The sequence below is a fragment of the Streptomyces sp. NPDC002513 genome (genome assembly GCF_053595355.1).
Genome location: NZ_JBSFXK010000065.1, coordinates 1 through 42,875 on the forward strand (window position 1 = coordinate 1; position 42,875 = coordinate 42,875).

Below are 42,875 nucleotides of genomic sequence, written 5' to 3' on the forward strand. Positions count from 1 at the left end.
CTCCGCGACGACCCGGCGCTCCGCTTCGAACTGTGCACGGGCGTGAGCGGAGTGCACTACCTCGGCGACGCCGGCCGGTCGGAAGGTCCGGGCCGGCGCGCAGGGGCGGCGGGTCGCGGTGTCCGGCGGCGTGCCCGCGGTGGTTCGCGGTGCTCGGCGCGGCGGGCCGCGTCAGAAGCCGTGCCGGAAGCCGCCGTCCACCGGGAGCATGGTGCCCGTCAGATACGAGGCCGCCGGTGACAGCAGGAACGCGGCGGCGCGGCCGAACTCCTCCGGGGCGCCGTAGCGGCGCAGCGGGATCCGGGCCTCGTTGGCGGCGCGCGTCACCTTCGGGTCCGCCGAGAGCGCGTCCAGCTCGCGCACCCGGTCGGTGTCGATCCGGGCCGGGAGCAGGGCGACGACCCGGATGCCGCGCGGGCCCAGCTCGTTCGCGAGGGATTTGGCGAAACCCGCGAGCCCGGGGCGCAGGCCGTTGGAGATGGTCAGGCCGGGGATCGGCTCGTGCACGGAGCCGGACAGCACGAATCCGATGACACCGCCCTCGGCCAGCTCGGCGGCGGCCGCGCGGGCCAGCCGTACCGCGCCCAGGAACACCGACGCGAAGGCGGCCGTCCACTGCTCGTCCGTGTTGTCGGCGAGATGACCGGGCGGCGGCCCGCCCACGCTGATGAGGATGCCGTCGAAGCCGCCGAACCGCTCGCGCGCGACGGAGATCAGCCGGGCCGGCGCCTCCGGGTCGGCGTTGTCGACGGCCACCCCCACCGCGTTCTCGCCCAGCTCGGCCGCCGCCTCGGCGGCCCGCTGCTCGTCACGGCCCGTGACGACCACCTTCGCCCCGTCGGCGACGAGTTCCCGCGCGGCCGCGTTGCCCAGCCCGCGGGTGCCACCGGTGACGACGTACACCCGTTCCTTCAGTCCAAGATCCATGGTCCTTATCCTGCCGCCCGGTCCCCGCGGAGGGCGAGGGCGGTCCCCCCTCCAGGGTGCGGGTGGCGGCCTCGGTAACGGCACCGGGCCGCCCGCGCGCCAGTCGTCCACGCGCCACGCGCCCACCGGCGGTGTCGCCGCCGACCCCACCACGTCGCCGCCAAAGGCGCTGGGCGGGGGTCAGACCGTGGCCGGTGCCGGTTCTTCCGCCGGCCGGCTCGTCGTCCCGGCGCGGTCGCGGGCCTCCCGGCGGGCCAGGACGAACCAGCCGAAGGGGACGCCCGCCGAGAACAGCCACCACTGGATGGCGTAGGCCATGTGCGGGCCGATGTCGCTGTGCTCGGGGTCGGGCAGCAGCTCGGGGCTGCCGCCCTTCGGGGCGGGTGAGGTCAGCTCGATATAGCCGCCGAGGACCTGCTTGCCCAGACGCTGCGCCTGCTGCCCGCTGCTGATCAGCATGACCTGCCGGTCCGGCAGGCCCTGTACGTTCTTGATGCCGCTCTCCGCCGTCGTCTCGTCCGGCATCAGCCGGCCCGTGACGGTGATCTCGCCCCGCGCGGGCGCGGGGATGCTGGGGAAGGCGGTCTGCGCGCCGTTCGCCGGGATCCAGCCCCGGTTGACCATCAGGACCTTCCCGTCGTCGAGGACGAAGGGGGTCAGGACGTGGTAGCCGACCTCGCCGTCGGCGTTGGTGCGGCGGCGCACCACGACCTCGTGGGCGGGGTCGAAGGCGCCCTTGGCCGTCACCCGGTGGTACAGGTCCTGGTGCGCGATCCTCGCCCCGGGCGAGGTGAGCGATTCGACCGGGACCGGCGTCGCCGCCAGCGAGTCGCCGATCACCTTGTTCAGCGCGACCTTGTGCTCATGGCGGTGCAGCTGCCAGAAGCCCAGCTCGATCATCGTCGGGATGAGCGCGACGGCGACGAGGGTGAGGATCACCCACTGCCGGGACAACAGGAAGCGGTACACCCCACGACCGTACATCTCGGGACGTGGGGCACCGTCACGGGGGTGTCTCAGACCCGGTCGACGATTCCCGCCTTCCCCTCGGCGCGGGCGCAGTGGGCTCCGCAGTACCAGTGGCCCCCCGCCTCGACACCCTGACCGATGATCTGAACACGACAGTGCTCGCAGATCGGCGCCATACGGTGGATCGCGCAGGAGAAACAGTCGAAGACGTGCACCTGGCCCTGCGCGTGCACCTCGAAGGTCATTCCGTAGTCATTGCCGCACACTTCACATCTCGCCATGCGCCACAGGGTGGGCCGTCGCCGCGACCCGGGCGAGCGCGCGGCGGGCGAGTCGCAGGGCAATCACCCGTACGCCGATCGCCCGTCCGTCCGTCAGCGGGCGCCGGCCCCGCGTCCCGCGGCGGACCTCGCGCCGCCCGCCGCGGACCCCGTCCTGTCGGCCGCCGGCTCGACGTCCCGCAGCAGCTGGCCGAACGCCGCCTCGTCCACCACCGGCGTGCCGTACTGCCGCGCCTTGACCGCCTTGGACGTGCCCGCGTCCGGATCGTTGGTGACGAGCAGACTCGTCAGCCGGGACAGGCTCGTCGAGACATGCAGGCCGGCCTCGGTCGCCCGGTCCTCCAGCAGCTCCCGGTCGACCGACGTGTCCCCGGAGAAGGCGACCCGCATGCCCTGCTTGAGTCGTTTGCCCTCTTCGTAACGCCCCGGGTTGGGATAGGGGCACGCGGGCCTTCTGCGGGAGGGGCGCCAGCTCCCGGGCCGGTAGCCGCCGTGGCCGCCCGGCTGCTGTCCGATGCGCGGCGCGGGCCGGTCCACCCATTCGGTCAGCGGCAGGCACTCGTGCAGCGGCAGCCGCAGACCGGCCGCGGCCGCGGCCCGCAGGCTGGGCCGGAACGCCTCCGCCAGCACTCGCGCGTCGTCGAGCGCGTGGTGTGCGTGCCGCTGGACGACGCCGAAGTGCGCCGCCAGTGACTCCAGCTTGTGGTTGGGCAGCGGGAGGCCCAGTTCCTTGGAGAGCACGATGGTGCACAGCCGTTGGCGCACCGGCGCCTCGCGCCGCGCACGCGCGTACTCCCGCGCGATCATCTGCCAGTCGAAGACGGCGTTGTGCGCGACCAGCACCCGGTCCGCCAGCCGGGAGGCGAACTCCTCGGCGATGTCCCCGAAGAGCGGGGAGCCTTCGAGCATCTCGCTCGTCAGTCCGTGGATCCACACCGGGCCGGGGTCACGCTCCGGGTTGACCGTCGTGTACCAGTGGTCCTCGACCTCGCCGCGCGCGTCCAGCCGGTAGACGGCCGCGGAGATGATCCGGTCGTCCCGGGCCAGGCCGGTGGTCTCCACGTCAACGACCGCGTATCCCTTCGGATACGCGGCCGGCCACGCTGTGGGGGAGGACGCTGCGGTCGTCCGGTCTTCGAGCATGGTCACCGAGGATACGGGCCGGGACGGACAACGGCGTGCCCGCCCGGGCCGGCCGGGCCCGTCGTGCGGGGGCGCGCCCAACCCTGTCCGGTCTGCCCGGAGTTCACCCCAGGTGACGGACGTCCGCAGCCGGCCGCCCGGGTTGCACTTCGGTGAGGCTTTTGTGACGGACGCGCACGGGCTCCGCGGGTCCCCCGTCCGAGGAAGCGCCCGGCTGGGCCAACGCCCTTACGCAGACGGCGAACAGGGCGCCGGCGAGCGTGTCTGTGGGGCCGTCACCCCCACGCGCCGGTGTTGACGGCACCGGAATCCTCTTTGCGCCCCGGTCGGCGTGGTCTGCCGTCCCTCCCTCCTCGAAATGAGACCCTCCCGGCGTGAACGATGCGGTATCCGGCGGAGCGCCCGCGAGCGGCCCGGCGCACGATGAGGCCCACGAAGGCGCGCTCGGCACGCGGTTGAACTGGCTGCGGGCCGCGGTCCTCGGCGCCAATGACGGCATCGTCTCCACCGCGGGACTCGTCGTCGGCGTCGCGGGCGCCACGACCGACCGCGGGACGCTGCTGACGGCGGGTCTGGCGGGTCTGCTCGCCGGTTCCATGTCGATGGCGGCGGGCGAGTACGTGTCCGTGTCGACGCAGCGGGACTCGGAGAAGGCGGCGCTGGCCCTGGAACGGCGGGAGCTGAGGGAGCAGCCGGAGGCGGAGCTGGAGGAGCTGACGGAACTGCTGGAGCGCCGGGGCCTGTCGCGGGAGGTGGCCCGCGAGGCCGCCGTCCAGCTGACGGAACGGGACGCGCTGCGCGCCCACGCGGGCGTGGAGCTGGGGATCAACCCCGACGAGCTGGCGAACCCCTGGCACGCGGCATGGGCCAGCTTCCTCGCCTTCACGGTGGGCGCGCTGCTGCCGCTGCTCGCCATCGTGCTGCCGCCCACGGCCTGGCGGCTCCCGGTGACGGTCCTGTCCGTCCTGGCCGCCCTGGTCGTCACCGGCTGGGCCAGCGCCGGCCTGGGCGCGGCGAAGCGGGGCCGCGCGGTGCTGCGGAACGTGGCGGGCGGGGCGCTGGCGATGGGGGTCACCTACGCGGCGGGGGCGCTGCTGGGGGCCGCGGGGGTGTGAGGGTCGAGTTCCGCGCCCCGCACCGGGTCCGTACGCCGCCGTGCGACGGCGCCGTACCCGGAACGCACTCGACGCGCGACGGGGGACGGTGACGACGTACCGTGAAGTGCGCTCGACCACCGCTGAGCGCACCCCGAGACGATCGCACGAGAAGGAATCCGCCATGCGCGCCACCACCATCCACGCCCCCTACGACATGCGGGTGGAGGACGTGCCCGAGCCCGTGGTGCAGTTGCCCACCGACGCGGTCGTCCGCGTGCTGCGGGCCTGTATATGCGGCAGCGACCTGTGGGCCTATCGCGGTGAGGCGTCCCGGCAGCCGGGACAGCGGATCGGGCACGAGTTCCTCGGATTCGTGGAGGAGACCGGCTCCGACGTCACCGGCGTCCGGCGCGGCGACCTCGTCGTCGCGCCCTTCATGTGGTCCGACGGCGTCTGCGACTACTGCCGTGAGGGCCTCACCACCTCCTGCGAGCACGGCGGCTTCTGGGGCTCGGTCGGGTACGACGGCGGCCAGGGCGAGGCCGTGCGCGTGCCCTTCGCCGACGGCACCCTCGTCCGGCTGCCCAAGGAGGCCGCCTCCGACGGCCGTCTGCTGTCCGCGCTGCTGACGCTCTCCGACGTCATGGGCACCGGGCACCACGCCGCCCTCGGCGCCGGCGCCCGCCCGGGCGCCACGGTCGCCGTGGTCGGCGACGGGGCCGTCGGACTGTGCGCCGTGCTGGCCGCCAAGCGGCTCGGCGCCGAGCGGATCATCGCCATGGGACGCCACGAGGTCCGCACGGACATCGCCCGTCGCTTCGGCGCCACCGACGTCGTCGCCGAGCGCGGCGACGACGCCGTGGAAGCCGTCCGGGAACTGACCCGCGGTCAGGGCGCGCACGCCGTCGTCGAGGCCGTCGGCACCGAGCAGTCGATGCGTACCGCCGTGAACATCGCCCGCGACGGCGGCGCCATCGGCTATGTCGGCGTCCCGCACGGCAGCGGCAGCGGACTCGACCTGGGCGTCATGTTCGACCGGAACCTCGCCCTGCGCGGCGGCGTCGCGCCGGTGCGCGCGTACATCCCCGAGCTGCTGCCCGACGTCCTCGACGGCACCATCGACCCCTCGCCGGTCTTCGACCGGACGGTCGACCTGGAGGGGGTGCCCGAGGGCTACAAGGCGATGGACGACCGCACGGCCCTCAAGGTCATGGTCATGGGCGGCTGATCACGACCGGCGGACCGGCGGCGGCAGCGCCGTCGGCGGTGCGGGCACCCCGACGACCGGGCTCGGCGCCACCACCTCCACGCGCGGGGGCGGCGACGCCGAGCTGGGGCGGGTGCGTGCCGCAGTCGGGTCAGGTCGGGTCGGGTGCGTGCCGCGCGGTCAAGGCCGCGCGCTCGGCGCCTACGGTCCGTTCAGCCTTGCGGCGACGCCGTGGCCCACCGGGCCGGGTCCTGGCCCCAGCACCCGGGCGGTCGTGCCCAGTCGGAGGGTCCGTCCGTGAAACGTACCGGCGGCAGGGCGTACCGCAGCCGCCCCAGTCCGCTGCCGGTCTCCCCGAGCCAGGGCTCCGGACCGTCGTACGCGGCCGGGTCCACCGCTCCGGCGCGCTCGGTTCCCCGGTCCGTCCCGTCCGTCAGCCAGGCCGCCGTCCGTGCGAGTGCCAGCCGTACGACCCGGGTACCGCCCTGATCCGTCTGCTCCGTGAGGGACCGCAGAACCGCCGCGGCCAGCAGATACCCCGTGCCGTGATCCAGCGCCTGCGCGGGCAGGGCCCCGGGCCGCTGCACCGACCCCTCGGTCACCGCGATCCCGGTGGCGACCTGTACCAGGCTGTCGAAGCCCCGCCGCCCGCTCCAGGGCCCGTAGGCACCCCACGCCGACAACTGCGCCACCACCAGTCCGGGCCGTCGCTCGGCAAGCCGCTCCGGGGCGAGCCCCCAGCGGTCGAGCGCGCCGGGCCGGTAGCCCGTGACGACCACGTCGGCCTCCGCCAGCAGTTCCTCGAAGTCCCGCCGGTCCGCGGGCGCCGCCAGGTCGAGGACCGCGGACCGCTTCCCGAAGTCCATGTCGGCATGGTGATCGGGGAGTTCCGGCAGGCGCGGGCTGTCGATCCGCAGCACGTCCGCGCCGAGCAGCGCCAGTGTGCGGGTGGCCACCGGGCCCGCGATGACCCGGGTGAGGTCCAGCACCCGCAGACCCGCGGCGGGCAGCAGCGGCTTCCCGGCGGAGCGTACGAGCGGGACGAGCGGGCGTACGGGCGCCTGGTCGAGCCGCTCGCGGCCCACCAGCGGATGCTCGGCCACCGCACGCCCCTGCTCGTGCGCCGCCCACTCCCCGGGCGTGCGCAACGCCACCGCGAGCCCCCCGGCCGCGTACACGCTGTCCTCCACCTCGACGGCCGACCGCTCGGCGACCGCGGCAGCCACGGTGTCCACGGACGCGTCCGCCGCCAGTCCGAGAGCGCCGAGCAGCCGCTCGCGGTGATGCGGATAGTTCGCGTGCACGCGCACCCAGCCGTCCGCCGCGTGCCAGAACCGGGACAGCGGGGCGAAGTTGACCGGTTCCCGGCCGTCGACCCGCAGGTGCCGCTCGCTGTGGAAGGCGGTGGCCACGGCCCCGTCGTCCACCCTGACCTCGGGCACGGCCGGCAGCCCGGCGCGTCGTGCGCCCCACTCGGCGGCGGCCAGCGCGCAGACCCCGACACAGGCCCGCGCCACCTCCCGTACCGGCAGCCGCGAGGTCAGCGTCCCCTCCCGTATGACGTTCGAGATCCTGCGCACCAGTGCGGGGTCCCCGTCCAGCGCCGCCCATGCCACGTCCGTATCGGTCATGGGGGCACTATGTCGGGTGTACTGGATCATGGCCAAGGGGGCGGGCAGGCCCAGTGCGGCGGCTCCCCTGGGACCTGCCCGTCAGCAGCCCGGACGCCCGCGACCTCCTGAATGAAGTGGGGCGGCCGGCTACTTGACCGCGCGCAGTGCGTTGACGATGCCGAAGCCGTAGAACCCGTTCACGCGCTTGCCGCCCACGCAGGTGGCGTCCACGACCCCGTCGCCGTTGCCGTCGTAGGGGCCGGCCGGGCAGCCCGGGTTGTCCGCCTGCGCCTTGAGCAGCGCCTGGAGCTGGGCCGGAGTCGCGTGCGGATGCGCCGACTTCAGCAGCGCGGCCACGCCCGCGACGTGCGGCGACGCCATCGAGGTGCCTTGCAGGAAGCCGTACTGGCCGCCCGGCATGGTGGAGAGGATGCGGCCGTTCTTCGACGGCGTGTCCGGGATCTGGTACTTGTCACCGCCGGGCGCCGCCACGTCGATCACGCCGTCGCCGTAACTGGAGTAGTACGACTTGGCCTTCGTGACACCCGTCGCGCTGACCGTGACCACACCCGGCAGCTGGGTCGGCACATCGAAGCACTCGTGCGGGTCGACCGTGCGGGTCGTCGCGGTGGAGTCGTCGGGGCTGGAGGCGTCGACCAGGGAGCGGGAGTCGAGGTCGTCGCCCGAGTTGCCCGCGGAGGCGACGCTGAGGGTGCCCTTGCGCTGGGCGTACTGCTGGGCCCGGTCGACCGCGTCGACGATCGCCCGCTGGTCCGGGTCGTCCATGCAGTTGTACAGCCACGGGTCCACGTAGTAGCTGTTGTTCGTGATCTCCACGCCGTGGTCGGCGGCGAACACGAACGCGCAGACGACGCTCTCGGGGTAGAACAGCTCGCTGACCGGGTCGGCCACCTTGATCGCGGAGACCTTGACGTTCGGCGCGACCCCGGCGACCCCGATGCCGTTGCGGGCCGCCGCGATCTCACCGGCGACGTGTGTGCCGTGGTAGTGATCGGGGTTCGCGGGCCGCCAGGCGCCGTAGGAGGTGTCCGCCTTGCCGCCGACGCAGTTCGCGGACTGCGACGCCGAGAAGTTCGGGGCGAGGTCCGGGTGGGTGTCGTCGACCCCGGTGTCGATGACGGCGACCGTGACGTTCCGGCTGCCGGGGTTGATCTTCGCGGCCTGGTCGGCCCCGATGGCGCGCAGATCCCACTGATCGGCCTCGAGGGGCTCGCTCTCGCCCGCGGTCGCCGAGGCGTTCGTGACCTTCGCCGCCTGCGCCTTCGTCAGGTACTGCGCCGCGCCCTCGTCCGTCGTGCCCGCCGCGGTCAGCGGGGCGGTCCGGGTCGCGCCCGCGGACTGCACCCCGTGGACGCCGCGGAGCGTCTTGGCGAAGTCGGGGTTCGCGGAGTGGACGACGATCACACCGATCCGGTCGTACGTCACCACTATCGTGCCGCCGGCCGCGGTGATCGCCCGCTGCACCGAGGCGAGCGTGTGACGGTCCGTCCGGGTGTTGACGACGTAGGCGAGTTCGGGCCCATCGGCGGTCCGTATCACGGGGTCGGTGCGCGGGGCGGCCGACGCGGTGCTCTGCAGGAAGCCCAGCGATGCGGTGAGCGACAGCACGACCGGCACGGCGAGGGCGAGCCGACGTCTGGAACGCAGATGAGCCATGGGATCTCCATAACATCTGGAAACGTGAACAAGCCGGAATGTGGTGCCATACCGGCAGGTACATGACGGGTGGTGCGGGGCGACGCTATCCGCCCCTCCGTCCGGTAGGCAATGAGATTGCGGAGACCACGTAAAAAAGAAACCAAGAGAGTTGAACCGGTCCATGATGTGCGCCGTGACCTCGGGCAGGGGCACCACGGCGGTCGCCTGCCCCCTGTCGGATCACCCACCGGAGCGCTAGCGTCGCACCCGGTGATGTGATCTGCATCACTATGAGGTTCGCAATGCGAGGAGACATCGTGGCCACCGACGCACCTCCCCCCTCCCAGACCGGAACAGGTCTTCCGCCCACCGACGAGTTCATCGCGGTCCAGGAGAGCGCCGAGTTCGGTGAACTGCGCCGCTCCCACCGCTCGTTCGCCTTCCCGCTGACCGTGGCGTTCATCGCCTGGTACCTGGTCTACGTCCTGCTGTCGAACTACGCGGACGGGTTCATGGGCACCAAGCTCTTCGGCAACGTCAACGTCGCCCTGGTGCTCGGCCTCGCCCAGTTCCTCACCACGTTCCTGATCGCGTGGTGGTACTCGCGCCACGCCGCCGCCCAGCTCGACCCCAAGGCCGAGGCCATCAAGTCCCGGATGGAGGGCGGCGCATGAGCCCCGTCGTCGTCCTGGCCGCCGGTGAGGCGAGCAAGCACCGGCCGCTGATCATCACCCTGTTCGCGGTGTTCGTCCTGGCGACCCTCGTCATCACCGTCTGGGCGGGCCGCCAGACCCGCAGCGCCGCCGACTTCTACGCGGGCGGCCGCCAGTTCACCGCCTTCCAGAACGGACTCGCGGTCTCCGGCGACTACATGTCCGCCGCGTCCTTCCTCGGCATCGCGGGTGCCATCGCCCTCTTCGGCTACGACGGCTTCCTGTACTCCATCGGCTTCCTGGTCGCCTGGCTGGTGGCCCTGCTGCTGGTCGCCGAGCCGCTGCGCAACTCCGGCCGGTACACCATGGGCGACGTCCTGGCCTACCGCATGCGCCAGCGCCCGGTGCGCACCGCCGCCGGCACCTCCACGATCGTGGTGTCGATCTTCTATCTGCTGGCCCAGATGGCGGGAGCCGGCGTCCTGGTCTCCCTGCTCCTCGGCATCACCAGCGACGGAGGCAAGGTCGGCATCGTCGCCCTCGTCGGTGTCCTGATGATCGTGTACGTCACCATCGGCGGCATGAAGGGCACCACCTGGGTGCAGATGGTCAAGGCCGTCCTGCTGATCGCGGGCGCCCTGCTGCTGACCTTCCTGGTGCTGCTGAAGTTCCACTTCAACGTGTCGGACCTGCTCGGCAGGGCCGCGACCAACAGCGGCAAGGGGGCGGCCTTCCTGGAGCCCGGACTGAAGTACGGCGCCACCGGCACCAGCAAGCTGGACTTCCTCTCCCTCGGCCTCGCCCTGGTGCTCGGCACCGCGGGCCTGCCGCACATCCTGATCCGCTTCTACACGGTGCCCACCGCCAAGGCCGCCCGGAAGTCGGTGAACTGGGCGATCGGCCTCATCGGCGTCTTCTATCTGATGACCCTCGCCCTCGGCTTCGGCGCCGCCGCCCTGATCAAACCCGACGAGATCATCGCCTCCAACAAGGCGGGCAACACCGCCGCGCCCCTGCTCGCCCTCCATCTGGGAGGCGTCGACTCCAGCGCGGGCGCGATCCTGCTGGCCTCCATCTCGGCGGTCGCCTTCGCCACGATCCTCGCGGTGGTCGCGGGCCTGACCCTCGCCTCGTCCTCGTCGTTCGCGCACGACATCTACGCGAACGTCATCAAGAAGGGGCGGGCGAGCGAGCGGCAGGAGATGCGCGCGGCCCGCTGGGCGACGGTCGGCATCGGCGCCGTCTCCATCGTCCTGGGAGCCCTCGCACGGGACCTGAACGTGGCGGGCCTGGTCGCCCTCGCCTTCGCGGTCGCCGCCTCCGCCAACCTGCCGACGATCCTCTACAGCCTCTTCTGGAAGCGGTTCACCACCTCCGGCGCCCTGTGGTCGATCTACGGCGGCCTGGTGACCGCCGTCGGCCTCGTGCTGTTCTCGCCGGTGGTCTCCGGAAAGGAGACGTCGATGTTCCCGCACGCCGACTTCCAGTGGTTCCCGCTGGAGAACCCCGGCATCATCTCCATCCCGGTCGGCTTCCTGCTGGGCTGGCTCGGCACGCTGCTGTCCAAGGAGCAGCCGGATGCCGGCAAGTACGCGGAGCTGGAGGTACGGTCCCTGACCGGCACCGGGGCGCACTGACCGTCCCGCCGACGGCCGCGTCGCGGAGAACCCCGTAGGGATCTACGATGCGGCCGTCGCGCACGTCGTGGGATCCGTTCGCTGCCGATGTCAGCGCCCTCACGTAGGCTCAAGACGACGGGAGAATGATCCACCACGAGGGAGGGGGCCGGCGTGCTCATCGACACCTACGGCCGGGTGGCCACCGACCTGAGGGTCTCGCTGACCGACCGGTGCAATCTGCGGTGCACGTACTGCATGCCCGAGGAGGGCCTGCAGTGGCTCGCCAAGCCCGACCTGCTGACGGACGACGAGATCGTCCGCCTGATCGAGATCGCGGTCACCTCCCTCGGGATCGAGGAGGTCCGGTTCACCGGGGGCGAGCCGCTGCTGCGGCCGGGCCTGGTCGGCATCGTGGAGCGGGTCGCCGCGCTGACCCCCCGCCCCCAGATGTCCCTCACCACCAACGGCATCGGCCTCAAGCGCACGGCCACGGCCCTGAAGGCGGCGGGCCTGGACCGGGTGAACGTCTCGCTGGACACCCTGCGCCCCGAGGTCTTCAAGGCGCTCACCCGCCGGGACCGCCACCGGGACGTCCTCGACGGCCTCCGGGCCGCGCACGAGGCGGACCTCGCCCCGGTCAAGGTCAACTCCGTCCTGATACCGGGGCTCAACGAGGACGAGGCCCCGGACCTCCTCGCCTGGGCGATCCGCCATGGCTACGAGCTGCGCTTCATCGAGCAGATGCCCCTGGACGCCCAGCACGGCTGGAAGCGCGAGGGCATGGTCACCGCGGGGGACATCCTCGCCTCGCTGCGCACCCGCTTCGAGCTGACCGCCGAGGACGCCGAGGAGCGCGGCGCGGCCCCCGCCGAGCGCTGGATCGTCGACGGCGGCCCGCACCGTGTCGGCGTGATCGCCTCGGTCACCCGCCCCTTCTGCGCGGCCTGCGACCGCACGAGGCTGACGGCCGACGGCCAGATACGCACCTGCCTGTTCGCCACCGAGGAGACCGACCTGCGCGGGGCGCTGCGCTCCGGCGCCCCCGACGAGGAGATCGCCCGGATCTGGCGCCTCGCGACATGGGGCAAGAAGGCGGGCTCGGGACTGGACGACCCCTCCTTCCTGCAGCCGGAGCGGCCGATGTCCGCGATCGGCGGCTGAGTCACTCCGCCGACGGGCCCGCCTCGGGGGACTCCCACTCCGCCAGCGGCACGACGTCCTTCAGAAACCCTCGTACGCTCAGGAACTTCGCCAGGTACTCGCGGTGCTCCTCGCACGCCAGCCAGGTCTTGCGGCGCTCCGGCGTGTGCAGCTTGGGGTTGTTCCAGGCGAGCACCCACACGGCGGCGGCACGGCAGCCCTTGGCGGAGCAGATCGGCGTATCGGGGTCAGGGAGCATCACAGGCCCGACCCTAGCGTGCCCCCGCCCGTGCCCCACGAACCGGTCGCCACGCGACAGCGCCAAAAGGCGACGCCGAGCAGCCACGGGGGGAGCTGCCCGGCGTCGGTCTTTCGCTCCGACGGGGGATGCGGAGCGCGTACGAAGTATGTCACGGGTGACCCGGTGACCGGCACCGGAACAACATGATTGTCCTGAGGTTTTCTTGAGGTTCACGGGAAGCCGGATTCCGGTTCCGGCGGCCCGTCGTGCTCAGGCCCGCTCGCGCGGTTCCTCCCGGTCGCGCGCCGGCCCGTCTTCCGGAACGGATTCCGTGGGCGCGTCCGAGCCGGGCGGCGTGATCATCGGGCGCACCGGGACATTGAGGAACGACGACGGCAGCGACGGCACGTTCTCCCGGCCCGCGTTCGCGATGACCACCGCGACATAGGGCAGGACCGCCCCCAGGACCAGCGCGATGACGGCGACCGGCCGCTCGACGTTCCAGAGCGTGGCGGCGAGGATCACCGCAACCGTACGGATGCTCATGGAAATGACATAGCGACGCTGCCGGCCGCGTACGTCCGCCGCCAGCCCCTGCCGGGCGCCCGTGATCCGGAACACCTGGGCCTGCTCGCCGCTGTGCAGCTTCCGCATCACATTCCACCACCCGCCTGACTCGGACTCTCCCCGGCCCGCACACCTGCTCCATACCCGGTCAGGGGCCGAGCCCGAACACTCACCACGTTACGCCGCGCCTGCGTCTGCTACGAGACCGGGGCACCCCTGCCCGGACGTATGCGCGGCACACGCGCGCGTACGGCCGCACCCGACATGCGCCGTATCGCGGACGGCCCGAGACTGGGCCTACCGCTCGCGTCGAGCCGTACGAGGAGGCAGTCATGGGCTGGTTGTGGGCGATCATCGTCGGATTCGTGCTGGGTCTGCTGGCCAAGCTCATCCTGCCGGGCAAACAGCACAGCCCGCTCTGGCTGACCACGATCATGGGCATGATCGGCGGCATCGTCGGCAACGCCATCGCCCGCGCCATCGGGATCGCGGAGACCCGGGGCATCGACTGGGGCCGTCACGGTCTTCAGCTCGCCGCAGCGGTCGTCCTCGTCTTCCTCGGCGAGACGGTGTACATGTCCACCAAAGGCCGGCGCAGGGAGAGGGCCTGACGGCACGGGGACCTGACGGCACGGGGAAGGGGGGCGTTCCTCGACGGAACGCCCCCCTTCGCGGCCGTGACCGCGCGCCGGGCCCGTGGCGCGCGAGTGTGTCTCAGCCGGTCGCGACCTCGACCGCGGCCAGGTTCTTCTTCCCGCGGCGCAGCACCAGCCAGCGCCCGTGCAGCAGGTCCTCCCGGGCGGGCACGGCGTCCTCGGCGGTGATCTTCGCGTTGTTCACGTAGGCCCCGCCCTCCTTCACCGTGCGGCGCGCGGCCGACTTGCTGGGCACGAGACCGACCTCGGCGAACAGGTCCACGACCGGCTGCAACGCGGAGACCTGGACGTTCGGCACCTCGGAGAGGGCCGCGGCCAGCGTCTTCGCATCGAGGTCAGCCAGCTCGCCCTGGCCGAAGAGAGCCTTGGACGCGGCGATCACGGCGGCCGTCTGCTCGGCGCCGTGCACCAGCGTCGTCAGCTCCTCGGCGAGCGCGCGCTGCGCGGCGCGGGCCTGCGGACGCTCCTCGGTCTGCTGCTCCAGCTCCTCGATCTCCTCGCGGGACCTGAAACTGAAGATGCGCAGGAACTTCGAGATGTCACGGTCGTCGGCGTTCAGCCAGAACTGGTAGAAGGCGTACGGCGTGGTCAGCTCCGGGTCGAGCCAGACCGTGCCGGACTCCGTCTTGCCGAACTTGGTGCCGTCCGCCTTGGTGATCAGCGGCGTGGCCAGCGCGTGCACCGCGGCATGCGGCTCCACCTTGTGGATCAGGTCCGCGCCCGCCGTGAGATTGCCCCACTGGTCGCTGCCGCCGGTCTGCAGCGTGCAGCCGTACCTCCGGTACAGCTCCAGGAAGTCCATGCCCTGCAGGATCTGGTAGCTGAACTCGGTGTAGCTGATACCCGCGTCCGAGTGCAGCCGCCGGGAGACGGCCTCCTTCGAGATCATCTTGTTGACCCGGAAGTGCTTGCCGATGTCCCGCAGGAAGCCGATGGCCGACAGGCCCTGGGTCCAGTCCAGGTTGTTGACCATGGTCGCGGCGTTCGGCCCCTCGAAGTCGAGGAACCTCTCGATCTGGCCGCGCAGCCGTGCCACCCAGCCGGCCACCACCTCGGGGTCGTTCAGCGTGCGCTCCGAGGTCGGCTTCGGGTCGCCGATCAGGCCCGTGGCACCCCCGACCAGGCCCAGCGGACGGTTGCCCGCCTGCTGGATCCGGCGCATCGTGAGGATCTGCACGAGGTTGCCGAGGTGCAGGCTGGGCGCGGTCGGGTCGAAGCCGCAATAGAACGTGACGGGACCGTCCGCGAACGCCTTGCGCAATGCGTCCTCGTCCGTGGAGAGGGCGATCAGCCCGCGCCACTTCAGCTCGTCGACGATGTCCGTCACGGTTCTCGTATCTCCTTGGATGACCTTGGATGACTTCGGGGCGGTCGCACGACCACCGGCTACGAGGTTATACGCCCTGGCTGACAGAGCTCATATTGAAGTCCGGCACCCGCAGGGCCGGCATCGCAGCCCTAGTGAACCAGTCGCTCCACTCCCTCGGCAGCGTCTTTTCCGTGCGCCCGGCCTCCGTGGCGCGGCCGAGCAGGTCGACCGGCGACTCGTTGAACCGGAAGTTGTTGACCTCCCCGGTGACCTCGCCGTTCTCCACGAGATAGACGCCGTCCCGGGTCAGGCCGGTCAGCAGCAGCGTCGCCGGGTCGACCTCGCGGATGTACCAGAGACAGGTCAGCAGCAGCCCGCGCCCGGTGTCCGCGACCATCTCCTCCAGGGACCGGTCGGCGCCGCCGTCAAGGATCAGGTTCCCGATCGACGGAGCCAGCGGAACGCCGGTGAGGGCCGCACTGTGCCGGGTGGTCGTCAGATGCCGCAGCTCCCCGTCGCCGATCCACTCGGTCGCCTTGAGCGGCAGCCCGTTGTCGAACACCGACGCGTCGTCGCCGGAGGCGTGCGCGATCACGAACGGCGCCGCCTCCAGGCCGGGCTCGTGCGGGTCGCTGCGCAGCGTCAGCGGCAGCCCGGAGAGCCGCTCGCCGAGGCGCGTGCCGCCGCCGGGCCTGCTGAAGACCGTGCGGCCCTCGGCCGCGTCCCGGGCCGTCGACGACCACATCTGGTAGATCAGCAGGTCCGCGACCGCGGTCGGCGGCAGCAGCGTCTCGTACCGGCCCGCGGGCAGCTCGACCCTGCGCTCCGCCCAGGCCAGCCGCTGCGCCAGTTCGGCGTCCAGCGCCGCCGGGTCGACGTCCTTGAAGTCCCGCGTCGAACGTCCCGCCCACGCCGAGCGCGTGTGGTCCGGGGACTTGGCGTTGAGCTCCAGCGTGCCGTTCGGCTGGTCGTGGCGCAGCCGCAGCCCGGTCGACGTACCGACGTACGTCGAGACGAGTTCGTGGTTGGCGAAGCCGTACAGGTCACGGCCGCCCGCACGCGCGCGTGCGAACGACTCGCCGAGCGCCGGCGCGAAGTCCGTGAACACGGCGGAGGAGGTCTCCACCGGCGCTTGAGTGAAGTCCGGGGACTGCGGCACCCCCGTCACCAGCGGCTGCGCGTCCTCGGCGGGGCCCGCGCCACGCGCGGCGGCCTCCGCGGCCCGGACCAGCGGCTCCAGCTCGTCCGTGGTGACGGCCGAGCGGGAGACGACCCCGGACGCCGTGCCCTGCGCGCCGTCGACGGTCGCCACGACGGTGAGGGTGCGCCCGCGCGTGACCCCGTTCGTGGTCAGCGCGTTGCCCGCCCAGCGGAGGTTGGCCGTGGAGTGCTCGTCGGCGATGACGACGCACCCGTCCGCGCGGGACATCGCGAGGGCGCGCTCGACGATCTCGTGCGGCTTGTTCGTACGGGCGCTCATCGACCGGCCTCCTGCGTGGTGTTGAGAATGGTGACTCCCCGGAACAGGGCGGACGGGCATCCGTGCGAGACCGCGGCGACCTGGCCCGGCTGGGCCTTGCCGCAGTTGAAAGCCCCTCCCAGTACGTAGGTCTGGGGGCCTCCGAGGGCCTCCATGGAGCCCCAGAACCGGGGCGTGACCCCCTGATACGCGAAGTCCCGGACCTGCCCCTCAAGGCGGCCGTTCCGGATCATGTAGGCCCGCTGACCCGTGAACTGGAAGTTGTAGCGCTGCATGTCGATGGACCAGGAGCGGTCCCCGACGACGTAGATGCCGCGGTCCACGCCGCCGATCAGGTCCTCGGTCGAGGGCCCGGCCGGAGCCGGCCGGAGCGACACATTGGCCATCCGCTGCACGGGAACGTGCGCGGGCGAGTCGGCGTAGGCGCATCCGTTGGACCGCTCGAACCCGGTCAGCCGGGCCATGCGCCGGTCGAGCTGGTAGCCGACCAGCGTGCCGTCCCTGACCAGGTCCCAGGACTGGGCCTCGACGCCCTCGTCGTCGTAGCCGATCGTCGCGAGGCCGTGCTCGGCGGTACGGTCGCCGGTGACGTTCATCAGCTTCGAGCCGTACCGCAGCGTGCCGAGCTGGTCGAAGGTGGCGAAGGACGTGCCGGCGTACGCGGCCTCGTAGCCGAGCGCCCGGTCCAGCTCGGTGGCGTGACCGACGGACTCGTGAATGGTCAGCCACAGGTTGGACGGGTCGACGACCAGGTCGTACGCCCCCGCCTCCACGCTCGGCGCGCGCATCTTCTCGGCGAGCAGCTCCGGCAGCTCCGCCAGCTCCGCCGCCCAGTCCCAGCCGGTGCCCATCAGGTACTCCCAGCCGCGGCCGGCCGGCGGTGCGAGGGTGCGCATCGAGTCGAACTCGCCGGTGGACTCGTCGACCGAGACCGCGGTGAGTTGCGGGTGCAGCCGCACGCGCTGCTGGGTCGTCACGGTCCCCGCGGTATCGGCATAGAACTTGTTCTCGTGGACGGTCAGCAGCGAGGCGTCCACGTGGTCGACACCGTCGGCCGCGAGCAGCCGCGCGCTCCAGTCGGCCAGCAGCTCCGTCTTGTGCACGTCGGGCACGGTGAACGGATCGATCTCGTACGACGAGACCCAGGTCCGCTCCGTGTGCACCGGCTCGCCGGCGATCTCCACCCGCTCCTGCGACCCGGCGGCCTTGATCACCTGCGCGGACAGCTTCGCCAGCGCCACCGCCTGCGACGCGACCTTGGCGGCGGCGTCCAGCGTCAGATCGACACCCGAGGCGAACCCCCAGGTCCCGCCGTGCACGACCCGCACCGCGTACCCCAGGTCGGTCGTGTCCGACGACCCGGCGGGCTTGCCGTCGCGCAACCGCCATCCGGCGCTGCGTACTCGTTCGAAGCGGAAGTCCGCGTGTTCGGCCCCCAGCGCCCGCGCGCGTGCCAGCGCGGCGTCGGCCAGGGCCCGCAGGGGAAGCGCCAGGAACGTCTGATCGATTTCACGGGGCACGGGTGGGGTTTCCCTTCGCTGTGACCATCAGGTCCGTTGTGTTCGGACATCCGACTCACCGATACGGAAGTCAAACACGCCGCGCTCGCGACGGCGGCACGGCGTACCACGAGGATGACGAGGACGACACCGCCGACACCGCCGGCGACGCCTTCCGCGTCCTGTGTACCTGCCGACGAGGCACGACGCAGTGGGCGGGCGCCGGAACAACTCCGGCGCCCGCCTCTGTCATGGCGTACGACGTGTACTCAGTCGTCCAGCGATGACCCTGCCGCGAGTGCGGTGAATGCCGTCCAGGTGCGGGGCGTGACGACGAGAGGGCGGACCCCTTTGTCCTTGGAGTCACGGACGAGGACGGCCTCGGGGCGCACGGCGACCTCGACGCAGTTGTCGCCGCCGCTACCGCTGTAGCTGCTCTTGAACCAGGCCAGTTCGGTGCTCATAGCGCTCCTCGCGCGTCCAGCGACGAGCCCGTCGCGAGTACCGTGAACGCTGCCCAGGCGGTCGGCGTGACGACGAGAGGGCGGATCCCTTTGTCCTTGGAGTCGCGGACGCGGACGGCCTCGGGGCGCACGGCGACCTCGACGCAGTTGTCCCCGTCTCCGCCGCTGTAGCGGCTCTTGAACCAGCTCAGCTCAGGGGTGGTGCTCATAGCGCTCCTCGCGCGTCCAGCGATGACCCTGCCGCGAGTGCGGTGAACGCCGTCCAGGTGCGGGGCGTGACGACGAGAGGACGGATCCCCTTGTCCTTGGAGTCGCGGATGTGGACTGCCTCGGGGCAGACGGCGACCTCGACGCAGTTGTCGCCCTCGCTACCGCTGTAGCTGCTCTTGAACCAGGTCAGTTCAGTGCTCATAGCGCTCCTCGCATCTGTTGCAGCAACTTCACGGTAGCCCGGCAGTCCAGGGCCTGTGAACGCAGCTTGCCATAGCGCTGGAGCAGCACGCTGACGTCTTTGGGAGCGGAGATCAGGGTGCTCGACCGCTGTCCCTCGGTGTAGCCGATCCACTGGTGACCGGGTGTCTCGGCAAGGTACATCTGACCATCGACACCACAGTGGTCCTCTTGCTGGGTGGGCATGATCTGAACCTCGACATTGCGACAGGCACCGACATCCAGAAGGTGATCGATGACATGTCGGGTGACATCGGCACCCCCCAAGCGCCGCTCCAAGACACACTGTTCGATGACGAAAGTGAACGCAGTGTTCGGCCTCTGCGCGATGAGCTGTTGGCGGTCCAGCCGAGCGGCGACCTCACGTTCGAGCTGCTCTTCCGTCACCGGAGGCAACCGCCGGTCAAAGATCGCCCGCATGTACCCCTCCGGCTGCAACAAGCCCGGAACAGCCCGGCACTCGTACGCGTACAAGGAGATCGCCTCCTCCTCGATGCCCGCCCACTGCCGGAACCACGAAGCCAGCCCCGCCTTCCTGGTCAGGCTCCTCGCCGCCGCTGTGAGCACCTTGAGCGCGACCGGCCCCAGCGTCTCCTCCGCCCGCGCGGGCAGATCCGCCGGCGGGAACCGCTTCCCCTGCTCGATCTTCGCGACATACGCGGCCGAGTACCGCACCCGCACCGCGAACTCCTCCTGAGTCAGCCCGGACTCCTCCCGCAGCGCCTTCAAAACCGCGCCGAAGGTCTTGAGACTGTCGGAGAGTTCGGCTTCAGTGTTCGTGCTGCCGCCTCCACCATGTTCCGCCGTCATCGCCGCGCGCCTCCCGTGCTCACGTTCTCGCCGGTCCCCGCTCAACCCGCCCAACCCGCCCAGCGTCACGCCGAGTTACTCACCCAGTCCAGAGTGTGCACTGGTACAGGCACGCCTGTATGGGTGTCGTGCCTGTTGGCGGGGTCTGACGAGCCGGAACGCTGGCCGCATGCCCGCACCACACGCCCAAGAGGCCGTTACCGTACGTGTGTTCGCCCAGCGGCTCTCCGCCACCCGGCGCGGAGCGAGGCTCGCCCGCAGACTGGCCGCGCACCGACTCGACGTCTGGGGTGTGCCGTACGGCAGCCCGGCCTCCGAGACGGTCGCCCTCGTCGTCGCCGAACTCAGCGCCAACGCCGTCCTGCACGGCCGCGTTCCCGGGCGGGACTTCGAACTGCGGCTGCGCTGCGACCGCGCCGCCGGTGTCGTACGCGTCGAGGTGTCCGACACCCACCCGGGCCGCCCGAAGCCGCCCGGGTCGGTCCCGGACCCCGCGGACGCGGACGGCGGCAGGGGGCTGCTCCTCGTGGCTGCCCTCGCCGCGCGCTGGGGCGTCGACGAGCGCGAGGGGCCGGGCAAGACCGTGTGGGCGGAGTGCGCCCTGCCCACGTCCTGAAGCCCGCGGGTGGCTGTGCCGACGGCCCGCTCCTCCGATCTCGTGGCCCAGGGCGAGATCCGGCTCAAGGCGGCCACCACCTCCGACGTCGACCGCCTGCCGCGCTACGAGCTGCCCGCGGGCGGCCCCGACCCGGTTGAGCTGCTTCTCGCCGAGCGCGAGGAGGACGACCGTTGATCTACAGGGAACGCCGCACGGGAGACCGGACCGGAGGCTCACGCTCCCGGCACGGCGGAGTGACCCAGGTGCCTCGACTGTAGGGATCCAACAGTCAGCCCCCTACGCCACTGTCGGTGCCCGATCGTCCGCGCGGCAGCCCGGACCGATAGGTTTCTGAGCGAAGGCGCCTGTCTGTGCAGGGGTTCCAGACCGCTATCGAAAGGGTGATCCGTTGAGCCGCTCGGTTCTCGTCACTGGAGGCAACCGGGGCATCGGCCTCGCCATCGCCCGCGCGTTCGCCGACGCCGGCGACAAGGTCGCGATCACGTACCGCTCGGGCGAGCCGCCGGCCGGCTTCCTCGCGGTCAAGTGCGACATCACCGACACCGAGCAGGTGGAGCAGGCCTACAAGGAGATCGAGGCCGAGCACGGCCCGGTCGAGGTCCTCGTCGCCAACGCCGGCGTCACCAAGGACCAGCTTCTGATGCGCATGTCCGAGGAGGACTTCACCTCGGTCATCGACACCAACCTCACCGGCACCTTCCGCGTCGTCAAGCGCGCCAACCGCGGCATGCTGCGCGCCAAGAAGGGCCGCGTCGTCCTCATCTCGTCGGTCGTGGGGCTGCTCGGGTCCGCCGGGCAGGCGAACTACGCCGCCTCCAAGGCCGGCCTGGTCGGCTTCGCGCGCTCCCTCGCCCGTGAGCTGGGCTCGCGCAACATCACCTTCAACGTCGTCGCCCCCGGCTTCGTCGACACCGACATGACCAAGGCGCTCACCGACGAGCAGCGCGAGGGCATCATGTCGCAGGTGCCGCTCGGCCGCTACGCGCAGCCGGAAGATATCGCCGCGGCGGTGCGGTTCCTCGCCTCCGACGACGCCTCGTACATCACTGGAGCCGTCATCCCCGTTGACGGCGGACTGGGAATGGGTCACTGATCACCATGAGCGGAATTCTCGAGGGCAAGCGCGTCCTGATCTCCGGTGTGCTGATGGAGTCCTCCATCGCCTTCCACGCCGCCAAGCTGGCCCAGGAGCAGGGCGCCGAGATCATTCTGACCGCCTTCCCGCGGCCCACGCTGACCGAGCGCATCGCCAAGAAGCTCCCCAAGCCCACCAAGGTCATCGAGCTCGACGTCACCAACGACGAGCACCTCGGCCGCCTGGCCGACGTCGTCGGCGAGGAGCTGGGCGGCCTCGACGGCGTCGTCCACTCCATCGGCTTCGCGCCGCAGGACGCCCTCGGCGGCAACTTCCTGAACACGCCGTTCGAGTCCGTGGCCACCGCCATGCACGTCTCGGCGTACTCCCTGAAGTCGCTGACCATGGCCTGCCTGCCGCTGATGCAGAACGGCGGCTCGGTGGTCGGCCTCACCTTCGACGCGCAGTTCGCCTGGCCGCAGTACGACTGGATGGGCCCGGCCAAGGCGGCCCTGGAGGCCACCAGCCGCTACATCGCTCGTGACCTGGGCAAGCAGAACATCCGCTGCAACCTCATCTCCGCGGGCCCCCTCGGCTCCATGGCCGCCAAGTCCATCCCGGGCTTCAGCGACCTGGCCGCCGTGTGGGACACCCGCTCCCCGCTGGAGTGGGACCTGAAGGACCCGGAGCCGGCCGGCCGGGGCATCGTCGCCCTGCTGAGCGACTGGTTCCCGAAGACCACCGGCGAGATCATCCACGTGGACGGCGGCCTGCACGCCATCGGCGCCTGAGCGCCCACGGGCGCGAGGCGTGAGGCGTGAGGCGTGAGGGCTTGCGCTCTCGGCCATCCGACCCTTGGCTCTGTCGTACGAGGTCGGTGCCCCGTTTCCGCGCTCCGCGCGGGGAGCGGGGCACCGCCCGTTCGGCGCCTCGGCGTGGGCCGGCCCCGCCCGGTGGGCCGGGTCGGCTCGGCGTGGGTCCGGGGCCTTGGGGTGAGCCCGGTCAGCGCTCCGTGCCCCGCGAACGGCCCGGACGGCACATGAACGGATAGCTCGCCGCCGCCGCGCCTGCCGCGGCCGCGTCGCCCGCGCGGATCGCGTCCACGAGCCCCGAGTGGTCCATGTACACCTCCGGCGTCAGCTCCCCGCCGACGTCGTCGCGCAGCCAGTCCCGCAGCACCTCGCCGAGGTCCGCGTACATCGCCGTCATGACGTCGTTGTGGGACGCCGCCACCACGGCCAGGTGGAACGTGGCGTCGGCGGTCACGAACGCCTCCGCGTCCCCGGACTCCCAGGCCTCCTCACGGCGCAGCAGGAGCGCGTCCAACTGCTTGAGGTCGCGCTCGGTGCGCCGCTCGGCGGCCACCCGGGCGGCACCCGACTCCAGGGTCGAGCGCAGCTCGGCGACATGGGTCGGGTCGGCGTCCGCGAACCGCCGGTGCATCACACCCGCCAGCTCGCTGGTCGCCGCCACGTAGGTACCCGACCCCTGGCGGATGTCCAGCAGACCATTGTGCGCCAGCGCGCGGACGGCCTCGCGGACCGTGTTGCGGGCGACCCCGAGCTGGTCGACCAGCTCGGTCTCGGTCGGGATGCGGGCGCCCACCGGCCATTCGCCCGACGTGATCTGGTTCCGCAGTTCGGCGATGACCTGTTCGGCCAGCGCGGATCGGCGGGGGTGGCTCAGCGGCATGACGGTCCTTCGTGCGGGCCTGGTGGCGGGGCCGGAGAATCCGGAGCGTAGCCCAAGGGAAGCAGTGGACCCCGATTCATCCCATGATTCTATGATGAGCGCTATGGCTTTCGACGAGACAGGGACGGCGACGTCCGCACCGACACCCACGGCCACACCGGTCCGCGGCTCCTCCACCGGACACGACAGCGCGCTCGCGCGGACCGAGAGCGAGGCGGCCGGCACGCGCGCGTGGACGTCGCGTGTGCTGGTCGCCGGCATCCTCCTCGCCGCGCTCAACCTGCGGCCCGCCATCACCAGCTTCGGCGCCCTCCTGGAAGAGGTGCGCGACGGGCTCGGTATGAGCGGCAGCCTCGCCGGACTGCTGACCTCCGTACCTCCGCTGTGCTTCGCCGTCTTCGGCGTCATGGCCCCCCGGCTGGCCCGTCGCTTCGGCGCGGGCGCCGTGGTCTGCGCCGGAATGGCCGCGATCACCGCCGGGCTCGTGATCCGCCCCTACGCCGGGAGCACTGCGGGCTTCCTGACGGCCAGCGCGCTCGCCCTGATGGGCATCGCCGTCAGCAACGTCCTGATGCCGGTGATCGTCAAGCACTGGTTCCCGGACCGGGTGGGCTCGATGACCGGCCTGTACTCGATGGCGCTCGCCCTCGGCACGTCCCTCGCCGCGGCGGCCACGGTCCCCATGACCGACGTCCTGGGCGGTGGCTGGCAGTCGGGTCTCGCGATCTGGGCGGTACTGTCGGCGGCGGCCGTCCTGCCGTGGATTCCGTTCGTCCGCGCGCGTGGTGCCGGTCCCGCGGAGAGCGCCCCCGTCGCCGACGCCGACGCCGACCGGGGCGGGTCCGGCCGGGGCGAGTCCGACGGGCTGCGGATCATCCGGAGCCGTACCGCATGGGCACTGGCCGTCTTCTTCGGGCTCCAGGCCACGGCCGCCTACATCACGATGGGCTGGATGCCGCAGATCTTCCGGGACGCCGGGGTGTCCGCGGGCACGGCCGGAGTGCTGCTGGCCGTCACCATGGTGATGGGCGTGCCCCTCGCTTTCGTCATCCCGCGGCTGGCCATCCGGCTGCCGCACCAGGGGCCGATCGCGGTCGTGCTCGGCATCTGCGGTCTCGCCGGGTACGCGGGCCTGTACTGGGCTCCGGCGGCCGGCGCCTGGGCCTGGGCGCTGCTCCTCGGGATCTCCAACTGCGCCTTCCCCCTGGCCCTGACCATGGTGGGCATGCGGGCTCGCACGAGCGCGGGCGTGGTCCGACTGTCGGCGTTCGCGCAGAGCACCGGCTATCTGCTGTCGATCCCGGGGCCGCTGCTGGTGGGCGTCCTCTACCAGCACAGCGGCGGCTGGGGCCTGCCGCTCGCCCTCATGGCCGCGCTGATGGTCCCGCAGGTAGCGGTGGGCGTCCTGGCGGGCCGCGACCGGACCGTGGAGGACGAGGCGGTGCGCTGAGGGAGTCCGGTGTGTCCGCGATGACCCGGGCGGGTGCGGTCCGCCGGTCGGCGGCCACCCCGCCGGAGGCGGGCCGGGGGAGGAGTGCGAAACTGAGCCCATGCCCGTGCTCGACCCGAATCCCCAGAACGGCCAGAAGAAGATGCTGCTCGTCTTCGGCGCGTTCTTCGCCATCTTCGTGATCATCGCGATCATCGCCACGATCGCCTCACCCTGACGGAGGATGCCCCGAGCTCCCGGGGTGGGGCTGTCCCCCGCATCCCCTAGGGGGTCAGTGTCAGGGACAAGTGGGTGGATCACCGGATGGGTTGAGGGCTGCCGAATCCGTACCTTCGAGATGTGGCTCCCGGCGGCGGACCACGGACCGTCCGAAGACCCACGGAGGCAGCCATGTCGGCCCCCACGCACCCCCGGCCCCACGCGGTGACCACAGGCGGCACCGCCATGCGGCTGCACTGGTGGGCCCTCGCGCTGCCCACGCTGGCCTTCGTGGTCCTGCTGGCGCTGATACTCAATCCGGCGGACGCACGGGCGGGCGGCGACCCCGCGCTCGGCCATGTCGTCGAGCGGATCCAGCAGACGATGACCCACCACGCGCGGTGACACCGCCCGCGCCCGACGGTGACGGTCATGTCTGCCGAGGCGGGCAGCGGAAGGGCCTGGTGGGGCGCTCGCGCGAGGGCGTGCTTGCGACGCGGTCAACTCCCTGCGCTCCCTGGCCTGTTTCATGCAAAGCTGGGACCCATGAGCTCCGCAGAACCCCGCAGGATTGTCCTCTTCCGGCATGCGAAGGCCGACTGGCCGCAGGTGGCCGACCATGAGCGCCCCCTCGCGGACCGGGGCCGCACGGACGCGGCCGTCGCCGGCCGCAAGCTGGCCGACACCGGCATCCCCCTCGACCTGGTCCTCTGCTCCACCGCGACGCGCACCCGCGAGACCTGGAAGCTCGCGGTCCAGGAGCTTCCGCACCGGCCGAAAACCATCTATGAGGAGCGGATCTACGACGCCTCGCCCGGCGAGCTGATCGCCGTGCTCAACGAGACCCCGGACGACATCCAGAGCGTGGTCCTGGTCGGCCACAATCCGGGCATCCACGGCCTCGCCGAGATCCTCTCGGGGACCGCCGAGGACGAGGCCGCCGAGCGGATGGGCCGGCGCGGGTTCCCCGCCGCCGCCTTCGCCGTGCTCTCCCTCGACGGCTCCTGGAAGTCACTGGAGCCGGGCACGGCCACCCTGATCGACTTCTGGGCGCCCACGGAGTAACCCGTCACGGACGGCAGCGAGGGTCGGCACCGGTGACGGTGTCGGCCCGGCAAAGTACACGGCCTCCGGCGGCGCCGTGCGGCACAGGACTCCGTCGTGCGGGGGACTCTCGCCGCGTGAACGTGCGTCGCCGAGCCTGCGCCCGGAGCCCTGAGCCAGGTGACGGGTGCGGCTCAGGGGTCTTCAGAGGATGTCGTCGTGTATGTCGGCCGCCTCGACCTCTTCCCGGGTGACGCCGAGCAGATACAGGACGGTGTCCAGGAAGGGGAAGTTCACCGCGGTGTGCGCGGCCTCGCGGACCACGGGCTTGGCGTTGAAGGCGACGCCCAGGCCGGCCGCGTTCAGCATGTCGAGGTCGTTGGCGCCGTCCCCGATCGCCACGGTCTGCGCCAGCGGTACGCCCGCCTCGGCGGCGAAGCGGCGCAGCAGCCGCGCCTTGCCCGCCCGGTCCACGATCTCGCCGACGACCTTGCCGGTCAGCTTCCCGTCGACGATCTCCAGCGTGTTGGCCTGCGCGAAGTCCAGGCCGAGCCGCTCCTTGAGGTCGTCCGTGACCTGGGTGAAGCCGCCGGAGACGACACCCACCTGGAAGCCGAGTCGTTTCAGCGTGCGGATCAAGGTGCGCGCGCCCGGAGTGAGCCGCACCTCGGCCCGCACCTTGTCGACCACCGACGCGTCCAGCCCCTTCAGCAGCGCCACGCGCGCGTGCAGCGACTGCTCGAAGTCCAGCTCGCCGCGCATGGCGGCCGCCGTCACCTCGGCGACCTCCGCCGCACAGCCCGCGTGCGCGGCGAACAGCTCGATGACCTCGTCCTGGATGAGCGTCGAGTCCACATCCATGACGACCAGACGCTGGGCCCGCCGGTGCAGACCGGCCGCGACGACGGCGACATCGACACCGAGTGCCGCGGCATCGGTCGCCAGGGCGGTGCGCAGCGGCTCGGTCTCCACGCCGGACACGGCGAACTCGACGGCCGTCACGGGGTACTTGGCGAGCCGGAAGATACGGTCGATGTTGCCGCCGGCAGCGGCGATACGGGCGGCGATGGCGGCCGTCGACTCGGCGGTGAGCGGATGGCCGAGCACGGTGACCAGGGAGCGTCCGAGGCCACGCGGACGGTTGTCGCCGATCCCGGAGATGATCTCCGCCTCCATCTTCATGGAGTCCGCCCAGTTGTGGACGGTCGCCCGCAGATCACCCTCGAGCCCGGACGGGGGCATCGTCACCAGGGCGCACAGCACCATCCGGCCCCGGGTGACGACCTGCTCGATGTCGACGACGTCGACGCCGTAGGCGGCCAGGGTGTCGAACAGGCCGGCCGTCAGGCCGGGCCGGTCCTTGCCGAAGATCTTGACAAGGAGAGTGGGGGCATCGGTGGTCTGCGCAGCGCTCATGGTGTTTCCACCGTATCCGGCACCCAGTGCCTACGGCGTGCCCGGTCCGTCTAGCGGACACGGAACACTGGATGGCGGGTGGGTGACGAACGGCTTGATCGGCGGCGAAGGCGCAGGGTGGGGCGGGGGCGAGGCAGGGCGGCCCGTCAGCCGCGCCCCTGGGGACGTCCGGGCGGAGGAGGTCCAGGGGGCGGGGGATGCGGCGGGAGCGGCCCCAGGTCCGAGGGCGGCGGCGTCGCCCGGGGACGGCGTCGGGGCAGCGGGGCGGGTTGCCCGATCAGCCCGATCATCGTGCGTGCCCCGTACACGTCACCACGGGCGGGCGGCGCACCCCTGCCCGGCGGCGACGGCACGCGTCGAAACGCTGGTTCACGCTCGTCACCAGGCCCGGCTTTCGGTCGGAGCGCCGAGCCTGAAATAGTTCCCCACGATGTCAGAGATTCCTCCACTCCCCGTGAGTGGGGATGACTCGGGGGACAACTCAGTGGGGCATGGAGTGCCTGAACTCGTAGTGGAATGCAAGGGACGCACCTGGACGCTCGACGCGTCCGGGCCGTACGCCCTCGGACGCGATCCGCAGGGGGACATCGTGCTCGAGGACGCCAGGGTCTCCTGGCGCCACGCCACGATCGGCTGGAACGGGCACAGTTGGGTCCTGGAGGACCGGGGGAGCACCAACGGAACCTTCGTCGGGGGCCTGCGCGTTCACCAGCTGGAGATCGGCGCGGACACGACCGTGCACCTGGGCAACGCGACCGACGGGCCGGGCCTGACCTTCTCCGCCGCCGCGACCGCCGTGGCCGCCCCGCAGACCGGGCCCCGGCAGCAGCCGTACGCGGCACAGGGCGCGGGGGTCGGCTGGGATCAGCCGGCCCCGCACCAGCAGGCACCCCAGCAGCAGGTCCCGCATCAGCCGGCCCCGCAGCAGGCGCCCGCGCAGAACCGCCAGACGCCCCAGCAGCCCGCTGCCCGGATCCCGCAGCAGCAGAGTCCCGGTGCTGACACGGGGGCGCCACCGGTCCACGGTGACCGCGGCCCGACCACGTTCCACCAGCTCGCCCTCGGCCGGGTGATGCGCATCGGCCGCGCGCTGGAGAACGACCTGGTCGTCTCCGACCTCCAGGTCTCCCGGCACCACGCCGAGTTCCACGCCACGCCCGACGGCCGTTTCGAGATCCGCGACCTGGGCTCGCACAACGGCACGTTCGTCAACGGCATGCCGATCGGCAAGGGCGGTGCGGCGCTGCTCGGCCCGGACGACATCGTCGGCGTGGGCCACTCGACGTTCCGTCTGGTCGGCGACCGGCTGGAGGAGTTCGTCGACACCGGTGAGGTCTCCTTCTCCGCCCGCCATCTGACCGTCACGGTCGACGGCGGCAAGCAGATCCTCAAGGACGTCTCCTTCGGCGTCCCGGAGAAGTCGCTGATCGCGGTCATCGGCCCGTCCGGCTCCGGCAAGTCGACGCTGCTGAAGGCGCTCACCGGTTACCGTCCCGCGAACCAGGGCGACGTCCTCTACGACAACCGGAACCTGTACAAGCAGTTCGCCGAGCTGCGCCAGCGCATCGGCCTGGTCCCGCAGGACGACATCCTGCACAAGGAGCTGAGCGTCAAGAAGGCCCTGAAGTACGCGGCCAAGCTGCGCTTCCCCGCCGACACCACGGCCGCCGAGCGTGCGGCCCGCATCGACGAGGTGCTGCGCGAGCTGAAGCTGGACGTGCACCGGGAGAAGAAGGTCACCTCCCTCTCCGGCGGTCAGCGCAAGCGTGTCTCGGTGGCCCTGGAGCTGCTCACCAAGCCGTCGCTGATCTTCCTGGACGAGCCGACCTCCGGCCTCGACCCGGGCATGGACCGCGATGTCATGCAGTTGCTGCGGGGCCTCGCCGACGACAGCCGTACGGTCCTCGTCGTCACCCACTCCGTGGCCGAGCTGGCGCTGTGCGACAAGCTCCTGGTGATGGCGCCGGGCGGGGCCGTCGCCTACTTCGGCCCGCCGGAGGAGGCGCTGAACTTCTTCGGCTACGAGACCTGGGCCGATGTCTTCACCGCCTTCGAGGACTACCGCGACTACGACTGGGCGGGCCGCTGGAAGGGCTCGCAGCACTATCAGACGTACGCCGCGGACATCGACGCCGTGGCCCCGCAGTCCGTCCCCATGCCGCCGCCGCAGGCGATCAAGCCCGCCAAGCCGCAGGGCTGGTTCTCCCAGCTCGGCACCCTGATCCGGCGGTATGGCGCGGTCATCGCCTCCGACAAGGGCTTCCTCGCGCTGACGGTGATCCTGCCGGCGGTGCTCGGCGCGGTCAGTCTGCTCATCGACAGCGACAAGGGCCTGCTGGTCAACCCGGTCAGCTCGAAGACCGGCATGCCCGTCCCGAACGGCACGGCCACCACGGTCCTGCTGATCCTCGCGGTCGGCGCGTGCCTGGCGGGCACCGCCAACTCCGTCCGCGAACTGATCAAGGAGCGGGTCATCTACGAACGGGAGCGCGCCACCGGCCTGTCCCGTTCGGCGTATCTGATGTCCAAGGTGGTCGTGCTCGGCACGATCACCGTGCTGCAGGGCCTGATGGTGGGCCTGATCGGCTTCTCCAGCCGGGAGATCCCCGAGCAGGGCCTGATCCTCGGTCATGCCACGCTGTTCGAGCTGTGCCTGCCGGTCATGGCGCTCGGCTTCACCTCGATGATGGTCGGCCTGGTCATCTCCTCGCTGGTGAAGACCGCCGAGAAGACGATGCCGCTGCTGGTCATGTTCGTGATCGTCCAGGTCGTGTTCACCGGCTGCCTGTTCACGCTGAACGGCACGGTGGGCGTCAACCAGGTCTCGTATCTGATGCCGTCCCGCTGGGCGGTCGCGGCCGCCGGCACGACGCTGGACTTCAACAACATCGCCCCGAACAAGGACGACCCGACCAGCACGGACCCGCTGTGGAACCACACGGCGTCGGCCTGGACCCTGGACATGGTCGTCCTGATCGCGCTCGGCGTGCTCTGCGGCTTCCTCGTGGCCCGCTTCCTGCGCCGCCACGAACCCGAGGTCATGCGGAAGTGACCGCTCCCAGGACGCGCGGAAGGGCGGCACCCTCAGGGGGTGCCGCCCTTTCTTCCGTTCAGGCGAGCAGAGGCCCGCGCCGACCTCAGTACGCGCTGTTGACGTTGTCCATCGAGCCGTACCGGTGCGCCGCGTAGTTGCAGGCGGCGGTGATGTTCGCGACCGGGTCGTAGATGTTCCAGGACGTGCCCTCGACGTGGTACGCGCTGAAGGTCGGCGGGATGACCTGGAGCAGCCCCTTGGAGGGGATGCCGTTCTGGGCGTTGATGTCCCAGTTGTTGATGGCCATCGGGTTGCCGGAGGACTCCCGCATGATGTTGCGGTACAGGCCGTGGTACGAGCCCGGGATGCCCTTCTGCGCCATGATGTCGAGCGACTCGCGGATCCAGCCGTCGAGGTTGTTGGCGTAGCTCCTCGGGGCGGGAGCGGCCTGCTGGACCTGCGGGCGCTCCGCGGACCGGCTCGCGGCCTGCTGCACGGGACGCTGCTGCTGGGGCTGCGCGACGGCCTGCTGCACGGCCGGCTTGGCGGCGGCCTTCTGCTTGGCGGCGATGGCCTCGGCCTTCAGAGCCTGGGTGGCCATCTGGTCGGTCACGCTGACCTTGATCTCCTTGGCCGGCTGGTTGCCGAGCGTCACCGGGGCCGACGCGACGGGGGCCGCGTGGACCGTGCTCTGTGCCTCGCTCGGCGCGGCGGTGACCACGAGGGCGCAGCAGCCGAGGGCGGCCACACCGGCGATGGAGAGCTTGTGGGCCTTGGTCAGGTCACGACTGCGGGCACGGAGGGCGGTGATGTTCTTGGGCATGTTGAGGGACCTCTTCGTGTAGCTCGGAGGTCGCTCTGGTGCCGGCGGAAGACGGATGTTTCCAGCACAAGCGCCGCGGGTAGAGCCCGCGGCGCCGAGCGACGTGAGCAATTCTTAGCTGCCGCAAAAACACCAGGCAAAGATGTGACGTACGATCCCCGGTAGTGGACACGGGCACGGCGAAACGGGGCAGACCGACATGTCTGCCCCGCTCACCACAGGCTTCTTTGTCTCCTATGTTCCTTCGTACGTGATGTGGGTCCTATGCGCGGCCTCACATCCGGGCCGGGCGTGTCTCACCAACGGTTGCTGGAGCAATGCTCTGTGTGAGGCGTCTCCTCCGGCAGGATGAGGTGCGTGTCACCGAACTCGTGCCACAGGTAGAGCCCGGCCAGCGCCTCCTCGTAGCCACGGCGGATCGCGGCCCGTCCCGCGACGGCCTCCAGCATCAGCAGATGCGACGCCTCCGGCTCGTGCAGCCCGGTCAGCAGCCCGTCGACCACGCGCACCCCGCGCTCGGGCGTCACCACCAGATCCGTCCAGCCCTGCCGCGCCCGTACGACACCGTCGGCGCCCGCCGCGGACTCCACCGCCCGCACGGCCGTCGTACCGACCGCGATCACCCGGCCACCCGTCCGTCCCCCGCCACGGCCCGTGCCGGGCGGTGTCCCGCGCCCCCGGTCTCCGGCCCGCACCGCGTTGATCAGCCGTGCCGACGCCTCCGGCACCGCGAAACGCTCCGGGTACGGCGGCTCGTGCGCCTCCGCCGACGCCACCCCCGTGTGCAGTGTGATCGGCGCGAACTGCACCCCCCGGCTCACCAGCTCCGCGACCAGGCGCACGGTGAAGGGGCGCGCCGCGCTCGGCATCTCGGCGCTGCCCGCGCCGTCGGGGGACGGCAGCGCGAACACCGTCTGATACGCGGACAGCGGCTGGTCCCGCTCCGTATAGGAGTAACGAATGGGCCGCCCGTGCCGGCCCAGCAGCCCCGGCACGTCCCTGTCCGACGGGCGGGCCCACCACAACCGGTCCCCCCTCGGCGACAGGGGCTCCTCCAGGACCAGCCGTACGTCCTCCGGGAGCCGCACCTCCGTCCCCGCAGGCCCGCCACCGGCCTTGTGACGAGCGCCTCGCGCCCCGCCCGGGTCACGCGCGCGCGTCGTGCCCCGTCCGTCCGGATCGCGCAGCTCGACCGCCCACCGCCCGTCGTCCCCACACGTCGAGAAGTGCACCACCACGCGCGCGTGCCCCACCGTGCCGTCCACCGCGGCCGCCAGCGTCGGCGAGGTGTTGACGACCAGCACATCCCCCGCCCGCAGCAGCCGCGGCAGCTCCGCGAACGTGTGGTGCGCCACCTCGGTGCCGCGCGAGACCAGCAGTCGCACGGAGTCCCGGGCCAGTCCGGGCCCGCGCTGCTCGGCCGGCACCCGCGCCGACAGCTCCCCGGGAACCCTCAGCCACGCTCGGCCGCGTGCGAGCGGGGGCACCCCCCTCGCCGCGGTCACCGCACCTCCGACAGGGACGACGCACCGTAGCGGCCGCTCGGCGGGCGCTCGTCCAGCAGCCTCAGGAACGCGGGCACCACGTGCTCCGGTGCCGGCCGCGGACCGTCGTCGTCGGGTACGGCCGCCGCGTACAGGTCCGTGGCCATGTCCCCGGGGTCGACCGCCCACACCCGCAGCCCCGGCTCCTCCACGCCGAGCACCGCCGCCAACCGGTCGAGCGCCGCCTTGGACGCGCCGTACCCGCCCCATGTCCCGTACGCCTCGGCCGCCGCGTCGGAGCTGACGGCGATCACCGCCCCCGCCTCCGCCGCCCGCAGCAGCGGCAGCGCCTCCTGGACGAGGCCCAGCGCGGCGACCACGTTCACCTCCAGCGCCCGCCGCAGCCCGTCGAGCCGAAGCTCCGCGAGCCGCACCAGCGGCTCCGCGCCCAGCGCGCTCGCGTTGTTCACCAGCAGGTCGAGCCCGCCCAGCTCGCGGGCCGCCGTCACCAGACCGGCCCGGTGCCCCGCGTCCGTCACATCACCCGGAAGCGCCACCACCCGCGTCCCGTGTGCCGACAGAGCCGCCGCCGTCTCCGTGAGGACCGTCGCGGACCTGGCGTCCAGCACCAGGTCCCAGCCGCGCGCCGCCAGGGCCGCGCCCAGCGCCCGCCCCAACCCCTTGGAAGCCCCCGTGATGATCGCAACCGGCATGCCCACCCGTCCCCTCGTCCCTCGGCCGCCGCTGATCGGCGGCGACCTCACCGTAGGAACGGCGCGGCCCCGGCCGCCTCGGACGCGGGCCGCAGGGAAGCGGGGCCCTTCGGCCTAGGTCCACCGGCGGAGGCGGGAGCGGTCACCGGCCGGATACCGCCGTCACCCCTCGCCGGTACGGTGAGGTCATGAGCCATCGACCCCGGTCGGGCCTGTACGCGGTGAGCTCCGCGCTGCTGGCCATGAGCAGGCACCTGGAGGTGCGCGACGTCCTCAAGACGATCGTCGCCTCGGCCCGCGAGCTGCTCGACGCGGAGTACGCGGCACTGGGCGTCCCGGACGACCACGGCGGCTTCGCCCAGTTCGTCGTGGACGGCGTCACCGAGGAGCAGTGGAAGGCCATCGGCCCGCTCCCGCGCCAGCACGGCATCCTGGCCGCGATGCTGCACGAGGCGAAGCCGGTGCGGCTCGCCGACGTCCGCCGGGACCCGCGCTTCGGGGGCTGGCCGAGCACCCACCCGCAGATGTCCGACTTCCTGGGCCTGCCCATCCGCGACGGCGACGAGACCATCGGCGCGCTGTTCCTGGCCAACAAGAGGTGCCCGCGACGAGAGGGCCGCTGCGGCTTCACCGACGACGACGTGGAACTGCTCTCGATCCTCGCCCAGCACGCCGCGATCGCCCTCACCAACGCCCGTCTCTACGAGCGCAGCCGGGAGCTGACCATCGCCGAGGAGCGCTCCCGGCTGGCCCACGAGCTGCATGACGCGGTCAGCCAGAAGCTCTTCTCCCTGCGGCTCACCGCGCAGGCCGCGACGGCCCTGGTCGACCGCGACCCGGGGCGCGCCAAGGGCGAGCTGCAGCAGGTGGCCGCGCTCGCCGCCGAGGCCGCCGACGAACTGCGCGCCGCCGTCGTCGAGCTGCGCCCCGCCGCGCTCGACGAGGACGGCCTCGTCAACACCCTGCGCACCCAGGTCCAGGTCCTCGACCGCGCCCACGTCGCGCGTGTGACCTTCACCAGCCTGGGCGTCCGCGCCCTGCCGGCCGCCCAGGAGGAGGCGCTGCTGCGGGTCGCCCAGGAGGCGCTGCACAACGCCCTGCGGCACTCCGGTGCCGGGCGGGTCCAGGTGACCCTGGAGAAGCGCGGCCCGGGTGCCGCCCTGCACGTCATGGACGACGGCGGCGGGTTCGAGCCCCAGGCGGTGCGCCGGGCCGGGCGCCATCTCGGCCTGGTCTCCATGCGTGACCGGGCGAGCGGGGTCGGTGGCTCGCTGACCGTGGAATCGGCGCCCGGGAAGGGCACCACCATCAAGATGGAGGTCCCTGGTGGCTGACGCGATCAAGGTGCTGCTCGTCGACGACCACCAGGTCGTCCGCCGCGGGCTGCGCACCTTCCTCGAAGTGCAGGACGACATCGAGGTCGTCGGAGAGGCATCCGACGGCGCCGAAGGGGTCGCCCTCGCCCAGGAGCTGACCCCCGACGTCATCCTCATGGACGTCAAGATGCCGGGGATGGACGGCATCGACGCGCTGCGCAGGCTCCGCGAGCTCGACCATCCCGCGCGCGTGCTGATCGTCACCAGCTTCACCGAGCAGCGCACGGTGGTGCCGGCCCTGCGCGCGGGTGCCGCCGGCTATGTGTACAAGGACGTGGACCCCGACGCCCTCGCCGGAGCCATCCGGTCCGTGCACGCGGGGCACATCCTGCTCCAGCCGGAGGTGGCCGGCGCGCTGTTGTCCCAGGAGGAGGCCAACTCCGGTCAGGGCAGAGGCGGTTCGCTCACCGAGCGCGAGCGGGAGGTGCTGGGCCTGATCGCGGACGGCCGGTCCAACCGGGAGATCGCCCGGGCGCTGGTGCTGTCGGAGAAGACGGTCAAGACCCATGTCTCCAACATCCTGATGAAACTGGACCTGGCCGACCGCACCCAGGCCGCGCTCTGGGCGGTACGGCACGGTGCTAACGGCTGAGCGGATCTTCGTACCGTCGGGTGCATGTCCTCCGGGTGGCGCATCCTCGATCGATTCCGGCCGTTCCCCAAGGCGTGCCGCGGCGCCTGCCGCAGTGCTCGCAAGGAGAGGGCTCAGCAGTGAAGAACCTGAAGAAGGCCGCAGCCGTCACCCTGGTGGCCGGTGGACTGATCGCCACCGGTGCCGGCCTCGCCTCCGCCCACGACGGGGCGCACGCCGACGGACGGGCCGCGGGCTCCCCGGGCGTCGTGTCGGGCGACGTCATCCAGGCTCCGGTCCACGTCCCCGTCCATGCGGTCGGCAACACCGTGAACGTGGTCGGCGCCCTGAACCAGGCCTTCGGCAACCTGGGTCTCGACCACTGAGGCAGGCGACGGTCCGCTCTTCACGGCGGCCTCACCGGGAGTCCCCGGGGGCCGGCCGGGTACGGCCACGGATCACCGCACCTCCCGCTGCTCCACGATGGAGTTGTACGCCGCCACCTGCGCCCGCCGTGCCGTCCGCTCCACCGGGCGCAGCGCCTGGGCCCGGGCCGCCATCTCGGAGGCGCTCACCGCGCCCCCGTGCCCGTTCTCGTACGCGACCGAGATCAGCAGGCCCACGCGCCGGGCCAGTTCCAGCACCCGCACCGCCCGCGGCGGATACCCCGGCGCCAGGACCTCCCGCCCCCGCTCGGCCCGCGCCCGGTACGCGTCGATCGCCGCCTCCGCCACCGGCCCCGACCCCGCCACATCCAGCCGCGACAACACCTCCGTCGCCTCGCGCAGCGCCTCCGCCAGCTCCCGCTCGGCCTCCCCGAGCGAGGGCACATCGGCAGGCGGCGCCTCCCGCACCGGCAGACAGTGCCAGACGACCTCGACATGCACATCGCCGTCCGGCCCCGCCTCGCGGACCTCCGGCACCAGCCCGAACGCGGCCCCGTGACAGACCACCGCCTCCTCGGCCTCCAACGCCCGCGCGTTGAACTCGGGCGGGCCGCTGAGCCCCAGCGGATGCCCCGGCGCGGGCAGCGCCACCAGCAGTCCGGCCACCCCGAGCGCGCGCAGCCGCCCCAGTGCGAGAGTGAGACCGACGGGCGCCGACTCACCCGGCAGCCCCTCCACCCGGTGCACCGCATCGTCCCCGACGATGGCCGACGCGGCGTCATCCGGCGAGACAAATCCGGCCAACAGAGCATTTCCCCATGCGGCCAGCCGGCCTGAGCGTGGTTCCGAGAGCATGCCTCCACCCTACGGACCGGACCTATGGAATCGGCCGGGCGACCAGTGGCGTAGATTTCTTGGGGGCTGCGCCCACCGGCGTGGCGGACCGCGCCCACAGGCGTACGCGAGAGCCGACACTGGCCACACTGCAAGGGGAGACAACGCGCTCATGAGCGATGTGCTGGAGCTGGAGGACGTATCCGTGGTCCGCGAGGGCCGGGCTCTCGTGGACCAGGTCTCCTGGTCGGTCAAGGAGGGGGAGCGCTGGGTCATCCTCGGCCCCAACGGCGCGGGGAAGACCACCCTTCTGAACGTCGCCTCCAGCTACCTCTACCCGACCAAGGGCACCACCACCATCCTCGGCGAAACCCTCGGCAGGCCCGGCACCGACGTCTTCGAGCTGCGCCCGCGCATCGGCGTGGCCGGCATCGCCATGACCGAGAAGCTCCCCAAGCGCCAGACCGTTCTGCAGACCGTGCTGACCGCCGCGTACGGCATGACGGCCGGCTGGCAGGAGGAGTACGAGGACGTCGACGAGCAGCGCGCCCGCGCCTTCCTCGACCGCCTGGGCATGAGCGAGTACCTGGACCGGAAGTTCGGCACCCTCTCCGAGGGCGAGCGTAAGCGCACCCTCATCGCCCGCGCCCTGATGTCCGACCCCGAACTGCTCCTCCTCGACGAGCCCGCCGCCGGCCTCGACCTCGGCGGCCGCGAAGACCTCGTACGCCGTCTCGGCCGCCTCGCCCAGGACCCGATCGCCCCCTCCATGATCATGGTCACCCACCATGTCGAGGAGATCGCCCCCGGCTTCACCCACGTCCTGATGATCCGGCAGGGCAAGGTGCTCGCCGCCGGCCCGCTGGAGCTGGAGCTGACCTCGCGCAACCTCTCCCACTGCTTCGGCCTCCCGCTCGTGGTGGAACAGGTCGGCGAGCGCTGGACCGCTCACGGTCTGCCCCTGTCCTGACCTCGAAGGCCCCCGGCCGAAGCTCGTCCGACCACCACGGCGCCCTGTCCGCGACCGGACCCTCGGCCCTACCATGACCATGTGAACATCGACGCGTGGGTGTGGTGGCTGATCGGCGCGGCGGGGCTCGGCATCGGGCTCGTGATCACCGCGATGCCGGAACTCGGGATGCTCGCCGTGGGCGCCGTCGCGGCCGCCGCGGTCGGTGCCCTGGGCGGCGACGCCGTCTTCCAGGTCGTGGTCTTCGCCGTCGTCTCCGTCGCACTCATCGCCGTCGTCCGGCCCATTGCCGCGCGGCACCGTGCCCAGCGGCCCCGACTCGCCACCGGCATCGATGCGTTGAAGGGCCGGCAGGCCCTCGTCCTGGAGCGTGTCGACGGCAACGGCGGCCGGATCAAGCTCGCCGGAGAGATCTGGTCGGCGCGTTCCCTCAACGGCGAACTCACCTATGAGGTGGGCCAGGAAGTGGACGTCGTGGACATCGAAGGAGCCACGGCGATCGTGATGTGACCTCGCAGGACGTAACTCGACCGAACAGACCACGCGGAACGCGACGGTCTGTCAGACTCGACCAGCAAGATCTTCAACAACCATAAGATCTTCCACAGGCGCCGAGGCGGAGAAGGGTACGGGGAGCACGATGGCGATCATCATCGTCCTGATCATTCTGGTGGTGTTGGTTTTCATCGCCCTGATCAAGACCATCCAGGTCATCCCACAGGCGAGCGCCGCCATCGTCGAGCGCTTCGGCCGCTACACACGCACCCTGAACGCGGGCCTGAACATCGTGGTCCCGTTCATAGACTCGATCCGCAACCGCATCGACCTGCGCGAACAGGTGGTGCCGTTCCCGCCGCAGCCGGTGATCACCCAGGACAACCTGGTGGTCAACATCGACACGGTCATCTACTACCAGGTGACCGACGCCCGGGCCGCGACCTACGAGGTCGCCAGCTACATCCAGGCCATCGAGCAGCTCACCGTCACCACACTCCGCAACATCATCGGGGGCATGGACCTGGAGCGCACCCTGACCTCCCGCGAGGAGATCAACGCGGCCCTGCGCGGCGTCCTCGACGAGGCCACCGGCAAGTGGGGCATCCGCGTCAACCGCGTCGAGCTGAAGGCGATCGAGCCCCCGACCTCCATCCAGGACTCGATGGAGAAGCAGATGCGCGCCGACCGTGACAAGCGCGCCGCGATCCTCACCGCCGAAGGTACGCGACAGGCCGCCATCCTCACCGCCGAAGGCGAGAAGCAGTCCCAGATCCTGCGCGCCGAGGGTGAGGCCAAGGCCGCCGCCCTGCGCGCCGAGGGCGAGGCCCAGGCCGTCCGTACGGTCTTCGAGGCCATCCACGCCGGCGACCCGGACCAGAAGCTCCTCTCCTACCAGTACCTCCAGATGCTCCCGAAGATCGCCGAAGGCGACGCCAACAAGCTCTGGATCGTCCCCAGCGAGATCGGCGACGCCCTGAAGGGACTCTCCGGCGCCATGGGCAACTTCAGCTCCCTGGGCGGCGGTTCGGGCAGCGGCGGCTCTTCCGGGGCGTCCGGCAACGGCGGTTCGGGCACCGAGGCCGAGCGCCGCGAGCGGCCGTCCATCGACTGACAGGACAGCGGTCCTACGACACTGGGGCCCGCCTCCTTCGGGAGCCGGGCCCCAGTGTCGTAGGACCGCCCGCCCGCCGCGCGCGCTCTAGGCCGCGGGCTGCCCCAGCCACTCCGGCAGCGCCTCGAAATCGTCCTGCCCGAGCGCCAGCAGCATCGCGTCCGCGGGCGTCGGCTCGAACGGCTGCCGCAGCAGCGGCATCCCCGCCTGCTCCGGGGTGCGATTCGCCTTGTGGTGGTTGTCCTCGGCGCAGGAGGCCACCGTGTTCAGCCAGGTGTCGCCGCCACCCTGCGACCGCGGCACCACATGGTCCACGGTCGTCGCCCGCCGCCCGCAGTACGCGCACCTGTGCCGGTCCCGCACCAGGACACCCCGCCTCGACCACGGAGCTTGTCTTCGGAAGGGCACCCGTACGTATCGGCAGAGCCTGATGACGCGGGGCGCGGGTATGTCCACATCGGCGCCCCGCATACGGAGTTCGGGGTGGGTCTGCTCGACGACGGCCTTGTCCTGCAGCACCAGAACGACGGCTCGGTTCAGCGTCACCGTCGACAGCGGCTCGAAGCTCGCGTTCAGTACGAGCGTGTCACGCATCCAGCCCACCTCCCGTGTGCACCGGCCCACCCCGCGGCGGGCTTGGATCAACTCTGAACGGGCGCGCCGAGATGGACAACGCAATAAAAAATGCCCGCCTCCGATCACTTCCAAGTCCGGAGGCGGGCAAACGTTCAATGAACGTCAGTCTTCGGCGGGTGTGTCAGCCCTTGGCCGGGTTCTCGTACTCACCGATGAGCTGGGCGCGCGCCAGCGTGTGGAATCGCAGATTGAAACCGACCACCGCGGGAGAGGTGTCCGAGTCCGGCCCCAGCTTCTCCTGGTCGACGGCGTACACCGTGAAGACGTACCGGTGCGGCCCGTCCCCGGGCGGCGGCGCGGCACCGCCGAAGTCCTTCGTCCCGTAGTCGTTGCGCGCCTGGACCGCGCCCGCGGGCAGCCCCTCGAACTTCCCGCTGCCCGCGCCCGTCGGCAGCTCGGTGACCGACACCGGGATGTCGAACAGGACCCAGTGCCAGAACCCGCTCCCGGTCGGGGCGTCCGGGTCGTAGCAGGTCACGGCGAAGCTCTTGGTCTCCGGCGGGAAGCCCTCCCAGCGCAGCTGCGGCGAAACGTTCCCCGCCGCGTAGACCTGAGCGTCGTCGAGCGTGGCCCCCGGCTCGATGTCCTCACTCGTCACCGTGAACGACGGCACGGGCGGATGGAAATCATGGGGCAGGGGCCGCCTCTTCAGCTCGGTCACCTCGGCACCTCCAAGAAAATCAGTGGATCAACTGGTTCCAGTGCAGAGCCTAGAACCAACTGCGCTTGCTGCCGACTTCAGACAGCCACTGGTGGAGGTAGCCGGCCCAGTCCGTGCCGTGGTAGTCGTGCAGACCGGCCGTGAAGGCACGATAGGAGTCGCTGCCCTCGCTGAACAGGCCCGGCTTCTTGTCCATCTCCAGGACGACGTCCATCTCCCGCTCGTCCGCGACGAAGCTCAGCTCGACCTGGTGCAGGCCGCGGTACTGCGACGGCGGGTAGAACTCGATCTCCTGGTAGAACGGCAGCCTCTGCCGTGTACCCCGGATGACGCCGCGTTCCATGTCCGCGTTCTTGAAGCGGAAGCCCAGCTGGATGAACGCGTCCAGGATCGCCTTCTGCGCCGGCAGCGGATGCACGTTGATCGGGTCCAGATCCCCGGAGTCCACGGCACGCGCGATCTCCAGCTCCGTGGTCACCCCGATGTGCATCCCGCGCAGCGGCTGCCCGTCGATCACGGTGACCGGCGTCTCCCAGGGGATCTCCAGTCCGAACGGCACGGCGTGCACGGCGCCCGCCTGGAGCTCGAAGGCACCGCCGAGCCGCACCTTGGTGAACTCGATGTCCTGCTTGTGCTCCGTGTCGTCGTGTCCCTCGACCTCGACCTTGGCCTGCAGCCCCACGTTCAGACCCTCGATCGACTGGTTCACGGACCCGCCCTGGATCCGCACCTCGCCCTGGACCACGCCACCCGGTACGACGTTGACCTCGGTCAGCACCGTCTCGACGGACGCCCCGCCGGCCCCCAGGCTCGCGAGCAGCCGCTTGAACCCCATGAATCTTCCCTCCCGGACGACGTCCGATCCGCCGCCCCGCCTTGTGCACGCGTACGTGGATCCTTGATCCCTACCAACGCGATCCGGCCCCGGGCCGGTTCCGTGGCCGCACCTTCCAAGGGCGGGGAGCCTTGACCACCCTTGGGGTCGCACCCCTCTGGACTACGCTCGTACGCCGTGATCGCGACCCCCGACCGTACGCCCCTCCCCAGGGACTTCTTCGACCGCCCCGTCCTCCAGGCCGCCCCCGACCTGCTGGGACGCATCCTCGTCCGCACCACCCCGGACGGTCCGCCCGGCCATGTGTACGTCTACTTCACCTACGGCATGTCAAGGCGATCAGCATGAACGCTGCCCTCCTCGCTCACCCTGCTGAAGAAGTCGCCCCCAAGCTGCTCGGAGCCATCCTCACCCACGAGACACCCGAGGGAACCGTGAGCATCACCATCACGGAGACCGAGGCGTACTCGGGTACGGCCGACCCCGCCTCCCACGCCTACCGAGGCAGGACACCCCGAAACGCCGTCATGTTCGGACCCGCAGGACACCTGTACGTCTACCGGTCTCACGGTCTCCACTGGTGCGCCAACATCGTCACCGGGGCGGACGGCATCGCTTCAGCCGTCCTCATCCGGGCAGGCAGGGTCATCGAAGGGGAAGACCTGGCACGCACGCGACGAGGGGGCAAGGCCGAGAGTCCACGTCTCGCGCGGGGGCCGGGGAACTTCTGCCAGGCACTCGGCATCACGGCAGAGCACAACGGCACAGACCTACTGACAGGCGCCTCGGTCACGCTGTCCGAGGGTGAGCCAGTACCCGCCGCACTCATCCGGGTCGGTCCTCGGGTGGGCGTGAGCAGAGCCCACGACTGGCAACACCGCTTCTACCTCGCCGGTGATCCAACGGTCTCGGCGTACCGACTGAGCCCGAGAGCCGAACCGTCCGCCGGAGCCTGAGCCGCTGTGCGCCTCGCCGGTGAGTCGGCGCGGAGTGGGGTCCGAAGACATGGCGACGGCCCTGGGCGTGGACCGCGCGCTCGACGGCACGGACGCGTGCGCGGCCGGCGAGCCCCCGTTGCGGGGGCTGACGGGTACGCCGGTGCCCTCTGACCAGGTACGCAACGGCCCGTGCACCGGAGGCGCCGGGGGCAGAGGGGTCCCCCTGGTGCTTCTGGATCGCCAACGACCCGACGGTGAGCCCGTATCGGGCGTGCACGCCCCGTCGGCGCCGAAGTTGACGCGCCCTTGGGAGATGCGTAATGTAGCCTGAGCCGCTTGAGCCGGGTACGGCGTTCAGCCAGCATCCGGAGGCGGCCAACCCACTACTCATGTCATCCCTCGCAGAGGGGGAATTCGGCGTGCCTGCATGCCCGAATTCGAACTCGTGGAACTCGATTATGAGTCACGACGGGAATCGGCTAACGTAGTGAATGTCGAAAGGCCAGGGCCGAAAGCTCGGAGCCCAAGACGAATCCCGCCGACCGGGAATCGGATCCGGAAAGATCTGATAGAGTCGGGAAAGCCGGAAAGGGAAACGCGAGAGCGGGAACCTGGAAAGCGCCGAGGAAATTGGATCGGAAAAAGATCTGATAGAGTCGGGAACACCGAAGGGAAGCGCCCGGAGGAAAGCCTGAGAGAGTCTCTCGGGTGAGTACGAAGGAAGCGT

46 protein-coding genes and 3 pseudogenes are annotated in these 42,875 nt (G+C 71.2%); 25 read left to right on the forward strand and 24 right to left on the reverse strand.

Features of this window, described 5'->3' with window-relative positions; all coding sequences use genetic code 11:
• A pseudogene (locus tag ACWD5Q_RS29745) lies at positions 1-78 on the forward strand (NADH-quinone oxidoreductase subunit C); the annotation flags it as partial.
• Between the two features lie 93 nt (positions 79-171).
• Here the strand turns inward: ACWD5Q_RS29745 and ACWD5Q_RS29750 are convergent.
• The 4 genes from ACWD5Q_RS29750 to ACWD5Q_RS29765 form a co-directional block, all read right to left on the reverse strand.
• Positions 172-927, reverse strand: a complete 756-nt coding sequence (locus ACWD5Q_RS29750; RefSeq protein ID WP_451430158.1) for an SDR family oxidoreductase — start codon at positions 925-927, stop codon at positions 172-174.
• Positions 928-1,107: 180 nt separating this feature from the next.
• Complete coding sequence (locus ACWD5Q_RS29755) at positions 1,108-1,896, reverse strand: SURF1 family cytochrome oxidase biogenesis protein (RefSeq protein WP_451430159.1); 789 nt, start codon at positions 1,894-1,896, stop codon at positions 1,108-1,110.
• Positions 1,897-1,943: 47 nt separating this feature from the next.
• The gene (locus ACWD5Q_RS29760) at positions 1,944-2,177 is read right to left on the reverse strand and encodes a hypothetical protein (protein WP_451430160.1); all 234 of its coding nucleotides are present in this window, start codon (positions 2,175-2,177) and stop codon (positions 1,944-1,946) included.
• 93 nt (positions 2,178-2,270) lie between these two features.
• Entirely contained in the window at positions 2,271-3,320 is a 1,050-nt protein-coding gene (locus tag ACWD5Q_RS29765) for a DEDDh family exonuclease (RefSeq protein ID WP_451430161.1), read from the reverse strand.
• A gap of 374 nt (positions 3,321-3,694) precedes the next feature.
• Here ACWD5Q_RS29765 and ACWD5Q_RS29770 point away from each other — a divergent pair, with 374 nt between their 5' ends.
• Entirely contained in the window at positions 3,695-4,435 is a 741-nt protein-coding gene (locus ACWD5Q_RS29770; protein ID WP_451430162.1) for a VIT1/CCC1 transporter family protein, read from the forward strand.
• A 163-nt stretch (positions 4,436-4,598) separates the two neighbouring features.
• A complete protein-coding gene (locus ACWD5Q_RS29775) occupies positions 4,599-5,645 on the forward strand; it encodes a zinc-dependent alcohol dehydrogenase family protein (RefSeq protein ID WP_451430163.1) in 1,047 nt (348 codons plus the stop codon).
• A gap of 191 nt (positions 5,646-5,836) precedes the next feature.
• Here the strand turns inward: ACWD5Q_RS29775 and ACWD5Q_RS29780 are convergent, their stop codons facing one another.
• Positions 5,837-7,255: a CoA transferase gene (locus ACWD5Q_RS29780; RefSeq protein ID WP_451430164.1), complete on the reverse strand. Its 1,419-nt coding sequence runs from the start codon at positions 7,253-7,255 to the stop codon at positions 5,837-5,839.
• A gap of 129 nt (positions 7,256-7,384) precedes the next feature.
• Positions 7,385-8,914: a S8 family peptidase gene (locus tag ACWD5Q_RS29785; RefSeq protein WP_451430165.1), complete on the reverse strand. Its 1,530-nt coding sequence runs from the start codon at positions 8,912-8,914 to the stop codon at positions 7,385-7,387.
• Between the two features lie 299 nt (positions 8,915-9,213).
• Here ACWD5Q_RS29785 and ACWD5Q_RS29790 point away from each other — a divergent pair, with 299 nt between their 5' ends.
• The 3 genes from ACWD5Q_RS29790 to moaA all read left to right on the forward strand — a co-directional run bounded on the left by ACWD5Q_RS29790 (position 9,214) and on the right by moaA (position 12,329).
• A complete protein-coding gene (locus ACWD5Q_RS29790; RefSeq protein WP_451430166.1) occupies positions 9,214-9,570 on the forward strand; it encodes a DUF485 domain-containing protein in 357 nt (118 codons plus the stop codon).
• Positions 9,567-11,186 (forward strand): solute symporter family protein, encoded by a 1,620-nt coding sequence (locus ACWD5Q_RS29795; protein WP_451430167.1) that lies wholly within the window; start codon positions 9,567-9,569, stop codon positions 11,184-11,186. The genes ACWD5Q_RS29790 and ACWD5Q_RS29795 overlap by 4 nt, the downstream gene beginning before the upstream one ends.
• 153 nt (positions 11,187-11,339) lie before the next feature.
• The gene (gene moaA / locus ACWD5Q_RS29800; RefSeq protein WP_451430168.1) at positions 11,340-12,329 is read left to right on the forward strand and encodes a GTP 3',8-cyclase MoaA; all 990 of its coding nucleotides are present in this window, start codon (positions 11,340-11,342) and stop codon (positions 12,327-12,329) included.
• 1 nt (position 12,330) lies between these two features.
• On the opposite strand, the gene ACWD5Q_RS29805 is transcribed toward moaA, so the two are convergent.
• Positions 12,331-12,567, reverse strand: coding sequence for a hypothetical protein (locus tag ACWD5Q_RS29805; RefSeq protein WP_451430202.1), 237 nt, complete (start codon positions 12,565-12,567; stop codon positions 12,331-12,333).
• Positions 12,568-12,819: 252 nt separating this feature from the next.
• The gene (locus ACWD5Q_RS29810; RefSeq protein ID WP_451430169.1) at positions 12,820-13,203 is read right to left on the reverse strand and encodes a DUF3099 domain-containing protein; all 384 of its coding nucleotides are present in this window, start codon (positions 13,201-13,203) and stop codon (positions 12,820-12,822) included.
• Positions 13,204-13,448: 245 nt separating this feature from the next.
• Here ACWD5Q_RS29810 and ACWD5Q_RS29815 point away from each other — a divergent pair, with 245 nt between their 5' ends.
• A complete protein-coding gene (locus tag ACWD5Q_RS29815) occupies positions 13,449-13,727 on the forward strand; it encodes a GlsB/YeaQ/YmgE family stress response membrane protein (protein ID WP_451430170.1) in 279 nt (92 codons plus the stop codon).
• A 103-nt stretch (positions 13,728-13,830) separates the two neighbouring features.
• Here ACWD5Q_RS29815 and tyrS read toward each other — a convergent pair whose 3' ends face one another.
• The 7 genes from tyrS to ACWD5Q_RS29850 form a co-directional block, all read right to left on the reverse strand.
• On the reverse strand, positions 13,831-15,099 hold the full coding sequence (gene tyrS, locus ACWD5Q_RS29820) for a tyrosine--tRNA ligase (protein ID WP_451430171.1): 1,269 nt from the start codon (positions 15,097-15,099) through the stop codon (positions 13,831-13,833).
• A gap of 67 nt (positions 15,100-15,166) precedes the next feature.
• Positions 15,167-16,561, reverse strand: coding sequence for a metallopeptidase TldD-related protein (locus ACWD5Q_RS29825; RefSeq protein WP_451430172.1), 1,395 nt, complete (start codon positions 16,559-16,561; stop codon positions 15,167-15,169).
• Complete coding sequence (locus ACWD5Q_RS29830; protein WP_451430173.1) at positions 16,558-18,081, reverse strand: TldD/PmbA family protein; 1,524 nt, start codon at positions 18,079-18,081, stop codon at positions 16,558-16,560. The genes ACWD5Q_RS29825 and ACWD5Q_RS29830 overlap by 4 nt, the downstream gene beginning before the upstream one ends.
• A gap of 248 nt (positions 18,082-18,329) precedes the next feature.
• Entirely contained in the window at positions 18,330-18,524 is a 195-nt protein-coding gene (locus tag ACWD5Q_RS29835) for a DUF397 domain-containing protein (protein ID WP_451430174.1), read from the reverse strand.
• Positions 18,521-18,733, reverse strand: coding sequence for a DUF397 domain-containing protein (locus tag ACWD5Q_RS29840; RefSeq protein ID WP_451430175.1), 213 nt, complete (start codon positions 18,731-18,733; stop codon positions 18,521-18,523). The genes ACWD5Q_RS29835 and ACWD5Q_RS29840 overlap by 4 nt, the downstream gene beginning before the upstream one ends.
• The gene (locus ACWD5Q_RS29845; protein WP_451430176.1) at positions 18,730-18,936 is read right to left on the reverse strand and encodes a DUF397 domain-containing protein; all 207 of its coding nucleotides are present in this window, start codon (positions 18,934-18,936) and stop codon (positions 18,730-18,732) included. The genes ACWD5Q_RS29840 and ACWD5Q_RS29845 overlap by 4 nt, the downstream gene beginning before the upstream one ends.
• A complete protein-coding gene (locus ACWD5Q_RS29850; protein ID WP_451430177.1) occupies positions 18,933-19,784 on the reverse strand; it encodes a helix-turn-helix domain-containing protein in 852 nt (283 codons plus the stop codon). The genes ACWD5Q_RS29845 and ACWD5Q_RS29850 overlap by 4 nt, the downstream gene beginning before the upstream one ends.
• Before the next feature lie 169 nt (positions 19,785-19,953).
• On the opposite strand from ACWD5Q_RS29850, the gene ACWD5Q_RS29855 reads away from it, so the two are divergent.
• From ACWD5Q_RS29855 to fabI, 4 genes are all read left to right on the forward strand, one after another.
• Positions 19,954-20,400, forward strand: a complete 447-nt coding sequence (locus tag ACWD5Q_RS29855; RefSeq protein WP_451430178.1) for an ATP-binding protein — start codon at positions 19,954-19,956, stop codon at positions 20,398-20,400.
• A 9-nt stretch (positions 20,401-20,409) separates the two neighbouring features.
• Positions 20,410-20,577 carry a hypothetical protein gene (locus tag ACWD5Q_RS29860; RefSeq protein WP_451430179.1) on the forward strand — a complete coding sequence of 56 codons (168 nt, stop codon included), beginning with the start codon at positions 20,410-20,412 and terminating at the stop codon, positions 20,575-20,577.
• 214 nt (positions 20,578-20,791) lie between these two features.
• A complete protein-coding gene (gene fabG, locus ACWD5Q_RS29865) occupies positions 20,792-21,496 on the forward strand; it encodes a 3-oxoacyl-[acyl-carrier-protein] reductase (RefSeq protein WP_451430180.1) in 705 nt (234 codons plus the stop codon).
• 5 nt (positions 21,497-21,501) lie between these two features.
• Positions 21,502-22,269 (forward strand): enoyl-ACP reductase FabI, encoded by a 768-nt coding sequence (gene fabI, locus ACWD5Q_RS29870; RefSeq protein WP_451430181.1) that lies wholly within the window; start codon positions 21,502-21,504, stop codon positions 22,267-22,269.
• A 211-nt stretch (positions 22,270-22,480) separates the two neighbouring features.
• Here the strand turns inward: fabI and ACWD5Q_RS29875 are convergent, their stop codons facing one another.
• Positions 22,481-23,170, reverse strand: coding sequence for a FadR/GntR family transcriptional regulator (locus tag ACWD5Q_RS29875; protein WP_451430182.1), 690 nt, complete (start codon positions 23,168-23,170; stop codon positions 22,481-22,483).
• 103 nt (positions 23,171-23,273) lie between these two features.
• Here ACWD5Q_RS29875 and ACWD5Q_RS29880 point away from each other — a divergent pair, with 103 nt between their 5' ends.
• The 4 genes from ACWD5Q_RS29880 to ACWD5Q_RS29895 all read left to right on the forward strand — a co-directional run bounded on the left by ACWD5Q_RS29880 (position 23,274) and on the right by ACWD5Q_RS29895 (position 25,883).
• Positions 23,274-24,620: a CynX/NimT family MFS transporter gene (locus tag ACWD5Q_RS29880; RefSeq protein WP_451430183.1), complete on the forward strand. Its 1,347-nt coding sequence runs from the start codon at positions 23,274-23,276 to the stop codon at positions 24,618-24,620.
• Positions 24,621-24,720: 100 nt separating this feature from the next.
• On the forward strand, positions 24,721-24,837 hold the full coding sequence (locus ACWD5Q_RS29885) for an SGM_5486 family transporter-associated protein (protein ID WP_311698178.1): 117 nt from the start codon (positions 24,721-24,723) through the stop codon (positions 24,835-24,837).
• Between the two features lie 173 nt (positions 24,838-25,010).
• Entirely contained in the window at positions 25,011-25,223 is a 213-nt protein-coding gene (locus tag ACWD5Q_RS29890) for a hypothetical protein (protein WP_451430184.1), read from the forward strand.
• A gap of 141 nt (positions 25,224-25,364) precedes the next feature.
• Complete coding sequence (locus tag ACWD5Q_RS29895) at positions 25,365-25,883, forward strand: SixA phosphatase family protein (protein ID WP_451430185.1); 519 nt, start codon at positions 25,365-25,367, stop codon at positions 25,881-25,883.
• A gap of 183 nt (positions 25,884-26,066) precedes the next feature.
• Here ACWD5Q_RS29895 and serB read toward each other — a convergent pair whose 3' ends face one another.
• On the reverse strand, positions 26,067-27,278 hold the full coding sequence (gene serB, locus ACWD5Q_RS29900) for a phosphoserine phosphatase SerB (protein WP_451430186.1): 1,212 nt from the start codon (positions 27,276-27,278) through the stop codon (positions 26,067-26,069).
• A gap of 496 nt (positions 27,279-27,774) precedes the next feature.
• Here serB and ACWD5Q_RS29905 point away from each other — a divergent pair, with 496 nt between their 5' ends.
• On the forward strand, positions 27,775-30,330 hold the full coding sequence (locus ACWD5Q_RS29905) for an FHA domain-containing protein (RefSeq protein ID WP_451430187.1): 2,556 nt from the start codon (positions 27,775-27,777) through the stop codon (positions 30,328-30,330).
• A gap of 85 nt (positions 30,331-30,415) precedes the next feature.
• Here the strand turns inward: ACWD5Q_RS29905 and ACWD5Q_RS29910 are convergent, their stop codons facing one another.
• From ACWD5Q_RS29910 to ACWD5Q_RS29920, 3 genes are all read right to left on the reverse strand, one after another.
• Entirely contained in the window at positions 30,416-31,135 is a 720-nt protein-coding gene (locus ACWD5Q_RS29910; RefSeq protein ID WP_451430188.1) for a transglycosylase SLT domain-containing protein, read from the reverse strand.
• Positions 31,136-31,431: 296 nt separating this feature from the next.
• Positions 31,432-32,640, reverse strand: a complete 1,209-nt coding sequence (locus tag ACWD5Q_RS29915; protein ID WP_451430189.1) for an S-adenosylmethionine:tRNA ribosyltransferase-isomerase — start codon at positions 32,638-32,640, stop codon at positions 31,432-31,434.
• Positions 32,637-33,332, reverse strand: a complete 696-nt coding sequence (locus tag ACWD5Q_RS29920; protein WP_451430190.1) for an SDR family NAD(P)-dependent oxidoreductase — start codon at positions 33,330-33,332, stop codon at positions 32,637-32,639. Before ACWD5Q_RS29920 ends, ACWD5Q_RS29915 begins: the two co-directional genes overlap by 4 nt.
• A gap of 188 nt (positions 33,333-33,520) precedes the next feature.
• Here ACWD5Q_RS29920 and ACWD5Q_RS29925 point away from each other — a divergent pair, with 188 nt between their 5' ends.
• The 3 genes from ACWD5Q_RS29925 to ACWD5Q_RS29935 all read left to right on the forward strand — a co-directional run bounded on the left by ACWD5Q_RS29925 (position 33,521) and on the right by ACWD5Q_RS29935 (position 35,665).
• Positions 33,521-34,666 (forward strand): GAF domain-containing protein, encoded by a 1,146-nt coding sequence (locus tag ACWD5Q_RS29925; RefSeq protein WP_451430191.1) that lies wholly within the window; start codon positions 33,521-33,523, stop codon positions 34,664-34,666.
• A complete protein-coding gene (locus tag ACWD5Q_RS29930; RefSeq protein ID WP_451430192.1) occupies positions 34,659-35,300 on the forward strand; it encodes a response regulator in 642 nt (213 codons plus the stop codon). Before ACWD5Q_RS29925 ends, ACWD5Q_RS29930 begins: the two co-directional genes overlap by 8 nt.
• A gap of 119 nt (positions 35,301-35,419) precedes the next feature.
• Complete coding sequence (locus tag ACWD5Q_RS29935) at positions 35,420-35,665, forward strand: chaplin (protein WP_451430193.1); 246 nt, start codon at positions 35,420-35,422, stop codon at positions 35,663-35,665.
• Between the two features lie 72 nt (positions 35,666-35,737).
• Here ACWD5Q_RS29935 and ACWD5Q_RS29940 read toward each other — a convergent pair whose 3' ends face one another.
• Positions 35,738-36,520, reverse strand: coding sequence for a hypothetical protein (locus ACWD5Q_RS29940; RefSeq protein WP_451430194.1), 783 nt, complete (start codon positions 36,518-36,520; stop codon positions 35,738-35,740).
• Between the two features lie 151 nt (positions 36,521-36,671).
• On the opposite strand from ACWD5Q_RS29940, the gene ACWD5Q_RS29945 reads away from it, so the two are divergent.
• From ACWD5Q_RS29945 to ACWD5Q_RS29955, 3 genes are all read left to right on the forward strand, one after another.
• Positions 36,672-37,469: an ABC transporter ATP-binding protein gene (locus ACWD5Q_RS29945; RefSeq protein ID WP_451430195.1), complete on the forward strand. Its 798-nt coding sequence runs from the start codon at positions 36,672-36,674 to the stop codon at positions 37,467-37,469.
• 81 nt (positions 37,470-37,550) lie between these two features.
• Positions 37,551-37,979 (forward strand): NfeD family protein, encoded by a 429-nt coding sequence (locus tag ACWD5Q_RS29950; RefSeq protein WP_451430196.1) that lies wholly within the window; start codon positions 37,551-37,553, stop codon positions 37,977-37,979.
• A 130-nt stretch (positions 37,980-38,109) separates the two neighbouring features.
• Positions 38,110-39,078 (forward strand): SPFH domain-containing protein, encoded by a 969-nt coding sequence (locus ACWD5Q_RS29955; protein WP_451430197.1) that lies wholly within the window; start codon positions 38,110-38,112, stop codon positions 39,076-39,078.
• An 87-nt stretch (positions 39,079-39,165) separates the two neighbouring features.
• Here ACWD5Q_RS29955 and ACWD5Q_RS29960 read toward each other — a convergent pair whose 3' ends face one another.
• The 3 genes from ACWD5Q_RS29960 to ACWD5Q_RS29970 all read right to left on the reverse strand — a co-directional run bounded on the left by ACWD5Q_RS29960 (position 39,166) and on the right by ACWD5Q_RS29970 (position 41,210).
• The gene (locus ACWD5Q_RS29960; protein WP_451430198.1) at positions 39,166-39,672 is read right to left on the reverse strand and encodes an HNH endonuclease; all 507 of its coding nucleotides are present in this window, start codon (positions 39,670-39,672) and stop codon (positions 39,166-39,168) included.
• A 163-nt stretch (positions 39,673-39,835) separates the two neighbouring features.
• Positions 39,836-40,375: a YbhB/YbcL family Raf kinase inhibitor-like protein gene (locus tag ACWD5Q_RS29965; RefSeq protein ID WP_451430199.1), complete on the reverse strand. Its 540-nt coding sequence runs from the start codon at positions 40,373-40,375 to the stop codon at positions 39,836-39,838.
• A 49-nt stretch (positions 40,376-40,424) separates the two neighbouring features.
• Positions 40,425-41,210, reverse strand: coding sequence for a sporulation protein (locus ACWD5Q_RS29970; RefSeq protein WP_451430200.1), 786 nt, complete (start codon positions 41,208-41,210; stop codon positions 40,425-40,427).
• Positions 41,211-41,387: 177 nt separating this feature from the next.
• Here ACWD5Q_RS29970 and ACWD5Q_RS29975 point away from each other — a divergent pair.
• The 3 genes and pseudogenes from ACWD5Q_RS29975 to ACWD5Q_RS29985 form a co-directional block, all read left to right on the forward strand.
• Positions 41,388-41,504: pseudogene (locus ACWD5Q_RS29975) on the forward strand (DNA-3-methyladenine glycosylase); the annotation flags it as partial.
• Positions 41,505-41,554: 50 nt separating this feature from the next.
• The gene (locus ACWD5Q_RS29980; RefSeq protein ID WP_451430201.1) at positions 41,555-42,166 is read left to right on the forward strand and encodes a DNA-3-methyladenine glycosylase; all 612 of its coding nucleotides are present in this window, start codon (positions 41,555-41,557) and stop codon (positions 42,164-42,166) included.
• A gap of 37 nt (positions 42,167-42,203) precedes the next feature.
• Positions 42,204-42,447: pseudogene (locus ACWD5Q_RS29985) on the forward strand (DNA-3-methyladenine glycosylase); the annotation flags it as partial.
• Positions 42,448-42,875 lie beyond the last annotated feature (428 nt).

Coding starts and splice junctions, on each gene's coding strand:
- ACWD5Q_RS29750 (WP_451430158.1), bottom strand. CDS start 927: ATGGATCTTGGACTGAAGGAACGGGTGTACGTCGTCACCGGTGGCACC.
- ACWD5Q_RS29760 (WP_451430160.1), bottom strand. CDS start 2,177: ATGGCGAGATGTGAAGTGTGCGGCAATGACTACGGAATGACCTTCGAG.
- ACWD5Q_RS29765 (WP_451430161.1), bottom strand. CDS start 3,320: ATGCTCGAAGACCGGACGACCGCAGCGTCCTCCCCCACAGCGTGGCCG.
- ACWD5Q_RS29775 (WP_451430163.1), top strand. CDS start 4,599: ATGCGCGCCACCACCATCCACGCCCCCTACGACATGCGGGTGGAGGAC.
- ACWD5Q_RS29780 (WP_451430164.1), bottom strand. CDS start 7,255: ATGACCGATACGGACGTGGCATGGGCGGCGCTGGACGGGGACCCCGCA.
- ACWD5Q_RS29785 (WP_451430165.1), bottom strand. CDS start 8,914: ATGGCTCATCTGCGTTCCAGACGTCGGCTCGCCCTCGCCGTGCCGGTC.
- ACWD5Q_RS29795 (WP_451430167.1), top strand. CDS start 9,567: ATGAGCCCCGTCGTCGTCCTGGCCGCCGGTGAGGCGAGCAAGCACCGG.
- ACWD5Q_RS29805 (WP_451430202.1), bottom strand. CDS start 12,567: ATGCTCCCTGACCCCGATACGCCGATCTGCTCCGCCAAGGGCTGCCGT.
- ACWD5Q_RS29810 (WP_451430169.1), bottom strand. CDS start 13,203: ATGCGGAAGCTGCACAGCGGCGAGCAGGCCCAGGTGTTCCGGATCACG.
- ACWD5Q_RS29815 (WP_451430170.1), top strand. CDS start 13,449: ATGGGCTGGTTGTGGGCGATCATCGTCGGATTCGTGCTGGGTCTGCTG.
- ACWD5Q_RS29825 (WP_451430172.1), bottom strand. CDS start 16,561: ATGAGCGCCCGTACGAACAAGCCGCACGAGATCGTCGAGCGCGCCCTC.
- ACWD5Q_RS29835 (WP_451430174.1), bottom strand. CDS start 18,524: ATGAGCACCGAACTGGCCTGGTTCAAGAGCAGCTACAGCGGTAGCGGC.
- ACWD5Q_RS29840 (WP_451430175.1), bottom strand. CDS start 18,733: ATGAGCACCACCCCTGAGCTGAGCTGGTTCAAGAGCCGCTACAGCGGC.
- ACWD5Q_RS29845 (WP_451430176.1), bottom strand. CDS start 18,936: ATGAGCACTGAACTGACCTGGTTCAAGAGCAGCTACAGCGGTAGCGAG.
- ACWD5Q_RS29850 (WP_451430177.1), bottom strand. CDS start 19,784: ATGACGGCGGAACATGGTGGAGGCGGCAGCACGAACACTGAAGCCGAA.
- ACWD5Q_RS29855 (WP_451430178.1), top strand. CDS start 19,954: ATGCCCGCACCACACGCCCAAGAGGCCGTTACCGTACGTGTGTTCGCC.
- fabI (WP_451430181.1), top strand. CDS start 21,502: ATGAGCGGAATTCTCGAGGGCAAGCGCGTCCTGATCTCCGGTGTGCTG.
- ACWD5Q_RS29875 (WP_451430182.1), bottom strand. CDS start 23,170: ATGCCGCTGAGCCACCCCCGCCGATCCGCGCTGGCCGAACAGGTCATC.
- ACWD5Q_RS29880 (WP_451430183.1), top strand. CDS start 23,274: ATGGCTTTCGACGAGACAGGGACGGCGACGTCCGCACCGACACCCACG.
- ACWD5Q_RS29885 (WP_311698178.1), top strand. CDS start 24,721: ATGCCCGTGCTCGACCCGAATCCCCAGAACGGCCAGAAGAAGATGCTG.
- ACWD5Q_RS29890 (WP_451430184.1), top strand. CDS start 25,011: ATGTCGGCCCCCACGCACCCCCGGCCCCACGCGGTGACCACAGGCGGC.
- ACWD5Q_RS29895 (WP_451430185.1), top strand. CDS start 25,365: ATGAGCTCCGCAGAACCCCGCAGGATTGTCCTCTTCCGGCATGCGAAG.
- serB (WP_451430186.1), bottom strand. CDS start 27,278: ATGAGCGCTGCGCAGACCACCGATGCCCCCACTCTCCTTGTCAAGATC.
- ACWD5Q_RS29910 (WP_451430188.1), bottom strand. CDS start 31,135: ATGCCCAAGAACATCACCGCCCTCCGTGCCCGCAGTCGTGACCTGACC.
- ACWD5Q_RS29920 (WP_451430190.1), bottom strand. CDS start 33,332: ATGCCGGTTGCGATCATCACGGGGGCTTCCAAGGGGTTGGGGCGGGCG.
- ACWD5Q_RS29925 (WP_451430191.1), top strand. CDS start 33,521: ATGAGCCATCGACCCCGGTCGGGCCTGTACGCGGTGAGCTCCGCGCTG.
- ACWD5Q_RS29940 (WP_451430194.1), bottom strand. CDS start 36,520: ATGCTCTCGGAACCACGCTCAGGCCGGCTGGCCGCATGGGGAAATGCT.
- ACWD5Q_RS29945 (WP_451430195.1), top strand. CDS start 36,672: ATGAGCGATGTGCTGGAGCTGGAGGACGTATCCGTGGTCCGCGAGGGC.
- ACWD5Q_RS29955 (WP_451430197.1), top strand. CDS start 38,110: ATGGCGATCATCATCGTCCTGATCATTCTGGTGGTGTTGGTTTTCATC.
- ACWD5Q_RS29960 (WP_451430198.1), bottom strand. CDS start 39,672: ATGCGTGACACGCTCGTACTGAACGCGAGCTTCGAGCCGCTGTCGACG.
- ACWD5Q_RS29970 (WP_451430200.1), bottom strand. CDS start 41,210: ATGGGGTTCAAGCGGCTGCTCGCGAGCCTGGGGGCCGGCGGGGCGTCC.
- ACWD5Q_RS29980 (WP_451430201.1), top strand. CDS start 41,555: ATGAACGCTGCCCTCCTCGCTCACCCTGCTGAAGAAGTCGCCCCCAAG.